33 protein-coding genes and 1 tRNA gene (2 of these 34 only partly in view) are annotated in these 50,046 nt (G+C 59.9%); 18 read left to right on the top strand and 16 right to left on the bottom strand.

Annotation, left to right across the window (positions count from 1 at the left end; translation table 11 throughout):
- The 4 genes from Q4S41_RS15360 to Q4S41_RS15345 form a co-directional block, all read left to right on the top strand.
- A partial coding sequence (locus Q4S41_RS15360; protein ID WP_305032003.1) for a glycine-rich protein occupies positions 1-3,048 on the top strand: 3,048 nt, incomplete at its 5' end.
- A 72-nt stretch (positions 3,049-3,120) separates the two neighbouring features.
- Complete coding sequence (locus tag Q4S41_RS15355; protein WP_305032002.1) at positions 3,121-4,530, top strand: T9SS type A sorting domain-containing protein; 1,410 nt, start codon at positions 3,121-3,123, stop codon at positions 4,528-4,530.
- Positions 4,531-4,689: 159 nt separating this feature from the next.
- Complete coding sequence (locus tag Q4S41_RS15350) at positions 4,690-5,253, top strand: hypothetical protein (RefSeq protein WP_305032001.1); 564 nt, start codon at positions 4,690-4,692, stop codon at positions 5,251-5,253.
- A gap of 98 nt (positions 5,254-5,351) precedes the next feature.
- Positions 5,352-5,618, top strand: a complete 267-nt coding sequence (locus Q4S41_RS15345; RefSeq protein ID WP_305032000.1) for a hypothetical protein — start codon at positions 5,352-5,354, stop codon at positions 5,616-5,618.
- 66 nt (positions 5,619-5,684) lie between these two features.
- On the opposite strand, the gene Q4S41_RS15340 is transcribed toward Q4S41_RS15345, so the two are convergent.
- Complete coding sequence (locus Q4S41_RS15340; RefSeq protein ID WP_305031999.1) at positions 5,685-6,260, bottom strand: DUF6252 family protein; 576 nt, start codon at positions 6,258-6,260, stop codon at positions 5,685-5,687.
- A 479-nt stretch (positions 6,261-6,739) separates the two neighbouring features.
- Here Q4S41_RS15340 and Q4S41_RS15335 point away from each other — a divergent pair, with 479 nt between their 5' ends.
- The 9 genes from Q4S41_RS15335 (at position 6,740) to Q4S41_RS15295 (ending at position 23,123) form a co-directional block, all read left to right on the top strand.
- On the top strand, positions 6,740-7,318 hold the full coding sequence (locus tag Q4S41_RS15335) for a recombinase family protein (RefSeq protein WP_305031998.1): 579 nt from the start codon (positions 6,740-6,742) through the stop codon (positions 7,316-7,318).
- A 294-nt stretch (positions 7,319-7,612) separates the two neighbouring features.
- On the top strand, positions 7,613-8,854 hold the full coding sequence (locus Q4S41_RS15330) for a tyrosine-type recombinase/integrase (RefSeq protein WP_305031997.1): 1,242 nt from the start codon (positions 7,613-7,615) through the stop codon (positions 8,852-8,854).
- A gap of 485 nt (positions 8,855-9,339) precedes the next feature.
- The gene (locus Q4S41_RS15325; protein ID WP_305031996.1) at positions 9,340-9,921 is read left to right on the top strand and encodes a hypothetical protein; all 582 of its coding nucleotides are present in this window, start codon (positions 9,340-9,342) and stop codon (positions 9,919-9,921) included.
- Positions 9,905-10,735 (top strand): hypothetical protein, encoded by an 831-nt coding sequence (locus tag Q4S41_RS15320; RefSeq protein ID WP_305031995.1) that lies wholly within the window; start codon positions 9,905-9,907, stop codon positions 10,733-10,735. Before Q4S41_RS15325 ends, Q4S41_RS15320 begins: the two co-directional genes overlap by 17 nt.
- Before the next feature lie 75 nt (positions 10,736-10,810).
- On the top strand, positions 10,811-11,083 hold the full coding sequence (locus Q4S41_RS15315; RefSeq protein WP_305031994.1) for a hypothetical protein: 273 nt from the start codon (positions 10,811-10,813) through the stop codon (positions 11,081-11,083).
- A 629-nt stretch (positions 11,084-11,712) separates the two neighbouring features.
- Entirely contained in the window at positions 11,713-15,297 is a 3,585-nt protein-coding gene (locus Q4S41_RS15310) for an RHS repeat domain-containing protein (protein ID WP_305031993.1), read from the top strand.
- A 39-nt stretch (positions 15,298-15,336) separates the two neighbouring features.
- Positions 15,337-21,864, top strand: coding sequence for a DUF6443 domain-containing protein (locus Q4S41_RS15305; protein ID WP_305031992.1), 6,528 nt, complete (start codon positions 15,337-15,339; stop codon positions 21,862-21,864).
- Positions 21,861-22,256 carry a hypothetical protein gene (locus tag Q4S41_RS15300; protein WP_305031991.1) on the top strand — a complete coding sequence of 132 codons (396 nt, stop codon included), beginning with the start codon at positions 21,861-21,863 and terminating at the stop codon, positions 22,254-22,256. The genes Q4S41_RS15305 and Q4S41_RS15300 overlap by 4 nt, the downstream gene beginning before the upstream one ends.
- Before the next feature lie 45 nt (positions 22,257-22,301).
- Entirely contained in the window at positions 22,302-23,123 is an 822-nt protein-coding gene (locus tag Q4S41_RS15295; protein WP_305031990.1) for a hypothetical protein, read from the top strand.
- Positions 23,124-23,353: 230 nt separating this feature from the next.
- Here the strand turns inward: Q4S41_RS15295 and Q4S41_RS15290 are convergent, their stop codons facing one another.
- Both Q4S41_RS15290 and Q4S41_RS15285 read right to left on the bottom strand, forming a co-directional pair.
- Positions 23,354-24,007, bottom strand: coding sequence for a hypothetical protein (locus Q4S41_RS15290; protein WP_305031989.1), 654 nt, complete (start codon positions 24,005-24,007; stop codon positions 23,354-23,356).
- Between the two features lie 236 nt (positions 24,008-24,243).
- Positions 24,244-24,729 carry a hypothetical protein gene (locus Q4S41_RS15285; protein ID WP_305031988.1) on the bottom strand — a complete coding sequence of 162 codons (486 nt, stop codon included), beginning with the start codon at positions 24,727-24,729 and terminating at the stop codon, positions 24,244-24,246.
- A 215-nt stretch (positions 24,730-24,944) separates the two neighbouring features.
- Between Q4S41_RS15285 and Q4S41_RS15280 the strand changes: the two genes are divergently transcribed.
- Positions 24,945-25,673, top strand: coding sequence for a hypothetical protein (locus tag Q4S41_RS15280; protein ID WP_305031987.1), 729 nt, complete (start codon positions 24,945-24,947; stop codon positions 25,671-25,673).
- 275 nt (positions 25,674-25,948) lie between these two features.
- Here Q4S41_RS15280 and Q4S41_RS15275 read toward each other — a convergent pair whose 3' ends face one another.
- From Q4S41_RS15275 to Q4S41_RS15215, 13 genes are all read right to left on the bottom strand, one after another.
- On the bottom strand, positions 25,949-26,722 hold the full coding sequence (locus Q4S41_RS15275) for a BRO-N domain-containing protein (RefSeq protein WP_305031986.1): 774 nt from the start codon (positions 26,720-26,722) through the stop codon (positions 25,949-25,951).
- Between the two features lie 102 nt (positions 26,723-26,824).
- The gene (locus Q4S41_RS15270; protein ID WP_305031985.1) at positions 26,825-27,460 is read right to left on the bottom strand and encodes a hypothetical protein; all 636 of its coding nucleotides are present in this window, start codon (positions 27,458-27,460) and stop codon (positions 26,825-26,827) included.
- 88 nt (positions 27,461-27,548) lie between these two features.
- A complete protein-coding gene (locus Q4S41_RS15265) occupies positions 27,549-27,896 on the bottom strand; it encodes a hypothetical protein (protein WP_305031984.1) in 348 nt (115 codons plus the stop codon).
- 513 nt (positions 27,897-28,409) lie between these two features.
- Entirely contained in the window at positions 28,410-28,769 is a 360-nt protein-coding gene (locus tag Q4S41_RS15260) for a hypothetical protein (RefSeq protein WP_305031983.1), read from the bottom strand.
- A gap of 1,658 nt (positions 28,770-30,427) precedes the next feature.
- Positions 30,428-31,906 carry a hypothetical protein gene (locus Q4S41_RS15255; protein WP_305031982.1) on the bottom strand — a complete coding sequence of 493 codons (1,479 nt, stop codon included), beginning with the start codon at positions 31,904-31,906 and terminating at the stop codon, positions 30,428-30,430.
- Positions 31,907-32,023: 117 nt separating this feature from the next.
- Positions 32,024-32,797 carry a Rha family transcriptional regulator gene (locus Q4S41_RS15250; protein ID WP_305031981.1) on the bottom strand — a complete coding sequence of 258 codons (774 nt, stop codon included), beginning with the start codon at positions 32,795-32,797 and terminating at the stop codon, positions 32,024-32,026.
- A gap of 61 nt (positions 32,798-32,858) precedes the next feature.
- Positions 32,859-33,308: a hypothetical protein gene (locus Q4S41_RS15245; RefSeq protein ID WP_305031980.1), complete on the bottom strand. Its 450-nt coding sequence runs from the start codon at positions 33,306-33,308 to the stop codon at positions 32,859-32,861.
- A gap of 154 nt (positions 33,309-33,462) precedes the next feature.
- A complete protein-coding gene (locus Q4S41_RS15240) occupies positions 33,463-34,032 on the bottom strand; it encodes a hypothetical protein (protein ID WP_305031979.1) in 570 nt (189 codons plus the stop codon).
- 51 nt (positions 34,033-34,083) lie between these two features.
- Positions 34,084-43,020, bottom strand: a complete 8,937-nt coding sequence (locus tag Q4S41_RS15235; RefSeq protein WP_305031978.1) for a hypothetical protein — start codon at positions 43,018-43,020, stop codon at positions 34,084-34,086.
- Between the two features lie 3 nt (positions 43,021-43,023).
- A complete protein-coding gene (locus tag Q4S41_RS15230) occupies positions 43,024-44,820 on the bottom strand; it encodes a hypothetical protein (protein WP_305031977.1) in 1,797 nt (598 codons plus the stop codon).
- A gap of 255 nt (positions 44,821-45,075) precedes the next feature.
- Positions 45,076-45,149 (bottom strand) — tRNA-Arg (locus Q4S41_RS15225).
- 108 nt (positions 45,150-45,257) lie between these two features.
- Positions 45,258-45,980 (bottom strand): TVP38/TMEM64 family protein, encoded by a 723-nt coding sequence (locus Q4S41_RS15220; RefSeq protein ID WP_305031976.1) that lies wholly within the window; start codon positions 45,978-45,980, stop codon positions 45,258-45,260.
- A 75-nt stretch (positions 45,981-46,055) separates the two neighbouring features.
- The gene (locus Q4S41_RS15215) at positions 46,056-46,967 is read right to left on the bottom strand and encodes a DUF2167 domain-containing protein (protein ID WP_305031975.1); all 912 of its coding nucleotides are present in this window, start codon (positions 46,965-46,967) and stop codon (positions 46,056-46,058) included.
- Between the two features lie 174 nt (positions 46,968-47,141).
- Here Q4S41_RS15215 and Q4S41_RS15210 point away from each other — a divergent pair, with 174 nt between their 5' ends.
- Positions 47,142-48,281, top strand: a complete 1,140-nt coding sequence (locus Q4S41_RS15210; RefSeq protein ID WP_305031974.1) for a cystathionine gamma-synthase — start codon at positions 47,142-47,144, stop codon at positions 48,279-48,281.
- A gap of 189 nt (positions 48,282-48,470) precedes the next feature.
- Positions 48,471-49,424, top strand: coding sequence for an alpha/beta fold hydrolase (locus Q4S41_RS15205; protein ID WP_305031973.1), 954 nt, complete (start codon positions 48,471-48,473; stop codon positions 49,422-49,424).
- A gap of 33 nt (positions 49,425-49,457) precedes the next feature.
- Positions 49,458-50,046, top strand: the 5' portion of a protein-coding gene (locus Q4S41_RS15200) for a DUF7010 family protein (RefSeq protein WP_305031972.1). 8 nt of this gene lie beyond the right edge of the window; 589 of the gene's 597 nt are visible here — the first part of the coding sequence; its start codon is at positions 49,458-49,460; the stop codon falls past the right edge of the window.
- Positions 50,041-50,046: the beginning of a sensor histidine kinase gene (locus tag Q4S41_RS15195; protein WP_305031971.1), read on the top strand. The gene runs 1,173 nt beyond the window's last position; 6 of the gene's 1,179 nt are visible here — the first part of the coding sequence; it begins with the start codon at positions 50,041-50,043; its stop codon lies beyond the right edge, outside the window. The genes Q4S41_RS15200 and Q4S41_RS15195 overlap by 14 nt, the downstream gene beginning before the upstream one ends.

The raw sequence follows: 50,046 nt of genomic DNA, 5'->3' as shown, positions 1-50,046 counted from the left end.
GGCGGCAGCGGCGGTGGCGACTACGGCGGCGGCGGCGGCGGCGGCTACTACGGCGGCGGCGGCGGGGCAGGCGACGGGGCGGGCGGCGGCGGCGGCTCGTCGTATGCGGGGGCCGGCACCAGCGCCGTGGCCCACACCCAGGGTTTTCAGGGCGGCAACGGCTACGTAACCTTCACGGACAACTCCGTGCCCCCCAACCTGCCGGCGCCTTACCTGGACCCCCGCAACATCGCGGGCGTGATTCGGAGCCAAACCACCCCGCAGGTGGGGGCCAACTTCAACATCACCGGCGACGGCACCATTGGCGGCACCGGCACCGTGACGGGCAACAGTGTGGTGGGCGGCAACAGCCTCGTGAGCGGCAATGTGGGCATCGGCACCACCGCCCCGCTCACGCGCCTGAGCATCAGCCCCAACGCCACTGAGCCCAAGCTGACCCTCTACGGCGGCGGCGGCAACGACCATTACGGCCTGGGCGTGAGCGGCAACCAGTTCAACTACCACGTGCTGACCACCGCCGACCGGCACGTGTTTTACGCCGGGGGTAAGAACGGCGACGGCACCGAGTTGATGCGCATTCAGGGCAACGGCAGCGTGGGCATTGGCATGGGCGCCCCCGATGCCTCGGCCGCGCTCGACGTGAACAGCACCACCAAGGGCCTGCTGCCGCCCCGCCTGAACACGACGCAGCGCAACGCCATTGCCAGCCCGGCGGCGGGCCTCACCATCTACAACACCAACACCAAAAAGCTCAATACCTGGAACGGCACCAGTTGGACGGAAGCCCTGACTACGACCGAGCCGGTGTACCAGGAAACCCTGACCTTCGGCTACACCGGCGGGCCGCAAACTTACACCGTGCCCTACGGCGTCACGCGCCTGGCCATCGATGCGCGCGGAGCCTCGGGCGGGGATGAAACCTATTACCAGAACCGGGGCGGCCTGGGGGCGCGGGTGCAGGCCACGCTGGCCGTGACGGCGGGCCAGGTATTCCAGATTTATGTGGGTGAGGCTGGGTACGTCTCGGCCAGTGGTTCCATTGCCGGCAGCTTCAATGGCGGGGGCGGGGTGAACTACACCGGTGGCAGCGGCGGCGGGGCCACCGACCTGCGCAGCAGCGGCGGCACGCTGGCCGACCGCCTGCTGGTGGCCGGGGGCGGGGGCGGGGCCTCCTACATCCAGGGCGGCTCGCAGGGGGGGCGTGGCGGGGCCCCCAACGGGGGCAACGGCACGGGCGGCAACAATCCCGGCACCGGGGCCACGCAAGCAGCCGGCGGCTCGCCCGGCGGCAGCCTGGGCCAGGGCGGCTACGGCGGGGGCACCGCCGGGGGCGGCGGCGGGGGCGGCTACTACGGCGGCGGCGGCAGCAACGGCTTTTCCAGCGGCGGGGGCGGCTCGTCGTGGGTGACGCCGACGGGCAGCTCGGCCATTACGATGACGGCCGGGGCCAACTCCGGCAACGGCAGCCTCACCATCACCCAAAACCCCGTGTACGCGGCCCCGGTGCTCGACGCCAGCAACTTCATCAACGTGCCCGGCGACAACCTGGGCAACCACACGGCTACCCAGAACCTGAACCTGGCGGCCTACAAACTCGTGGGCAACGGCGGCAGCACCGGCCTGGCCATCGGCAGCACCGGCAACGTGGGCATCGGCACCAGCCCCACGGCCACGCTCGACGTGAACGGCAGCACCCGCCTGCGGGGGTTGAGTACGGCGGGCGTGGTGACGACCGACGCCAGCGGCAACCTGGGCAGCAGCAGTGCCACTGCGGCCTTTGGCACGAGCTTCATCCAGAACACGACCACGCAGCAGGCTAGCAGCAACTTCAACATTAGCGGCAACGGCACGGTGGGCGGCACCCTCACGGCGGCCAATGCCAGCATCACCACCGCCCTCACCGGCAACGGGGGCAACATCGGCACCGTGGTGGGCCTGGGCGTGCGGGCCGACGGGGGCCTCAACATCGGGCAGAACACCGGCGGCAACAACATTGCCCTGGGCTACGCCGCCGGGGCCGTGAGCACGGGCGCGAAAAACCAGTTCATCGGCTACGCCGCCGGCTCGGGCAGCACTTCGGGCAACAACAACGCGTTCAGCGGCTACGCCAGCGGCAACGCCAACACCACCGGCGGCTACAATACGTTTGAGGGAGCTTTCAGCGGCAACGGCAACACCGGGGGCAACTTCAACGCCTTCTTCGGGGCCACCGCCGGTGTCTACAACACCACGGGCAGCAACAACACGGCCCTGGGCTACAACAGCGGCCCGGCCCAGGGCAGCGGGGCCCTCGACAACGCCACTGCCCTCGGGGCCAACGTCACGCTGACCACCAGCAACACCGTGGTGCTGGGCAACGGGGCCAACGTGGGCATCGGCACCCCGGCCCCGGCCGCGGGCCTGCACGTGCTCACCGGCAATGGTGGGGTGAGCAGCGGCACCGGGGTTCTCATCAGCGGCCTGCCCACCGCCAACCCCAACATCGAGCTGCGCGGCGGCGGCACGGCTGTCACGCCCTACATCGACTTCGCTGAAACCAGCGGCGTGGACTACTCCACCCGCTTGCGCAGCATCAGCGGCGTGCTGAACGTGGAAGGCAGCGGCAGCGGCGGGCTGCTCTTTAAGGTTAACGGCAACGTGCAAGCCACCAATGTGACCTACACCTCCGACGCCCGCTTCAAAACCCACGTGCGCCCCATCGGCGCGGCCCTGGCCTCGGTGTTGGCCCTGCGCGGGGTGCGCTACGAGTGGAACGCACTGGGCGTGCAGCGCGGCGGCAAAGCCGGCGCCGGGCAGGTGGGCCTCATCGCCCAGGAGCTGGAAAAGGTGTACCCCGAGCTGGTGTTTACCGACGCGCAGGGTTACAAAAGCGTGAACTACGCCCAGCTTACGCCCGTGCTCATTGAGGCCCTCAAGGAGCAGCAGGCCCAGATTGAGGCGCTGAAGCAGCAAAACACTGCCCTGAAAGCTGAAACCACGGCCACCACCGAAGCCTTCGAGGCGCGGCTGCGGCGGCTGGAGGCAGCCGGCGCGCAGGCCCGTCGGTAATTAATTGATTACGTGCCGGGCCAGACTGTCTGCCCCGGCACCTTTCCTGATGTTCTTCCTCTTGTTGTGCCCATGAAAATAGCCCTAACTCTCTCGCTACTGCTGCCCGCCCTAGCCGGCTTGGCCCAGACCACGCTCACCAACGACGGCAGCACCATCACCGTGGGCAGCGGGGCCGTGCTCTACGTGGCCGGCGGCGTGCAGAACTACGCCGGCGGCACCCTGAGCAACGCCGGCACCGTGCAACTCACCGGCGACTTGAACAACGCGGGCACGCTGGCTTCTGGCGGCACGCTGCTGTTCAGCGGCACCACCAATCAGGTGTTCACGCCGGGCACGGCCACAGTGGCCACGCTCGTGCTCAACAACACCGGCGCCCTGGGCCAGCGCACCCTTGGCCTGCCCGCCGACCTGACCGTGAACACGGCCTTGACGCTGCAAAGCGGGCTGCTGCGCACCGCTCCCACGGCCACCCTCACCCTGCCCGATGGGGCCACGCTCAGCGGCGAAACAACCGGCCAGTACGTGCAGGGCAACCTGCGCATCATCCGCGCCGCCGGCTCCGGCGTGCTCGACTTCGGCCACGGCCTGACCTTGGACCGCAGTGGCCTGGGCCAGGTCGCCGCCACCCGCACGGCCGGCTTGCTCACCGACAACCTGAGCCGCGGCGTCAACTTCAACAATACGGCCCTCAAAGGCATCGACCGCATCTGGAACGTGGAACCCACCACCGCCCCCAGCGCCGCCGTGTCCGTCACCCTGCAGTGGCTCTCCGACGATGACAACGGTCTGACCAGCTTCGCCCAGACCCAGGCCTGGCGTGCCAACCTGAACGCCGCCACCTGGGCGGTAGCCGGCGTGCCCCAGGCCGCCACGGTGAGCGGCAGCACCCGCAGCTTCTCGTTTGCTACCGTTGCGCTGGGCCGCCTCACCGTCAGCAACAGCGCCAACCCGCTGCCGGTGGAACTGGTGCGCTTCACCGCCGAGCCCCAGCAGGCCGACGCGCTGCTGAAGTGGGCCACCGCCTCGGAGAAAAACAACGACCGTTTCGAGGTGGAAGCCAGCGCCGACGGGCGCACGTTCCGCCGCATTGGCCATGTAGCCGGCCACGGCAGCACCACGCAGGCGCACGAGTATCAGTTCACGGACCCGGCCATTGTCCGCTACGGCACCAGCCTAGTGTACTACCGCCTGCGGCAGGTAGACTTGGACGGCACGTTCGCCTACTCGCTGGTGCGCACCGTGGCCGTGCGCGGGCTGGCCGGGCTGGCCCTGTTCCCGAACCCGACAACACAGGCCGCCACGCTCACCGGCGCGAAGCCCGGCGCGGCCGTGACGGTGTTTGATGCCGTCGGCCGGCTGGTGCTGGCAATCCCGGCCGATGCGGCTGGCACTGCCCAACTGGCCTTGCCCGATGGCTTTGCCACCGGCGTATACGTGGTGCGCACGGGCAGCATAGCCCTGCGCCTTGTTGTGGAGTAAGCCTAGCCGGTTGCCAGCCAGCCGCCCAGGTCTTGAAACCAGACGACCACAAAACCCTCCTTTTCCTGTTCGGACCCTTTGGGTATACGCCTGATTGCCCGGCGGCTACTTCTTACCGGTGCCCCGGCCGGTGCTATCTTGGCCGATGCAAATACCGCCATGAACATCGCCGCCATGAAACGGGCCCTGGGTCCACCGCTGTGCCTGCTCGCGTGTGCGGCCATCTCCCTGGCGTGTGGGTGCCGGTGGTTTGACACCGAAGCGCAACTGCAGCAGCTGTGCGCGCAATCCGACGCCGTTTTGGTGGGGCAAGCCGTCGCGGCCATCGGCCCCCGGAACGCGCGCAGGAGCCCCCGCTTTTTGGGCGACGACGTCCTGGTGCGCGTCATCGCCTGGAAGAAAGGGCCGGTTCGGCGCGATACCGTCGTGGTCATGCAAGCGGACGGGAACTGCAACCGCCCGTTCGTCGCGGGCGACACGGTGTACATCTTTGCGCGCGCCATCCGCGGGGTTCGGGCACTGCCCCGGCAGGACGAAGAGCACTCCTATTCCTACTTTGAGGAAGAGAAACAAGTCTTTTATAAGGACGGCGGGGCCGCGGCCGTGCAGCAATACCGGGAATGGGCCCGGCGTTTTCCGGCCATCACCACCAATCAATGCACCTCCTTCACGAAGCAACACCGGTTGGTGCCGGCCTTTTTCCTCGCCTTGAAGGAGAAATAGCGACACGCTGCCTTCGCCAACAACCGTTCACCTTGCAACCGTTTCCGGGCACTGAGAAGGTGAGAGTAGCTTCGTGTACATTTTCACCGGCTGACCCTATGACAGCTCATGCCCTGGCTTGCGCGGCCGTAGTAGAGCGGCTGGCCCAGGCGGGCATCCGGCATGAGGTGCAGGTGTTTCCCTCCGGTACCATCATGCTCGATGTCTGGGGCCGAGACCGGTTCTACGTGCTGCAGTTCGAAGAAGGGGTGTTGGGCATCTCCGAGATAACCGAGGCTAATCCGGACTTTTCAACCATTCCGGATGAACAAGTCAAAGACGTGGCCACTTTACTGGCCAAGGTCGAATCGCTCCTGTTGGCTTAGTAGAAATCCTCGTTTCTTTGAATGGAGGGCGTTTAAGCCGACCGTTTGGCTAGACTAGAAAAGAACTTACTGTTTGCGGTCGAACCGTCCCTCGGTAACCGTGAGGGTCCTAGTGGGGTCGAGATTACTGACGGCGGTAAATTCAAAAGTGCCCGCTATAACAGTGTTGTTCAAAGTGCTTAAATCCACATAAGTAATATTGACTTGTCCCGTATGGCTGGCGTCCGTTGAGTACACCTCTTGGCGGGAGTCATTCGGAAAAAATGCTGCATAGCTCTTGCATTGAGAGGATATAGCAGCTGGCAACACTGGCGTATTTTGATTGAGAGAATAGGGTCTAATCAGCTTTTGATTTCTGTTACTCGGGAAGCCATCCAGAAAGAGGTGCAGACTCCCTTCCCGGTCGCCGAATTTTCCGTTCAGGCGCAGATAGTACGCGCTGTCATAGGCAAACCCGCCGCCGATGCCTTTGACTTTGCCCGGGCCGCTGCCCCAGCCAGAGGCCACGAATACTTGGCCATTTATGCGGCAGCCGGCGGTGTTGGCCCCGGTGTGGGTGGCGGCGGGCAGGCTGGCTTCTGGGTCGTCCTTGGAGCAGGCGGCCAAGGCCAGTAGCAGGAAGCAACACAGTTGTCCTTTCATGGGGGGGCGCTTGGGGAGGGGTGAATAAAGTTAACGCCCGGCCTGCCAAGGCCAAAGACGAATTATCCGCTTGGCAGACTTTTGAAACGGAGCGATAACCACCCCTGCATACGCCCTGGTGGCGGTAAGCGCAGCGCTTAGCCCTGAAATGAAGCCGAATAAAGGACTTTACGTGCTGCTCGTACTCATGTCCGTACTAGCATTTAGAGACGGCCGCAAAGCTTAACGCTCGGTTTACTAAACTACACCAGCAGCTCGGGAAAAGATGGCTAAAAGGCCATTGCAACACTTGGCGAGTTTAAGGAACTCGTCTATGAATCAAAGTTTACGAAACGCGCCAAGTAGATGAGTTTCGTAAACTCGGGGGCCTCCAAAAAACGTCCGTATTCTGGAGGGTTTTTCACCCCGCTCAAACGGCCTGAAAACGCCGGTTTTCCGGGCCGTTTTTGCACACCTTTTTTTGGAGGGTAAATTGGGGGATGAGAGTAGCCATCTACGCCCGGGTGTCGACGAACGACAAAGGCCAAGACCCCGACAACCAAGTGCACCAGTTGCGCGCCTTCGCCGAGAAGCACGGCACCATCCACAAGGTGTACACCGAGGAGGTCTCGGGCGGCAAGTCCGACCGCGCGCAGTTCAAGCTGCTGCTGCTGGAGGCCTACCAGAAGAAGTTTGACCTGGTCGTGTTCTGGCGGCTGGACCGCTTCAGCCGCGAGGGGGCGCTGCCCACGCTCAAGTACCTGAAGGAGCTGCGCGACCACGGCGTCGATTGTAAATCCTTCACCGAGCCCTACCTCGATAGCCTTGGTCCGTTCGGCGACGTCATCGTCTCGATGCTGGCCACCATCGCGGCCCAGGACCTGATTAAAATTTCGGAAAACACCAAGGCCGCCCTGGCCAAGAAGAAGGCGGCCGGCACAAAGCTGGGCGCACCAACGAAAGCGGCAGCGGTGGTAGAGAATGCCCGGGCCTTGAAAGGGGAGGGGAAGTCGAACGGCTACATCGCCCGGATGCTAGGCATCTCCCCGAGCACCGTGGCCAAGTATGTGGCAGCATAGTTTACGTGTCATTTTTTGGATTGCTATCCGTCAAAGCGGAATCGAACTGACACGGAAACTGACACGGAGATAATAAAAAAGGCCCTCACAGCGATGTGAGGGCCTTTTTGGTGGTCGTGTAAGGACTACAACTCTGTATTCAGTAATATATCAAGGGTAGAAGAAACAGCTTCTAAATGGCTTTAGTGGGGGATTTGCTGAAATATTCTACCCTTTGCCGGCTAATACATCTTGATTAACATTCCCCATTACATTCCCCGATGTATCTTCGTTGCGAACCCCTAATCTTCGCAAATGGCCGTTGTTTCCTTTCACCTACGGGACAAAAATGCAACTGAACCCACGCCCATTTTTATGTCGCTCTACGCCGACTATAAGCAGACGAAGATAAAGACGGGCCTGCGGGTGGAGCCGAAGCAGTGGGACATGGAGGGACAGAAGTGTAAGACGAGGGGCAAAGGGCTGGACAAAAGCAACGGCCAAACGAACGACGACCTGACCGGGATGGCGGAAAGGGCCATCGCCTACTATGGCGCGCAGCGGGCGATGGGGCGCGTACCAAAGGGCGCGGAGATTTGGGAGGCGATTAAGCCGGTGGAAGACGAGGCTGACCCCGTGGTGGATAACGGCCCGCAACCGCTCGCCGACTTTGAGGCATACATTCTCCATGTCACGCCCAAAAGCAGCCCCTCTACCATCAAGGCCAAGCGTACCACCTTGCGCCACCTTACGGACTACATCGAGTCCACCGGGCAGCCGTTCGGGTACACCAATTTCACCCGTGAGTTTAAGGAAAAGTTTGCCGCCTATCTAGCTAATCGCGTGGGACTGGCTGACAACACGCTGGCGAAAGTGCTCACGATATTGAAGGGCTTTCTGTCCTACGCTGCCGAGCACCATCGCACTCCACGTATTGACGTTACTGGGTGGGGGTGGAAGTTCAAGGAGCCGGACATTGTGGCTCTGACAACGGCCGAGTTAGAGTCCATCGAGCAGTTAAGCAATCTGCAACCGTACCTGAGCAATGCCCGCGACCTGTTTCTGCTCATGTGCTACACGGGACTGCGCTACTCAGATGCCGTGCGCTTGAAACCCGAGCACGATAAGAAGGACTATCTGGAGCTTACGGCACAGAAAACGAAGGACGTGCTCACCATCTACATTCGCCGCGCCCTGCGGCCAATCCTGAGCAAGTATTGGAGTGGCGAACTCCGACTCATTAGCAATCAGAAACTCAACAAGTTTATCAAAGAGCTGGGCGAACTGGCGGCCATTGATACCCCTATTGAAATCACCCGGTCCTATGGGCAGACGAGCCAGCCGGTGCAGGAAACTCGTCCTAAGCACGAGCTAATTGGTTGCCATACGGGCCGGCGCACATTCGTCACGCTCTCCATTGACCGTGACGCACCCGCCGATGTGGTGATGCAGGCCACGGGCCACAAGAACCACCGGACCATGCAGCGATATAATAAAACGACCCCGGCCCGGCAGGTAGCAGCTATGCGCAAGGTGCTAGGGGAGGAGGGGGAGTAGCTACCGGATGGCTTTGCCATAAAGGGGGTGCTCGTCGCCGGGCTTTTGAGGGGCTCCGTAGGTCGCACCGGTCTGCGAGTCGATAACAAAACTTCCATCAGGGCTGGCAACATAGCGGCCCGTTTGCGAATGCTCGTGCAAAACATAAAGCAGGGCGCAGCCAAAAAGGACCAGTAGGGCAAGGCGTAGGTTTTGCATGTCACCGTAACGCGTGGTCTTGAGGCCAAGTATAGTAACTTAAACTATATTGCTCCAGTAATGGGGCAAGGCACCCTGATAAAAGAGGTATATTCGGCCTCACTCGTAGCCTGGCATAGCGCGCCACGAGTGAGGCCGGCAGTTCGTTTACGGTAGCCCGGAAGGACATCCACTCTATCTGGGAGGTGAGGGAAACCTATGGGGTTGTGCCAGCGCAATTGGTCGCTTAACATTCACTCAACCTCTACTTTTATCCATCTCTTCTACTTTATGAAAAAAGTGTGTTTATGAAAAAAGTGTGCGAACAAGTATTAGAGGATTTTCCTCGGTATGAACGGTTACTTCTAGGTAGAAAAGGGACTAGAGGAGCAGGGATTTACGTCACGGACCTTAAACCATCCAGCAATCGTTGGAAGGTGTGCCGCACTCGTGTAGAACATGGTACCGAGCGTTCTGAGCCCATTATGTTGCACACAGAAGTAAGTTGCCACGAGGAAAAAAACTTTAAGTTTCTGCTATTTGCACATGATTACATGCCTGTGCCCCTAGTGAATTTTGATTCGCAAGGGGCTACTCACCGCAACGCGCGAAATGTCCCCTTTCCAGCTCAAGCGGTTACTACTCCTCACTTCAATCGCTACGATTCTGGTGGCCATAGATACGCTTATAAAACTGCTCCTCTACAAGACCCAGCAGCCCTAGCTCAATTGGCTATCGTGGGCAATTGCATCATCCATTTTTACGATGAATTCAACATGCACCACGACCCTGCCCAATACCCCTCAGTTTATCTGAGCAATCCCTTGTTGCCAGAGTTGTTTGCGAATCCAGTTAACGATGACCCCCTCGCCGATGTCACCCAGTTTTGAGGAGTTCTACCACGAGGTGGCTCGTGACTATGGCTCCATGTGGGACTTTAAATTCCGGGGGCGTTCTCTGGAAATCATTACTCCCCACTCAACCATTAGTGATAAATTTGTTTCTGTTTTTTTAACGGAACGAGGTCAGGAAATAATTGTATCAGATGGAGGCTACTTGTATCTGGGCGAATACATTGAAAACGAAGATGTACAACAGAACAAGTGTTACAACCAGACTGTAACCCACTTAGAGGATTACTATAAAGTCCAGCGGGTATTAGACCGTCACGAAAAAGTAATTTTTTACTTGAAAACACAGCGGCGCGACTTAGTTAGTTCTTTAGTACACGACATGGCCAGCTTCATCACTGGAGTAGTTAATGCCCAGCAAATAACACTGGAGTCCGACCGTGAGGTGGAAACGCGCCAGCGCTTTGCTAAAAAGGCTGGCTCCTTCTTAATCGATGTGTTTCCAGCACGCATGGTGAAGTTTCATCAGCCTTTAAGAGTTGGGGACCGCATCAATTTCAGTGCGGGCATTTGGCGAGAGTCAAAAGTTAACCTTATACAATTTGTAACGGGTTCCACGCCCTATCATTTTGCCAATAGCATGGCAAAGGCTACCATGAATTTTCTGGCCGTAGGAGGAAGTGCTTTGGCACCCAGTGTAAACCATAAGGTGAGCTTTATAGACACGTCTGCAAGTGGGTACCGGACTAATGGCAATCCTTCATACGCAAGTTTATTAAATGGTGCAAGCGAAGTATTGGCTTGGGAGGAGCGAGCGAGGATAGTAGAGATGGTTGAAGCACCGCTGGAGTAATATTGATGACGGCATGAAAAAGCCCCGCCCTCACCCAGCGGGGCTTTTTCATGCCTGCTCACTACCTTGCCACCCATGACTCTCGACCACTTCAACACCCTGCCCTACGAGCAGCAACTCGCCCTCGTGTATGCCGACGGCAGCTACGTGGCCACGCGCTGGCAGGAGGTGTACGAAGCGGTGCTCCTCTACGAAATGCCGGGCCGCTTCTTCGTGGAACTGACCTACGACACCGAGACGAACGAGGTCCAGTACCTGTTCGCCTTCGAAGCAGGAGGGGAAGATGACCGGCTACCGGACTACGCCATGTTTGTGAAGCTGCCGGACTGGCTGCCGGAGGCGGAGTAATGCGCAGCGCCACAGGGCAGCCCTAGTTCAATCACCAATGGAGGTACTTTAACCGTTTGACGCAACTAACCACATATAGCGCATCACTTTTTGGCAATTCCAAACTGGCTAACGCTAAGCGGGTTATAGTTGCTTCAACTGTAAATTGGCATTAAAGGCCTGTCTATCATAGCTAAAGGAAAGCTATGCCCAACCTTATGCCTCGATATGGTGGGAGTGTATTGAAAATTATACATAATAATTTGTGCCGCTTGTTTGGAATCCACCCACTCGGCATCCTTCATTTGCACAGAGTTCCGCCGTCCCTCCACCGGTGTTCTTGTCTTTCTGTTCCTGCGCTACTTCCACTACCGCAGGAGCTTCCCCGCAGCCTTTAGCTGCTTGTTGGTTCCGCTGCCATCTGTATCTGGATGCCGGAGCCACTCATCGTCGCGGAACTGTGCGCCGGATTCCGGCTCAGTCCCGTTTCTACATTCTATGTGTCAAGAAATTCTGACACCCCCCCTTTTCGTCACTGCGCCGAGCTTTTTGAGCCGCCGATGATAAGCATTCGTTTGCCTCCTTTTCACGAAAGGCAAGGCAACCGTGCGCCCCAAGCAGCAACAGCTACCATTTGCCCTGCCCCCTATATGATTCAACCTGTAGTTCTGCCACGGTTTTTAAAAGTTCTATCCACGTCATGGGACCGTTACGTCTGCCGCTTGCCGTTTGTAAAGGCGCTGTGCGTGACCCTGAGCATCTGGATGCTGATGCCGCCCGATGCCGTAGCGCAGACAACGCCGCCAGCCACCGAACCGTTGCCGGCCTCGTTCCTGCCCCAATCCCCCACCGTAGCCCACCTTCCACGGTTTGACGCGCAGCAGAACGTTGACTTGAAGAGCGGGGCGGCGCAGGCCTCGGTGCCACTGGTCGAAATCAGCAGTGGGCCGTTGAAATTGCCGGTGTCCTTGGCTTATTCCTTTTCGGGCCTGCGGGTCAACCAGCCCGTCGATTTGGTGGGCCTGGGTTGGTCGCTGCAAGCCGGTGGCAGCATCAGCCGCCAAGTCGTTGGAACACTCGACGACGCCGCGGGCAACCGGGGCTACAACTCCGACAGCGTGTTTGCGCACAGCGTTAATGGCAACGCAGCCACCCCTAACAATTGGCATCTAGACTTTTTGCGCAATGCGTACAAAGGGGACGTAGACGTAGCCCCGGACATCTACACGTTTTCGGTGGCCGGGTACACCGGGCGTTTCGTGTTACGCGACACCACCGTGGTCCTGCTACCCGCTCAACCCGTGCAGATACGGGTGCTCTCGGTCAATAATCAGCGTGTATTTCAATTGGCCACCGAGGCAGGGGTGCGGTACCTATTCGGCGCCCAGGAGCACACCATTCCGAATAGCAAAAACTTTGGTAAAATCAGCCAGTACGTCTCGGCCTGGCACCTGACCCGCGTCGTTTCTGCCAATGATGCGGATACCATTCACTTGCACTACGCCCCGTATCCCTACAGTGAGCAAAGCCGTCTCGCCATGACCACCGGCCGGCAGTTCGTCGAATCCCGTTCGAACGACCCTAACGGCGCAACCTCTTGCGCCGGGGGCTTCACGTTTCAGAACGTCCATTCATACGGGTCACGAATAGACGCGCTGGTGTTAACCGGCATCAGTACCCGCAGGTCACGGGTCGTGTTCACACGCGATGCGGCCCATGTCCTGAAGAGGGTGCAACTCTTGGCCACCGCCGCAGGCACGAGCCACGAGGTGCGCTCATTTACTTTAGGGCAAACCGTTTTTGCTGCCAGGCAACTGGCGGCTCTGGCAGGCAACTGGCTTCGCTTGGACCGGGTGCAGGAAGGAAACGGCCCAGTGCAGCTGCCGCCTTACACGTTCGCGTACGACACCACCCACCTGCTACCGGTGCGCGGAAGCACGGGCCAGGACCATTGGGGCTACTACAACGGGGAGGACAACAACGGAAACGGCGGCACCTCGTCGGCGTTCTTGCCGGACGCGCTGAAAGGGCCGCTGGCCGCATCCCAACTGGGAAACATGGCGGCCAACCGGTCGCCGAACGTGGGCTTTGCCATGACCGGTGCCCTGCTGCGCATGGGCTACCCCACCGGCGGTCATACCGACTTTGCGTACGAAGGCAACCGCTACGCCATCGATTACAACTACATCATCCACCAGGGCCGCGAGCTACTCGCAGCATACGACCCGACTCCTCAGGTGCACTTGGATGCGGCACGGCTTCCGAGCAATCGTGCTGTACTGGCCACGTTATCAGGCGATTCGATGCGGTTCACGTTGACCGCTCCCACCGAAGTAAAGTTTACGCTTTTCCGCTCGGGTGCCCAGCCCGACCCATACGACAGAAACTACCTCGCGGACTTTTTGCTGGTGGCGCCCCGGCCCGCTGCGGATTCTATCATCGAAGACCGGGGGATAGATTTCAACGGGAGGGAGGTATTCCTCACCCTGCCCGCCGGCACGTACGTGGCCTGGGCCCTGTGCGACAGAGGCGAAACCAATGTGTCAGTAGTCGTCGAATTCCCGCAGCGAGTGTTTCGGTACGATGCGCCAGGGCCCGGGGTGCGGGTGCGTCAGACCACGACTTCAGCGGCGGGGGCGCCTTCCCTGATTCGCCGCTACGAGTACACCCTCACCGACGCCAATGGAACCCATTCGTCCGGCAAGACCCTGCTCCCTATATTAGAGGACGGCACACCTGGTTACCCTTTTCATCGTGTTGAAAATCAGAGAGTTGGTGGTGGAATTATAGATAGGTGCTGGTATAATGACATTTCCTCCAATTATACCGAATTTGGTCTTGAATACAGCAAGCAAACGTTCTTCTACGAGCAGGTGCTGGAGCGCACCGGGCCTGTCGGGCAAGACCAGGGAACGACCCGCAGCCGGTTCCAGCTTCAGCCGGATAACCTCAACGACGTAGTACTGAGCGAACAAGCCGTTTACCGGCAGGGAGCTACTGCTCCGGCCCAACTCGCGCAGCGCGAGCGTTACCATTACGGCGTTTACGAACCCGGCGTGCATTTGTCCGCCCTCCAGGTCTGGCAGGTTTTGTCCATTTCTCTTAATGGCGGCGGGTGTTTTGTGCGTTGCGAGGACTACGAAACGCAGGCCTTCCGCCTAAGCACGCGCTTTGCGGCACCGGACACGACCGTGTTGGTGCGCTACGGTTTGCGCGGCGACTCGGTGGTCACCGTCACCGCCACCGAGTACCGCGACCAGCGGCCGGTGCGCATGGCGGCACGCAGCAACGGCCGGTGGAACATCACAGCCCTAAAGCGGCTGCGAGAGTACGACCCGACCTTACCGGGGATGACGTCCTTGCTGCGCCACAACTTCAACCCCGTGCTGGAAACCCAAACGTGGCAGCGAGCCCTCAATGGAGCAGACTCGGTGCTGACGGGTGGCCAGACGACCCTGTACGACCCCCGATGGCGGGCACCGGCCAGCACATGGCGCCTGGACTTGGCCCGCCCGGTGACCGGAGCCAACAACGAATTGCGTACCGCCGCCGGACGCTACGCCGCTTGGCTAAGCGATACGCGCTACCGCCTGGTTGCCCGCGAGGGATACGACCCCGCCACGGGGGACCCGGTTGAGCAACGCCGCGCCCACGGGCCGGCCACGGCCTACGTCTGGGGCTACGCCGGCACCGAAACCGTGGCCGTGGTGGAGAACGCGACCGCCGCGCAGGTGGCCTACGCTGGCTTTGAAGCGGGGGAACTGGGGCGGTGGCAGGGGGACGCGGCCCAGCTCAGCACCCCAGGCTATACTGGGCAGGTGGGGTATGTGCTGACCGCACTGGGCTTGCAATGCGACGGCTTATCCAGCGGCACCTACCGCGTGACGTGCTGGCAACCGGCCGGGGGCGCCCCGCTGACGGCCAATGGGGTAGCCTTGCAGCCCACCGGCCCAGCCGTGCGCGGCTGGACCCCGCTGGGTGCTTCGGTGGCGGTCGGGGCTGCGGGCACGGTCACCCTGGCCGGTACGGGCCGGGTGGACGAACTGCGCTTGTGCCCCGCGGACGCTCGCATGACCACGTACACCCATATCCCGCTCGTGGGCGTCGCGTCGCAAACCGACCCCAGCGGCCGGACCACCACCTACGAGTACGATGTCTTGGGCCGCTTGGTGCGCACCAGTGACGAGCAAGGGCGCATCCTCTCCCAGCAACAGTACCACTTCGCGCAGCACTAAGCGCCGCCCATTCCCTCCCGTCCTTTCTTGCCGCTTTCTATGATTGCTTTCTACACCGTTCGTGGCGTGGTGCGCCGTGCCTTTTTTCTCGCATGTGCTTGCCTAGCGGCCGTGGGGAGCGCGCGCGCCCAGAGCGTGCCCCCGGGCGAGGGGCTGGTCGCTGACTCCACTGAACTGCGCGTGTTGCGCGAGTTGTACGCGGCCACCGGCGGCCCGAACTGGACCCACCGCGACCAGTGGCTGACGGGAACCACCCTGGCCAATGTTGCGACTTGGTACGGCGTGCAGACGGACGGCGGGGACGTGGTGGGTTTGACGTTGGAAGAGAACGGGCTGAACGGCGCCTTGCCTCCGGCGCTGGGCCGCCTGGCGGGGCTGCGCAACTTGAACCTGTACCACAACGCCCTGCACGGGGCCGTGCCGGTCACCATTGGCCAGTTGCGCCACCTCGGGGACTTGGTGCTGGCGTCCAACCAATTCACGGGTTCACTACCGACTGAAGTGGGGCGATGCACCGAATTAAGGGTGCTCAACCTGTCGGAGAACCACTTCTCCGGGCCGCTGCCCGACTCGCTGGGCCGCTGCACCCGCCTGCTTTTGCTCTACCTGGGCAGCAACGGCTTTACCGGCCAGTTGCCAGTCAGCTTGGGCAACTTGCGCAGCTTGCAACAGTTCTACGCCCCCGACAACGCGCTGGAAGGGCCGCTGCCCGCGAGTTTGAGCAACCTGCGGTCCATGTGGGTGCTGCATCTGAACAGCAACCGCCTCAGCGGGGCCGTCCCCCCGGAATGGGGCCGGCTCCACCTCGGGCAGCTATTCCTCGGCAACAACCGCTTGAGCGGGTCGTTGCCCGACAGCCTGGGCCGACTAGGAAGTATTGATGTCCTGGAACTAAACAACAACCGCTTCACGGGGACCGTGCCGGCATCGTACAAGCGCCTGCACCCCTCCCGCCTGTCGCTGGCCTACAACGACCTGTCGGGCCCACTCCCCGACTCGCTCGATGCTGCGTTTCTTTGGTTGGACCACAACCGCTTCACCGGCGCCGTGCCGGCCAGTTTTGTGACGAGTTCGCGCCAGTTCCAGCTCAAGCTCGACAATAATGAGCTCACCCAACTCCCCGACTTTCACGCCTCGCGTTCTTGGCCTAACCAGCAGGTTACCATTACGGGCAACTACTTTGAGTTCGACTCCTACGAGCGCAACCTGCGTGCGCCCGGCGTGTACCAGTTCTTTTACGACTATGGCCAGCGCACCCGAGAGCCCGCCGATACCACGCTGAAAATTGCGGGCGAAATGGCCAATCTGTCCGGGGCCATCGGCGGGGCGCACAACCACTACCAGTGGCAGCGGCTGGTGGGCAACCAGTGGGCCGACATGCCCGGCGACACGCTGGCCACGCGCCATTTTGCCGCCACCACACCCGCTGATGCCGGTTCCTACCGCACGCGCGTAACCAATCGCTGGGTGGTGGCCATCACCCTGTACTCGCGTACCCAGTACCTGGATGTGCTGCCGTATCTGGCCCGTGACCGTAACTTGCCTGTCGATGCCAACCGGGCCGATTCGCTCCGACGGCCGCTTACGGCCGTTGACACACTCGCGGCTCCCGTGGCCGACATGAATTTTGTGCGCACTTGGACCCCACGCGTGGCGCTCACGGATGCCGGCCACGCTGACCGGGGGACGCTGTTGCGCGAACAATGGGACAACGTGGGCGGCGTAGCCGGCGTGGCGGACGTGCCCGTGAACAGCGCCCCGACAAGCCAGAGCTTCGTGTCCTCGTTCGAAGGCCCCGTTGACCTGGCCAACAATTACGGGTCCCGCCTGCGCGGATACCTTTTCCCGCCCCAGACCGGCAATTACACGCTGTGGCTGGCCGCCGACGACGTGGCCGAACTCTGGCTAAGCACCGACGCGGACCCGGCCCACCGGGTGCGCATTGCTTACGTGCAGGTTTGGACCGCGTCGCGCGAGTGGAATAAGTACCCGGAGCAACACTCCGTACCAGTGATGTTGGAAGCTGGGCGCCGCTACTACGTGGAGGTACTCCATCGGGAATTCGGCGGTGGCGACAATCTGGCCGTGGCGTGGCAGCGGCCCGACGGCACGTTTGAGGGCCCTATTGCAGGCCAATACCTGGCCCCGCCCGGCACCGCTCCGGGGAACGTAGCCGAGGCCCCGGATTGGACCGTAGACGAGGCGCAGCGCTCGACCACATACCTAGACGGGCTGGGCCGCCCCGTGCAAACGGTGCTACACCAAGCCTCGCCTGCGCGCCGCGACCTAGTGCAGCCTCAAGCATACGACGCCCTTGGCCGGGAGATAAAACAGTTCCTACCCTACGCGGACACGGCGCACACCACGGCACAAGGTTACCACTACCGCGCCCTGAACGACCAGCAATGGTTCTATCGCCGGACCACTCCACCCAATGGAGGCTTGGGCCCTTTGGCATCAGATGACCCCACCGTGGGCGTGGCACGCACAGGGGCTGCCTTTGCTGAGACGCACTTCGAAGCCTCGCCGCTGAACCGGGTGGCAGCTCAAGGCGCGGCTGGCGAACCGTGGCAGCTCACGGCAGGCCACGTAGTGGAGCGTACCGAGCGGCCCAACACCGAAGCTGACTCGGTGCTACGCTTCCAGCCCGGCTACGACCCGGCTGTGGTAGACCCCGGTTATCAGGGCTTCTACGCGCCCGGTGAATTATGGGGCACAGACGTAGCCGACGCCCACGGACCCAATGAGCCCGGCGCCCACGGCTACCGCACGGTGGAGTGGAAAGACAAGGAAGGCCGGGTGGTGCTGCGCCAAGTAGAAGCGGCCCGTACCGGCACGGTCAGCGGCAATAACATACACAGCCGCTGGCTGCGCACGGCCTACGCCTACGACGACTTTGGCTACTTGCGCTACGTAGTGCAGCCCGAAGGCACGAAGCGGCTGCTGCCCCTGGGCGACACCGTGGCCGCGCTGCCTTCGGCCGCAGCCCCGTACCTGTTCCACTACCGCTACGACGGGCGCGGCCGACAAATCGCCAAGCAGGTGCCGGGCACCGACGGTGAAACCGTGGTGGTGTTCGACCAACTGGACCGGCCGGTGCTGAGCCAAGACGCGGCGCAACGCCTGCGCCAAGAATGGAGCTGGACCAAATACGACGCACTGGGCCGGGTGATTCTTTCGGGGGTAGTCCAGCGCCCCGATGGTGCGGGGCGGGAAACGTTGCAGGCCCTGGCGGCGGCCGACACCCTCGCCATAAACCAGTACGAGCAACGCACGGCGGATAGCACCACGTTCCGGCACTTCTATACGACCAATCACTCCTTCCCACGTCTGGGACAAAACGGCTTTACCAACGGGTACTTGCTGAGCGCAACGTACTACGACGACTACAATTTTAACAACGACGCGGCTGGCACGGCTGACGCCAGCTACAATACCAGCACCGATGCCCAGTTTCCCAACGGGGCCGCGCCGGTGGCCGATGCCTTGCGTACCACGGGCCTGGCCACGCGCACAAAAACGCGGGTGTTGGGCGTGGAGGCAAGCGACCAAGACCAAGCCGATTGGCTTACCACCACGACCTTCTACGACGAGCGCGCCCGGCCCGTGCAGGTGCAGACGACCAACGCGCGCAAAAACCGGCTCACGGGCAATCCATTTACGGACCTGCTCACCACCCAACTCGACTTCACGGGCAAGGTGGTGCAGAGCGTAGCCGTGCACGCAGGGCCCTCGCATACCCCGATGACGGTGGCCGAGTTCTTCACCTACGACCACACCGGCCGCCTGCTCACCACGCGCCAGCAACTGCCGGGCGAAGCGCAGCCGATGCAGATTGCCAGCGTGCAGTACAACGAAATCGGACAGGCCGTGCAGAAGACGATGGGCACGGGCCGGCTGGCCCAGACGGTGAAGTACGAATACAACATCCGCGGCTGGCTCACCCAGCTCAACAACCCGTACTACCCCGAGGCCCAGAACCTGTTCAACCTGAGTTTGCACTACGACCGGGGCTTCACCACGGGCTACGAGCAGTACAACGGCAACCTGACGGGCCAGACCTGGCGGGGCCGCGACGGCGTGCACCGGGCCTACGGCTACGTGTACGACCCGCTCAACCGCCTGCTGCAAGGCGACTTCGTGGCCCGGGCGGGCACCGGGGGGCTGACCAACACCACGGGGGCGTGGACGGGCGAGTTCGATAACTACCGCCTTTCCTTTGCCAGCTACGACGACAACGGCAACCTGCTGACCCTGCGCCGCCGGGGCCTGCTGGCCAACGCCACCCATGCCACGACGAAGCAATTCGGGCCGGTGGACAACCTGCTTTACGCCTATGTCGGCAACCATCTGCAAGCTGTGAACGACAACGTGACAGGCAACCAACTGCCCCGTCCGCGCGGCTATGAGGGGGCACCTACCTCGCTGGCGGGCGACTTTCAGGAGGGCGGCACACACCTGGTCCAAGAGTACCTCTACGACGCCAACGGCAACCTGACGCAGGACCGCAACAAGGGCATCACAGGCATCGCCTACAACCACCTGAACCTGCCCCGGCAGATTCATTTCGGCATCGGGGGCGATAGTATTGTATTCCGCTACACGGCCGCCGGACAGAAGGTGGCCAAGCTGGTCTACCAAAGCGGCAAGCCGACGTTGCGCACCGACTACCTGGGCCCCTACCAATACGAGCAGGACTCGTTGCGCTTCTTCCCCCACGCCGAGGGCCGGGTGCTACGCTTTGCGCAACGCGACGCGGCCCGGCAGTGGCATGTGCGCTACGAGCGCGAGTTCACTTTTAAAGACCACCTGGGCAACATGCGCATGGCTTACCGCTCTGGTCATGTCCGTACGCTGGACGCCACGCTTGAACAAGACTCCACCATACACAGGCGCGAAAGCCAGCAGTTTGATTCGCTAAGCGTGAGTTCGCCCGTAGCCCAAAACGTGAGCAATGTAGGGGGGCGCAACATGGCCCGCACCGGCAGCTACGTGGCCCTACTCAACGCCGCACCTCATGCCGTGCCCGCTACCCCCGGCGCGCAGGTGGGCCCGACTCCGCTAGGGCCGCTCACCCAGTTTGCCGTGCAGAAGGGCGACACGGTGCGCGCCACGGCCTTCGGTCTCTACCCGCAAGCCACGAGCAGCAACTCTGCCTTCTCGCTGGTCGGCTTCATTGCCTCTCTGTTGCAACCCGCCCCCGCAACGGGCGTCCCAGCGGGGCCCGATGGCTCACGGCGCGGAGCTTTGCCCTTATTGCAGGTAGGGCTGAACGCGGCTCCATTGGCTATGGCGCTGACGCAATTGCCGGGTGGGGTACCTAAAGGGTACTTGCGTATGCTGGTGTTCAACGAGGATTCGGTGCTTGTGGGGTCGCCCATTACCGTCCAGCTACAAAGCACGGCACTTAATAATTACGATTCGCTTAACATCCGGCCATTCATCATCCAGCAGAACGGCTACGTGAGCGTGTACGTGGGCAACGAGAGCGCCGCCGATGTGTACTTCGACGACGTGACCATCGAGCACCGCCAGGGCCTGCAAGTGCAGGAAAACCAGTACGACCCCTTCGGCCTGGACCTGGCCGGGGCCAACTACGCCTCGCCGGGCATCAAGTCGTTGAGCCAGTACAAGTTCAACGGCAAGGAGTTCCAGGCCGACCTGGGACTGAACTGGAACCACCAAGACTGGCGCTTCTTCGACTACCAGATTGGCCAGTGGCATGCCGTAGACCCAGAAATTGAAAACGGACAGGAATCTTGGACACCTTATTCCTTTGGTTACGACAATGCTGTGCGCTATGCGGATGCTAATGGACGCTGCCCTGGCGGCTGCCCGCCTCCTGACCCTGCTGTGGTCGGCACCATTAGTCAACATCAGCCTAATAGGGCAGAAAAATTGTCCACCGCTATTGACGTAGTGAGTACCCTCCCGGGTGGAGAAGGGATAGGATTGGCCGCTCGGGTACTCTATAATGTCGCCAATGACGCTCACGTTTATGCTACTGGTTTTTTTGATAGAGGAAATGCTACTACTTTGGAAGGGCATACCGTTAATCGCAATGAATACCAACAGGCTGGCTTTAGTACTCTTACAACGTTGGGTAATCTTGCTATGGGGGGAGCGGCTTCAGGCGCTGCTCGCGAGGCTGCTTCTTTAGCTCCTGCTGCGGCTAGTGAGCCCACCGCCGCACAACAAGCTGCTGGTTGGCAAGGAAAAGGCAATTATCCGGGGGTAGACAAATGGCGTGATGTGACCCTTAAGCCGGGTACAGTAGTCCACGCAGGGGAGCCTGGTGGTGGCAATTTTGCCACTACTAGCAGAGGACTACAAAGGGCTGGGGGTAGTGCTTCAAAATTTTCCCAGGGCCTACAAGTGGGCCCGCACCCTGTTCACGGCTACCGTCCTACAACCGCTGCTTATACGATAACCAGCGAAACTCCTGCCGCAATGGGCACGACTTATGCAAATCCTCAACATGGTGTAGGAGGATTACCTCAACTTTACATCCCAAACTTGCAGCAAGTTGCACAAAAAGGCGCTGTTACTCCATTTGTGACCCCATGACAATCAACATCTTTAAGGGTGAGTTTATCATCTACAACGAAAAATTTGACGCATCAACGTCCCAAGACTCGTTAATCAAAATCAAGCAAAAAGGCAAACTGACTTTGGTTGTTGATAATGAAAATTGGAAAACATTCTCATTTGTGCCAGTTGATAATCAGCCAGATATGAACTTGGCTTGTAACTACGTTTTTCATAATCAATTTCTAAAAAACATAAACGTGTCCAGTAGATATGCTGACCCTGACTACAGCTTGCTCAAGCGCGCATTCATACACTTAACTGGACTTAATAGTCTTCAAGAGCGCATCACGCACAATGGGATGGTAGTTGAGTACTTCACCGATTTTAAAAGTTCATACGATTATATATGCATTTCTTTTAGCGAATAAGCAATAATACACGCGAACAGCTTTCTGCTTCTACCTATCATGCACATGAGTGCTTCCTTTTCAGCCGCTGCCGGTCCCCAGGCGTTGAGCTACCTCTACCAAGCCCAGTATGCGCTCTACGCCCTGCTCACGGCCTATGGCGAAGAGTCCGCCCTCATCCTGGAAGGGCTGGACGACGTGGAGATGCAAAGCGCGACGGCGACCGAACTCCAGCAGCTCAAGCACCACCTGAGCACCAAACGGCAGGCGGTCTTGTCGAATCGCAGCACCGACTGGTGGAAGACGCTTCGGGTCTGGGGCGACTTGTTGCAGAAGCAGCAGTGGGACCCCCTGCGCACCCGGCTGGCCCTCATCACGACGGCCACCGCCGCCCCGGGCTCCATCCCCAGCCTGTTGCGGGACGATGCCGCCCGCGTGAGCGCAGGTATGCGTGTCGTTGCGATTAGTTTAAAACAAAAGCCCCTCCACGGAACAAACCGGGAGGGGCTTTGCGCGTGGCCGATTACCGAATGCTGGACAACACTTCGAGCGGCTACAACGCAGCCGGAGGCGGTAAAAGTGTCGCGGCCCTGTGCGCCCCAGTCTAATGCTGATTGGGGCGCAGTCGGTGGTTTAGTTCAGGCAGGCGTTGTCAGCCCAACGGCCGGCGAGTTCCCAAGCCATTTCCGTGTTCACGGCTACGACCTCGTAGGCGCTGCATGCATCGACCTCGGGCAAGGCTTGGCCGGTGCGGCTGCCCACGTAGTACGTGCCGTTGTGGCGGGCGTATTCGATGAGCGGGAACACCTCGCTGCCTTTGCCCTCTTGCCCTTGCCGTCATCGTTGCCCGCACCCTACCTACCAGTGCCCCGCCCGTTGCCCTGCTGACGGGTGGCAGGCTGAGCCAATAGAAAGAAGCTGTTTATTCGCCGACACCCCCACCGGCAAGCGTTTGGAGGGGACCGGGTTTGGGGATTCGGATTGCCCGTGAACCGTGGCCTTCTGTCGGCAGCCCCCTTGGTCAAACATCATGGGCACAGCACAATTTTCGGCCCCATTGGGCACAAAAAACCCGGCCTTTATTACTGGCCGGGCTTCGTGCAGAAAACAGGAGGGAATTAACGGCTGGCGTAGGAACCGCGAATTGTGCGCGGGGTCGGAGCGGTGGGTACGGGTGGGGTGGGGTTGCGAATCAGGCGCACAGGAACACCGGGGGCGGCCATGACTTCCTCGGCCGGCAATTCGGCGGCGCGTTGGGCAAGCATGGCGGGGTTGACTACTTGGCCGGGCTGCTCACTGGCGGCAAAATTGCCTGACCGGATGAGGCGGGCCGTAGTGGGGGCGCGGAGGGCGTTCACGGCCGCGTCAGGGAAAGCGTAAACGCCGGGGTTGGCCGCGCCGCGCTCCATGAGCTGCTGCTTGGCTTGGTCGAACACGGCCTGCTCGTAGGCGGCGGGCGTGGGAGCCTGGGGCAAGCGGTTGGCGGCACGATAGGCTTCGAGGACGGCCGCCTTCTGCGGGCCTTTCATCATCTGCTGCACCTCGCCGTAGGTGATGCTTTTGGTCGGTTCGAGCGGGTGGGGAATGGTTAGGGCCTCGCGGTAGAAGCCCTGCGCGCCGGGGTCATTCGGGTCTATCGCAGACAAGAACTCCGCCGTCTTGTTGCTGCCCTTGCCGTGAAGCTGGGGCGTGGTGGCGCCGTCATAGGAGCCGGTTGTGGTGGGCGTCGTAGCGCCGCGAATGGTGCGGCCAGATTGTTTGTTTTCGGGCATTCAGGCAGAGGCGGTGTTGCTTCTCCAAGATACTACATCTGGAGGGAAGAATTGCCATAAAAAACCATGGCCCGACTTGTCAAGGGTCGGACCATCGCGTTATCAATTTCCACATATGGAACGGTATTTGCAACTCCTAAAAGGGCGGCCGTGGCCGGCGTAGCTAGGTATGGTGCTTGCAGCGTAGGAGCTAGGCCATCATTGCTGACAAAGCTCACGTTGACTGTTAACACTACCTAAGAGACTTTAGCTGTAAGTTCTTTTACAATGTGCTCTAATTGGGTAACTAGCTGCCCTAATCGCTGAATCTCTTTTTCGTTTGACTGATATTTATCTGATTCATTTGGCATGCTGGTGCGGGACCACTTGGCAACTTGTGCTTGGGCACCTAGTTTCACCAGCATTCCGTACTCAGGCTCACGGAGCATTTCGCTGATGCCTTTTACATCTAATTCAGGATATATCTCCTCGATGTAAAAAGCCATCAAGCAAAGCTCTGCTAGGTGGTTATTCTCAGCCATATAGTCCTCATTCATATTATTTATCCATGTGGGATTGACTATTGTTCCCTTGTCGTCCCAATGCCATATCATTGCCTCTAAACCAGAATAAAAAGTGGCGACTCTACTACCTTTTTTAAGGCGCACATACACACGATGATATTCAACGTCATCTTCTTTTTTGTGCAAGTAGGGTGTTGCTGTAAGCTTAGGTGCTTTCATGCTAGTGCGTTTGGATTTGGTGTGGGCCAAAGGTATCGCACACTTTCTAATGTGTTTTAACTATTTTGGAGTTAACTTGTTGATAGTTACTAAATTGTTAGAAGAAATTGCTACATTCTTGTAACATGCTAAGTGTGATTACAAATGCAATGAGATTGACAGAATTCAATGTTTGACCATCGGCCGTGTAGAGGTTTTGCGTGGTATCTTGTAGAATGAACTTAGCGACTTACTCGCCCCCCGAAAATCACCCTGCGCTGGTCGAGGCCACGCGCAAAGCATTGCGATTTTACCCTGGACTATGCACCGACGAGCACCCGTTAGAAGTGGTAGCGGAGGCCATTAGCCGGACCCTCTCAATGGGTGACCCTGGCATGGTGGTGTTTAGCTGGGGCCGGGCATTGGCGGCGGATATTTTTGCCAACATAAAGGGGATGGACGACGACGAGCGAGTGGTGAAGTTGTACGCGGCCATCGGGGCGTGTGCCTCTATTCGTGACAACGAAGGCCAGCAGGATTCGATTGATTTCTATACAGCCGAAATGCCGCCCGTTGCGCCGGAGCCGGAGCATTCACCGCCTCCAACCCCTGATGAACTGCATTTGCGCGAGCTATTGCAGAACGTGTATATGCAACATGGCTACGAGCTGCCCGAGGGCATATTTGGCCCCACCTACGAAGGCTGGGAGCACCGATTCAGCCAGCCCATTAAGTTCGACGCAGAAGCCAGTTGCCTCTCCTTGGGAATGGGTGGGTGGACAGTGATGGCTTTCGGCCGGGAATACAGTAAGCACATTTTGGCGGCGATGGAGCAAGCCGGATTCTTTGAGTTATGCAGTCCGTTGCGGGCCGCCATAAAGTCGGGCGTCAGCCCGTTCGACGCGCTAGGCTACCTCCCGCCTGACGCGCCGCAGCTCAATAAATGGCTTAACTCCGCTACGTGAGGAATACCAAAGTAAAGCCCCGCATCCTCATTGGCGCAGGGCTTTCCTCTACTCGTCGTCTTTGTCCTCGGCGGGCTCGTCCTTGCCCTTTAGCGACATGAGGTCTGCAAAAAACACCAAGTTCTACGTGCAAGGCCAGGAGTTGGGTCTTGCTTCTTGGACGAGGAACAGGCCCCGAGGAAGACCAAGGGAAGGCATTAGAGAGCTTTTATATTGACTATGCTTGACTATCAATTAGTTACAGACCTGGGGCCCGTTATATCGTAGGGCAGGTTTTACCTTTCCAACAGTTTGGGTAGGTAATCTAACGCGGCCCTGTCGCGGTCTAGGAAATACTTAGGTGCGCTATTAGGCAGCCAATGATTATCAATGTACTGAATGAATAGTGGCAATAATTCATTGGGGTACTGACGGGCCTGCACTTCGCTGCCGTTGGGAAAGCGGTGCGAGTACCTGGTATAGTTGTCGGCCACGGATGGGTGATGCGCGGTTAAGAATGCCGAGAACCCCCGGCCCACACTCACGTCAGGGCGAATTTCGGCGCCCGTTGCAAATGCCTTATCGGGGATGCGATACCCTATTTGCTCAAAACGACCATAAAGGCGGATGAACAGTTCGCTGATAACTGAAAAGTGGCCTCGTGAGGTGCGGTCCCAGTTATCGTTGTAACGAGTGACAAATATGGGGAGGGGGCTCCTAGGCACCCCAAAAGCACCCGTTTTGCGAATAGTGGGCAGCACTACATTGGTAATCCACTTGCGAAATTTCTTGGCGCTCGGCTTGTTACTGCGAAAAATGAGCGTGTATAAACCACTTTCATTCACAATGTTAACATTTCTGACCTGGCCTGATGTCGGTAAAGCCGACACTAGCTTTTCGTCATCATCAAGCGACGCAACAGCATCTCGCGGATTTTTGATGTCCAGAAGCGCGCATATCTCGTTCGCAACAAACCACGGTTCGCCATCAATATCTATCGTGGTCAACTCGCTTAAGGGTTGTTCCTCTTCCTTGTCTTCGTATTTGAATATCGCAAGCTGCATCGACATGGTTACTGAGTTTAGTGAGCGACTAATGTAGTTCCTTATTTAGTTTATGCGATAAATAAAAAGGCCACCAAATATGGCGGCCTTTTGTGTGGTTGAGTCTTGTTACTCGTCGGCTTCGGTTTCGCTATCAGAATCCCGGCCTTTCAAAGACATAAAGTCAGCGACGCTCATTCTAGGGGGAGCAGTCCACAATTCATTATCTGGGTCATCTGGGTAATAAGAACTCCACTTCTTGTCCTTGTCGCCCAGCGGGTGCGGGGTCAGGGTTTCGGGCCGGGCGCCCACGCGCCACCGCGCCGGGGCTTGGTAGCGGTTGTAGTAGGGCTCGTGGATGTTGAGCCGGCCGACGCCGGGGATGTAGGGCTTGCTGAGTTCAAGGTCGATGTTCGAGCCGAATAGTATGTAGTTGTAGTCGCAGCGGTATTGCTCGAACAGGCGCTTGATGTTGACCGGGGACACGCCCCGCATCCCGGCCCGAATCGCCGACACCGCGCCGTTTTCCAGGCCGCAGTCCCGCTCTAGGATGATGCGCTTCTCCACGCGGCCGTCGCGCTCCATGCGCTCGACCTCCCGCACGAAGCGGTAGTCGATTTCCCACTGACTGACCTTGTCGCGCTGCCGCTGGTTGAGCGGCAGTAGGCGGCGCTGCCGTTTGCCGTCGGCATCCCGGACGAATACAGGGAATTTATTCTCGCGTTTTGCGGGCTTCTCCGGTTGGTTGATGAGTACTTTGGGCATGGCTTTCTGCGATTGATTGCCGGGCGAAAGTATAGGACGGGGGCGAATTTGTAACAGGATTGCAGAGAAATATTTCTGCAATACCGGGTTAGGCTCGACGGAGGGCTTGCGTTACCTCGCGGAGCTGGCGGGCGAAGGTGTGCCCCACGCCAAGGCCGGTCAGGGTCAGGCGCAGCCACGGCCCACGGGTGCGAACCACCAGCCCAGCCTTAATCAGTTCCGCAATATTGGCGCGGAGCAGGGTCTTGCTGGCGGTCTTTGCTGTCTGTAGTTGGCCGGAACTGGTGAAAACGCCGCATGATTCGCGGTAAATGATAGCATTTGCGACCCTTATTGCCCCAGTGGACACATTGAATTTGGCGGCTGTCTGACGCAAGGCCTTTGGGGCGGCAAAAGATATAAGTAGTTCGTAATCAGCAGGTGTTTCTTTGGGCATGGGGTCGAAACGCCTACAAACTAGGCGCGGCAGAAAGGTGTAGGTACATGGATTATTTCTAGTAGTCGTTCACACCTACACCCATTATTTCAAAAATCCAGCGCAATCGGCGCAAAATTGCGCTCATTAACGGGTGGTTGACTTGTGGTTAGGTGCTGGTTGACTTGGTGGTTGGGCTGGGGCGAAATCGGCGCGTAAATAGCTGGATATATTGGGGTTGCGGCCGGTTTTGGGTGGTTGATTTGATGGTTAAGTACTGGTTGATTCGTGGTTGGGCTTGTGTGGTTAGCTATGCGAGCCTTGTCACGGTGATAACCCTACCCGTTAGAAACCCTTTCTACCCTCGGGTTGGAAACCGTGTCTAAGTGGGGTTTTGTAAGGTCGGTTACAGTTTGGTTACCCGAATTTGTAAGGGTACTTACTCCACAGGTAAGCACCCTTACTTTCGTTGACGTTTCGTTGGCCTTTTTCTCAACGTCCGTTGGATTTGGCCTAGCAACAGTCTAGCAAATGCTAAGCAAATGCCACGGTTCCGAACATTCGGCCCATCCCGAGGCGTTCGGTCAGGTTGTCCATGTCCTCGCACTCGGCCAGTTCCATGCGGGCGTCGATGAGGCGCTGTGCTTTGGTAATGGCCCGCCGCAGACCGGCGTTACCCTTCACCTTCATGCCCATCAACACGTCCTCGTCACAGGTTAGAAACACGGATACCGCCTGACTGTACTCTGCCGACGGGTAGGCGCACAGCCAGTGGTCGCCCACTTGCGTTACGTAGCAATCGAATACAATTGACCATTGCAGTCCCGCGCCGGCATAGTCGATGGATTGATGAATGAGCTGGCAATCGGGGGCGGCGGTTTGGTAAAGGTTCATAACGTGCTGGTTGGAGTGGGGAATGGGGTAGAAACAGGATAAGACAAAAGCAATTGCTTCCGCTGGGAAAGCAATTGCTTTTATTCTGAAAGCTATGGCTTTCCAGACAGTGGGGTTGGTTGTGCTGGCCGGGTTATACAATCCGCCGCATTAAGCCAGTTATGGTTTAACGAACCATACGCCATCAATTACACGACTAGTAAGCATGCCATTATTAATCCAACGGTACACCTGTTGGCGACTCATGTTATTCGCCTTGGCATATGAGGAAGCGCGGAGAAGGCCGGCTGGAATTGCGTTGGTTGCCATGATGTGTGGAAGGAGCGTGAGTGATAGGCTTCTCGTTGTTGTTGCGTCTAAATGATAGGCTAAGATACAACATTATCAACGATTTACAAAGTTTACAACAAATAAATCTGGCGAAACATTCTTGCACCGCGAGATTTTTAAGCTCGACTGTCAGTTCCGGCGCCGTAACCAACGGTTACCCCTTAACCAACGGTTACCCCGTGGAGCGTAGTGGGGAGGGGGTGGAGCGTAGTGCGGCACCCCTGCCACTCGGGACAGGGTGTCCATACCCTTGGGACAGGGTGTCCATAGTGGTCGAGTCGGGACACCCGGTCCTACCCCGTGGGACACCCTGTCCTACCCCCCCCCCCCCCTAGCACACCCTGCCCGACCCGCTGGGGTTACGCACCCCTTCTAACCCCCCTTACGCACCCCGCTTAACCCCCCTTTAAACCCCCCTCCCTCAGACAAGGGTAATCATTCCGCGATAATGCAAATTGTTTAGGGTAAACATTGCGGAATAGTGCAAATTGATTACCCCCGGTCAACCGCATGTTTACCCTCTGGCCCACTTTTTACCAAACTGGTAAATTCTTTTTTACCACTTTTGAGGACTTTTTACCACTTTCAAACATTACCACTTCGGTAAGGTAACGTTACCACTTCGGTAAGGTCTGAGTTGGGGCATGGAGGGTATCGCTCCATCCCCTCGGAGGGTATCGCGGATAGCCCGGAGGGTATCGCTCCAAGGGGGCTCGGAGCGTAGTGCTCCATCCCTCGGAGCGTAGTGCGGATAGGGTCGGCGAGTAACTGTGGCATAAACTCAAGGGAAGGCCACAAAACCGGGATAACTGTGACAGAAACCATGCGTAGGTTGGTTTTTGGTTAACCTAAGTACGTAAAGTGCAAAATGTTAAGGCGGATAATGCAAAATGTTAAGGCTGATGTTAAGGCTCGGTGAGGTCGGCGTAAAATTGTGCCGATTGAACTGCCGCCACTTTTACCACGGATAGCGGTAGTTGGACTTTGTGGGCAGGAATTGCACCACAATCCACCGTTGATGGAATCCATGAGAGGTGGAATCCACCGTTGGTGGATTGCCTCGTTTCAGGGGAGACTAAACCGCAGGTTAAGTGACAAGGCAGCCAGGATGGTCGGTATGTTACAACAAAGTAGTGAACTGAATCTGCATTGTATGGAAATAAGGCGAAGACGTTACAGTATTGTGGCAACTAAAAACGGCCAACCCAATGAAGGGCCGGCCGCTGAGGGCTTGATTGGATGGTTGAGCGCAATGTAAACCGCCTGTTGATGGGTAAGGCGGCCAAGGATGGGCGAAAAGTAAAGAGGCCAGCACATTGCCGCATTAGTTATACGAAATACGGATTCAATTGCTCTGGTTTCACGGTGGGCGCCACGCCCACACTAATTAAAAACGCTTGAATAATCAGCGCCTTCACGTTCTCCTGGTGCTCTCTCAGTACAACTACCGAATCATGGATGGTGGCGTGCCAGATGCCTTCTTGTGCGAGTTGAGCAGAGATTGTTTTGAGAATAACGCCTGCCTCTCTGCGCTGCATCGTGATGGCTAACTGCTCGTAACCCCGCTCTTTGTAGAGGTCGATTAGAGCGGCGACTTCGGGGAAATGAGCGCGGAACACCTTGCCTTCGGCGCTTGCTTTTGAAGTTTGGGTTTTGCAGAAGAACAGAGTAGCAAAAAACCTCTTTTTAAAGGCGATACGCTGGGCCTTGTCGGTAGAATCCAATGGAAGGCCCATCAGCTCCATCATGTGTTCGTAGAACTCTCCATTGGCGGTGAGCGCGATATAGTGAGACACGCTGTCGGGTACGATGCCTCCACGGTATTTATCCATAAGCAGCAGGGAGAACAGGTAAGGCTGGCTGTTGCGAATGTCCAGATTAATCAATTCTTTGCGTACATGCTCCGAGTGGTAGAGGAACTGGCGAAGGTGTCCACTTAGGTTGCTTAGGTTTGTGAAAACGCGGCTCTCAGGGTCTGGCTGCTCAATAAAGAAATCGCTCACTGCTAGTTTTTGAATGCTGCGCAGGTCACTATTATACTTGCCGTACAACAAGCTTCGCAGGTATTTGTCAAGATTAACACATTGATTATCATGGCTAAGCGTGGCATTTATTATCAATTGTAGCGGAATAAGGGAGTAGGGTGTGGGTGTGGGGGTTCTTTCCTTCCTTTCCCCTTGTTCCTGCTCCCTGAAAGCCTCTGTTATTTTTTGGCACGCTTCCTCTATGGCCTTTCTGTTTTCTCTGAGCATCGGCACCTGTGTTTCCGTTTGGTGGCTGTCGAGTATGTCAAGGGATGCGTTGAGTTTGGCATCTATGTGTTCTAGCGCTTCTGTTGTGCGTATGCGCAGCTTTGTTAGGTGCTTCCACCTGAGCGACCTTGAATGCCTCTGCTTGTAACTGAGTGCTCTTTCGCGTAGCTTCTTGCCCATTGTTTCATCCTTGAAAACGTTTCGCAGGATTGCCTTCGACTCAAAGTCTGGGTGGATGCGGTAGCCATAGGACTTAGACCCGTAGTCGCCGTACAGCTTCTTCCCGTCGCACTGGATGATTCCCTTCCGTAGCAGGGTTTTAATAACCTCGCTAGCATAGCGACTTCCAATGACCGAGCGCACTGTGTCAAGGTGAAGGCATGAATATCCACCTGATTCAATGGACGAGTCGAACACCTTGCGTTCCTCTATGAGGTGCAAAATGTAATTGAACTTGTCCTGGTGGTCGTAAATGTACCGTTCGCTGTACCCCAAGCCAGAAAGTATGGCGGGTATGTCGATGCTGGATGGCACAAGAAATTGCTGTTGAATCATCAGTCTATTTGCCTAAAGGCCCGTAACAACTGTTACATTTTGGACACGAGTTTCCCTTGTGGCTACAAACCAGAAAGTATGGCGGAGTGTAAGTCGGCTGGTTGTCGTCGCTCACCACTAGCGAATGCGCTTTGCGCTGGGGTCGAGTTGCTGTATGCCAATGCCTAATCCTATTAGCCCTGCAAATAGCGGTGTTGCCTTTTTGGTCACGACAGCGGCCTCGTCAATAGGGATGCCCCGAAGTAATAGGCTGTCTGCAAGTGACATGCAGCAAGCAACGGCGGGCTGCGTCTGGCGCAGGACCTCCTTAGCCGATTTGAGAAACTTGGTCGGAAGGCCCGCCGCCCGCGCTTGTGCCACAATAACGTTGGGCCGTTTGCCCGTGTGGATTTCGCAACTGCGCTGGCTGTACCCAATTGCACCGCCTTTGCCTCCTGTTTCAAAATTTAGTTTGTTGGCGGCCTTAGAATTAGATAATTGTATAGCCCGCTCAGTATGCTCAGCAAGATTGATGGGCTGGTTTCGGAGAGCAAGCTCGCTCCTCATCTTCTCAAACTGGGCGATGTAGCCCTGCTTGAAAATTGCCGCCCGCTTCCCTGTGAATCCAGTGACGAGGAAGGTAAAGCCCGCCTCGGTCATTACCACGAAGCGTTGTTGTTTGCCCCGCCCGTCGGTGTAAGTTGACGAATGGAAATTCATTCGTGAGAATGTGGCATCGCACTCCATTCGGTCGATGGCTTGCAGGACGTTGCCGTGGGTTTTCCCGAACCCAGCCGCCACTTTCAGCGAGTCGGTAATGGGGTTGCCCGTCGTCGGGCTTTTGCGAACGAGCGTGTCGGCCGTGGGCTTGAGTGCGGCTTTCTTCTTGGGTTTGGGTACTACTTGGGTCATTCGGCTTGGGGTTGTGGGGTTTTGTTGATTTATGCCGAACTTTGTGTTGCTGGCAAGCGCATTACAAAGTCAGGGGTTGGTCGGGGTTCGCTTCGGCGGCCCCTGCTTTTTTGTGGTGTGGGTCACTACGCGCCTTTTTGTTTGTGTGGCCCACGCCCCTCCAACTCCCCTTGATGGTTCCGTCAGGCCGGCGCAGGCGGTTCACGGCATCATCGCACGGGCCGGTTAGGTAAGACCAGTGACCGAAGCCGCCCGTGGGGCGTTCCGCCTTCAAAATGCCGTTGCGCGCCCACTCCTGAATACGCTTCAGGCTGACGCCGTATCGCTCGGCCATTTCGCTGGAACTGCGGCGCACGGCTCGCTCGCGCTCCTGCTCCTGTTGCAATAAGAGGGCTTCGAGTTTTTGATTGGCCCTAGAATCGGCGCGTTGCTCAATCCAATTATTCAGGTCGAAGTCGGGCGGAAGTTGGCAAGCAAATTCGCCTATGAGCTGATGGGTTGTGTGTAACATAGGGTAGGAAGGGTTGGGTTTTGAAATCGCGGTCACCTGAAATCAGGTGCTTTTGACTCCATAAAGGTACGGATAAAAATTCAAATGATACGACAATGTAGAAATAAGTTCTACAATGCAAAGCATTTTGCAAAAGCAGTTACGCCATTGTGGATTAGATGATGCCGGTTGACTTGCGCAGGGCATGGGCTAGTCGCTCGAAGTCGGCGGCGCTCTCGGCCTTGCCGAACAGCTCGCACCACCAAACGCCATCTGCTATCAGCCTGCTCACTTTGTCGGCAACCCCAAACGGCAGGGCTTTGAACACCACCCCGCCGCCGAAGCGCGTCAGGCCGAGTGCCCGCGCCTGTTGCTTGGCGAATTGCAGCAGCTCGCTCAGGTTGGGCAGGTCGTCGGGCCTTGCGCTTCCGATGCGCTCCTGCACAGAGTCAGGCGAAGCGAAGTATTGCGCGACCCGCTGGCGCAGCACCTCGGGCGATTCCACGTTTTCGAGCACGGCAATGGCCCCCACGTAGGCGTCGTGTAGGTTCACCAGGGCAGCGGCCACGACCCGGCAATGGTAGTAGATGCCGGATGCAGTCGGGAAAGAAGGGGAGTCGCCCACGAAGCGCAGGGTTCGGAGGCTGATACGCGGGGCCAACGGCTCGGCAATCTCTTGAAGGTGAGTAATGTACTGATTAAGCAGCGCGGCCAAACGGTTGTCGGCGGGGATGGTCTGAAACATGGGGTTGTATTGGTGGTGGCCCGCGCCGATACTGACGCGGGCCGGGGTGGACTACTTAATGGGCGGCTTCGGCTGATACGCGGCAAGTACCGCCTCTTTGCCCGCTGCTATCGAGTTCTTGCGGAGGCGCTGCACCACCTTCTGCGCGAGGGCGGCGGGCATCTCCCGCAGGGTCATATTTGCGTCCGAGCCGGCTGCCAGAATCGCGTTGCGCGTGGCGGTAGGCAGGCCGGGGGCTTCGCTGGGTTTGAGCATAGCGGCCCGCAACCCGTCGCGAAAGAATTTTCCGCGAGCCACCATGAGTACCTTGAACTCCGCCCCCGACGGGGGCCGCTGCTTCTGGCCGTCGAAGATGCTCAGCGAGGGGTCGGTGATGCGGCAACGCTTCGGCATCAGCCCGCGCTCAGCCAGGAAGTCGAGGTTGGCTTGGTCAGCCGGGGTGCGTTCTTCGGGGAGGAAGCCCCACAGGCGCGTACTGCTCAATCGCATTGGCTGGCCGAACACGTCAATCGCATCTTCGGCCGAGTCGCGCAGCCAAGGCAAATCACCGACCAAGGAATTGTGCGCGGCCGACCACGCATCATCGGAAACGGTTTCCTTCACGTTCTCGCCGCGTAGGATATTGAATCCACGCAACATCTGTCCGTCAAGGGCCGCGAGCGGCACCATGTTCTTGGCGGCGTTGGCCCCGAAGCGTGCGAAGTACTTCATGCTCTGGTCGGGGCTGCGCGAGGCGTCGAGGATGCCCTTGGTGAACTGGTCTAACCCGGTAGACGGGCCAACGCTCGCCGAGTATTGGGCAATCAACGCGAGGGCCACGGCCATGCGCTTCCCGTCACCGGCCGGCTTGCCTTTCTTGGCCTGCCGACGGTCATAGTCAAGCAGGTTGCCGATGGTGGCAAGTTCCAGTTCCACGGGCCAGCCCTTGTAGCTTACGAACAAGCCGTTGGGAAATTTGATGCTGTACTCGGGCTCCTGTTCTTCCTTGTCTTTGTCGTTCTGGTAGCCCCCGGTCAGGACAATTTGCCCGGCCCTTGCCATTCCGTAGAGGGTGAGCGCCCCGACGGTGCCGAGGATGGCGCGGGTGGCGCTTTTCTGCCGCTGCTCCACGGTCAGCTCGCGGAAGTGCTTGCCACCGCCAAACTCTTTGGGACCGTGGCTGCCGCGAACGGCACGCACCAAGCCCCATGCGGTGTAGTCAAGGTGGCGGTCAAGTACGCTGGCGGCAATGCGCGTGAAGGGGGCCACTATGCGCAGGATGGGCAGGCCGACAACGGGAATATCCCCGACCTTGCCAACGAGGCTGGCGAACGCTCCCACGGTGCCAGGTAGTCCATCGTTGAACGTGTTTTCCTTGGCGAACTGCTGAGCGTCAGCGACAATATTGGCGGGCATGGCCTCCTGCTGCAATTCTCCAACCCGTTGCGCTTTGTCGAGGCCCGCGAGCCCTTCGCTTTCGGCCTGCTGCTCCCACCCGTCGAGGCGTGACTGCACGGCTTCGTTCACGAGTTCCATCACGCGGGCCTGCTTGGCTTTGCCGGTCAGGTTCTCCGCGTCGGCCTGGCTATCGGCGGCGGCGTGGAGCCCGTCAATGCCGTACAGCTTGCCGAGGGCAGCAGAGTATGCCCGTTCATAGAGGCCGGCGCTGTTCAGCTTCTCGCCGCTCAGGCCGGAGTCTTTGCGCACCTCGCGGTAGGCTTCTTTGATAGCAACCTCCCACGCCCTCAGGCCCTGCAAGGTGTACGAAGCATAGTTGTCCTCGGCCACGAGTGCCCGCTGCACGTATTTCAACGAGTTCAGCGGTGTAGCAATGCCTGAGAACTGCTTGTTTTCCAGATAGTTCTTGCCGCCAGCGTCAAACTTCTCATTGCCGGGGCCAGAATATCCGGTTTTCACCACGCGGGCAGCCTCGGCCCATGCTCGTTGCTGTGCCCGCCCGACGCCCCGCAGCGGGCCGGTGGCGGCTTTCAGGGAGCCGGTGCTCGCCCATGTATGAAGCACGGAAATGGCGGTTTCGGCAATCCCTTGGTGGGCGTTGCTGACCACGTTCGTAACGTGAGTAAGCGGGCCGCTCAGGGTGTTAGCGAACCACATGGCCTGCGCGGCGGTGCTCCAATCCACGTCCTCCAACCGACCCAGCTCGCGCATCAGGTCTTGCACGCGGTCTGCGCGTTGGTTGCCGGGCTTGGCGTTGCGCACGGCTTCGGCCAGCTTCACGAACTTGTCGGCCTGCTCGGGCGTGATGTTCGGGAGTTTGAGCTGGGCCTTCAACAAGTCGGCGGCGCTGGTAGGGTCCACCGCCAGGTTCAGGGTGTTGAGCAGCTTATCCACGGCCGTTGCGGCGTTGCGGCCCAAAAGCACCCGCGTTGAGAAGGTCAGGATGCGAGTGCGCAGCTTGGCCTTACGGGCGTGTACCTGCGCGGTGAACTCCTTCTCGATGGCGGCGGCGTAAGTGGCCGCGTCCTTCGGGTCAAGGGCCGCCTCGGCGGCGAAGCGTTCGGCCAGCGTCTTTCCTTTAGGCCCAATGCCTGCGGCCTGCTCACGGGCTATCTTATCCAAGGTCGTGCCGAGCGACTTCATGCCCTTCCGCACGGCACCAGGGGCCACCAACGCGGCTACTTCGGCGGGCTCGGTGAAGCCCTCGTTTTTGCCGCCCTTTGCCACGAACTGTTCGCAGGCAGTCTGGTAGGCGGCGGGCAGCAAGTCCTTGTAACGTGCGCCGATTTCTCGCGTGATTCTGCGGCTCACGTCGGCAAATCCACGGGTGCCGGCTTCCAAGTGATAGCCGACGAGGTGGATAAGTTCGGGCGGAATAAAGCTCGACAGACCCAACTTGCGCAGGGCGGCGCGGGCCTCAGCAGCTTTGGCTTTTGTGAAAAAACGATTAGAAGCGCCATAACCAGTGGGTTCCACAATTGGCTTCTCAACCGGCGCAAGCTGGGCTTTCGGGGCTGTCACAGCCTCCCGCGCTTTCTGAACGGCGGGCGCTTTCAGGGCCTCCTTCATGGCCGACTGGCGCTCACGGGTGGCAATGTCGGCCACGCGAGCACCGGCTTTCTCAGCCTTTGCCAGCTTAGGTTTGCGGAGTTTTTCGGTTTCCTTTATAGCCAAATCCAACACACTGTCGGGGTCATCGGCTACAAAGCCAGCTACTTGTGCAAGGCTCTGGCCTGCTTCGGTCAGCCTGTTTGCCTTAGCTGCGCGGGCGTCCTTCGACTTCTGCCAAAATTCCTCACCCTGCTCGGGGTTGCCAGCCTTGCGCGCCTCGTCGCTCAGCTTGCGGTAGGCCACGGCCACAGCTTCCTGAATCTCGATGTGGTCGGCCGCGCTGATGCCTTCGGGGCGGTCCAGTGCCACGGCGTAGGCGTTCTCAATGCCCACCTGCCGAATGTAGGCGTCGGCATCTGCACGATTCTCTACGACCCTGCGGGGCATATACTTGGCCTGGTCCTCGGTGAAGCTCTCGCGGGTGGCTTGGTCGTAGCGTTCGGCGTGCTTGCGGGCCTTTAGCGCCTGTTTGCCAGGCTTCAGTTTGGGCACGATGCCGGCGCTCTGCTGCACCTCTCTCACCATGGCTTTCAGGGCTTCGTTGCTCACGCCGGTTTCGGCCTCAGTGCCAACGTCGGTGCGGAAGCGGGCGCGCATTTCCTTGCCGCTCACCACGCCTTCGTCAGCGTAGCTCTCCAACACGGTGCGGTAGTCGGCCATGTCCTCGTCGGAAACGCCGTAGGGTGCCAATTCCTCCCACACACGGGGAACGGGCGTTGGTCCAATCCAGTCCGCACTAATTTTTTTTCCGAAGGGGTCTTGACTTATCTCACCGCGCAACGTTTTGCCGGTAACGTCCAGCGCGTCGAATAGCACGCCTTTTTCAATCAGCGACCTTATGTTGTACTCATTAGGAGCGATATAGGCCCCGTCTTTCGGCTTGTCCATGTAAGCCGCAAACTTGCCTTTGGGCTTTGGCAGGTTGACAAGGATAACGTGGGGCGAGCCCGTGTCCCGCGCAAACTTGCGAATCGCCGCCTCGCCGCGTGCCCGGCCGGGTGCAGTCCCTAATTTGGCGTAGCCCACGAGCGTTGCCAACGGCATCCGACCAATGGCCTTCACCCGCCCATTAGTGCCACGTCCAACCAGATGCACAATGTCCTTGCGTTGCTCTAATTCTTTGCTCAGGCGTGCCATGTCCAACGCGCTGGTAATGTTGCGCCCCAGCAACGGGCCGGGTATCGAGGGTTGAAGTAGCGGGTCTTCGGTGAAGGAGTACGTTTCGTTGCTCCACGCGCCGGGAAGGAGTTTGGATTCCTCCACGTACAGCGTTGTCTTGCCGCCTACTTTACTGGCAGTTATCAGGCCGTATCTCTTGTGATTGATGATTATGTGCCCCTTGAAGCCGGGCACGTTCTCAACAACAAACTGGGTAAAATCAATATCAGCCTGCGAGGCGCCGGTATTGCCCGAGGGGTGGTTGTGCTGGCAATAGTAACCGTCTGCCCCGTGGGAGGCCATCTGCTGCTTTAGCCAGTCGGCCGCCGAGGCGCCGCCGCGCTGGGAAGCGTCCGGGAAGCCGGGCGCGGTGCCGGGCATACGGGCCGACATGGTGCTCTCGCCCACGATTTCCTCGCTGCCATCGGCCAGCTTCTTGACGAAGTAATACTTGAATGTTTCCCAGCGCGGGTCACGCATGACCTGTGCCATTGTTGCCAAGTCCTTAACGGTCTTGATGATGCGCCCCACGAAGACGGCCGAACCCTTGTCGCGCAGGTCGGCGGATATGTCGGATTGGGTTATTTCCGCCGCCGCCCGGTTGAGCGGGGCGCCGGGGTTGGCGTCATTTCGTAGGGGGCGAAGCTCTCCACTATCATTCCCGTCTGTGGGCAGAAGCCGCCCTTTCCCTCTACGACCTGCTTTTTCGGCGGCGGCGAGGGCTTGGTGGCCGGTTTCTCGGATGCTTTCGGGTTCGCCTTCACGGAGTTTATAATCTTGGGTGAATTTTTCGCTAACGCTGGTCGGGCCGTTTTGTTGTGCGCGGCGGGCTTTAATCTTGTCGAGGGCGGCCTGACGCTTGGCGGCGGGGCTGTCTAGTTGTTCTGCGGGCGTGTTTCGTCCTGGCTGTTGAGGATTTGCAGCATCAGGTTGTGTGGTGCGCTGTGCGTTTTCTGCCGGGCCTTCCATTCCTCGTGTCGGGGATGGCGCGGGTCGCCCGTCGGCAGCACTTGGTCGAGTCGCGCCTTGCGCTCCTGGGGTGTTTTGGGGGTTTTCATCGGTTACGGAGAAGGTTTTTTGTACGGCATCGGCCCGGCTCAGCGCGGGCGTGGGGTCAAACAGGGTGGAGGGGTTGCCGTTGGCGGCGTAGGCGTACTGCGCAAACGCCTTGGCAATGTGCGTCGGGCGCTTTTCCTCGGCAAGCAACTTAATCAGGGCCAGCTCCAACGGGGAATACCGCTCGGCGGGGGTGCGCTGCCCGTCGGGGGCGAACAGGTTGGGGGTGCGCGTCCAGATGGAGAACGACGCGCCGCTGTTGCGGTACTCGTGGACGCCGGCAATGGCGTTCTGAATTTCAGGCGTCAGGCTTTTCTCGTCAGCCACGCCGGCCAGATAGCCAGCGGCGCGGTCTAGGCCGTTCTGCGCGGCGGCGGGCAGCTCCTGGAACAGCTCGGGCAGGTTGGGGTCGCCCTCCGCGAATAGCAGTTGACGGTGGAGGGCGGTAATGTCTTCCACGCCGTTCGGGGTCAGCGTGCCGTCGGGCCGGAACAGGGTTTGGAGTTGGGTGGTGTTGGCGAGGCGGTGCTTTTGCAGGAAGCGCAGCACGGCTCCCTCGTTGGCGCGGATGGCTTCGGTCAGGGTGCCGCCTTCGGGCGGGGTGAGCAAGCGGCCGAGGTCGGCGCGGGCTTCGGGGTCCATGCGCCCGGCTGCCTGCTTCACGTCCAAACGGCGCGTCCCACCGCTCTCGGTGTCGGCGGCGGTGTAGTTGCCTAGCTCGCGTGCTTTCGCGTCGCTCACGTCGGCGATTCGCACAAGCACGGGCTTTTTCATGGCGGCGGCCTGCGCGGGGTCGATGCCCACGGCCTGCGCCTCTTTCAGAACGCCCTTGCGGTAAGCCTTGCCGTCCTGGCGGTAGTGCTGCCGGATGCCTTCGCCCCGGCCATTGCCTTGGATGATTTCGCCCCGGCCGTTGATGATGGGCGCCCCGGCATACGCGGTGGGGGATTGCGCGAGCTGGGCCACGTCGGGGTTGGCGGCGATGTTGTCAATCGCTACCTGGCTGGCTTGGTCGAAGGCGGCGCTGCGGTTTTTGGGTTGGGCCTCGGGAAGAAAGTGGTTGAGGTTTTGGCTGCCCCCGGTGTGCGAGGGTTGCAACTCGTCGGCTTCGATGAGTGCGTAGCGCACGGGGACATTTACCCCGTCGGCAAAGGTGGCCGTGGACGCTCTGCCCTGAACGGCACGGGAACCGATGGGCTCCTGGCGGGTGTAGGTTCGCCCGTCTTTTTGGAACGCTCCGGCCTCCCGGTTGGCGCTGGGCGTGCCGTAGGTGGGCACGGGTTTAGCCGGCTCACTTTTGACTTGGCCCTGTGGTTCAGTTGGTTGTGAGTCGGGGTTACTTTCTGATAAGTTATTGACTGTCAGTGATGACGGGATTCCCGTCATCACTTCGCGGGCGTTCAGCTCAGCCAGGGCGGCCTTGCCGTCGGGGTTGTTGGCTACGATGATGCGGCTGCCGTTCTTACCCGTCACCATCACGGCGTCAATCTCGCCGGCTGCGTTGCGCGTCACGTCCTCGATGGGCAGGTCGAGCCCGCCCACGCTCACGGTGTCGCCGGGCTTGATGGCGCTTGGCTTGGCGTTATTCTCGCGGCTCACTTTTGCGCCGCGAGATTGGGGAGCAGTCGGCGTGGCATCCAGCAGGAAGTCGGTGGCCGGGTGGTCGAACTGTTGGCCTTTGTCGAGCACGCTGATTTGCCCGTCGGCGTGGTGCAGCTCCACGTCGCCCTCGGCATTACGAAAAGCTCGTACTGGCTGCCCGCCCATATTCAGGTCGAGCGGCGCGGCCTCGGTGGCAGACTCAGGCACCAACTCGCCCAAGGTGGGGCCGCTTACTGCACTATTCCCGCCCGCGCTTACGTCTGCCCTTTCTGTGAAATTCACAGTTTGGGTTTCGGCTGCTTGCGGGCGGGAGTTGGTTGGAATCGGGTCGCGGGTAGGCCCGGGGTCAGTGCGTGGGGTGGCGGGTAGAGCCGGGGTAGGAGCTTTGGTTGGAGAGGTAGTGAAAACGTTGCTTTGGGCGTGCTTGCTGAGCTTGCCGTTTGTATCGCGCACGATGATGGCGCGGTTCTCGCCTGTGCCCGTGACGTGGTGAATTTTGCCTAGCTGGGTCATGCCTGCGTCGTCGCGCACCACCACGGCCTTGCCCAGCAGCCGGGCGGCCGGGCGGTCAGCGGTGATGGGGGCGGTGCCTTCGGGCGCGCGACGGCGCTGTACCACTTGCTCGTCGGCCGGGGCTTCGGGGGGGTGCTCGCCGTGGAAGGCGGTGCTGGCAAGCCCACCGGCTGCGAAGCCACCGATGGCCTGTTCCAGCGGGCTTTTCACGAGCGCGTCGTAAGCCGTGGTGCCGTAGCGGCCCTTACCGGCTGGGGCTGAACTGTTGCCGCGCACCTTATCCGCCGTGAGTTGGGCAATGCCTTCGGCCTCCCCTTGCAGGAACTCCGTCACGGCCTCGCCTGCGCCGTGGCTGGCGGCGGATTTCACCACGCCCGGCAGAATAGCGGCCACGGACTTGGCGAGGGCCGATTGGGTGAGCTTGCCGCCGCCCTCGGCCAGTGCCCGGCCCACGATGGTTTTGGTGAGTAGCCCCGTGATGGCCTTGTTCTTGGTGATGATGCCCGCGCCCATTTCTTCCAAAACGCCCTGAATCGGAGCGAGGGCGGTGGCCGTGTACATGGCCTCGGTTTCGCTCAGCCCGGCCTGACGGGCGGCATCCTTGGTGGAGCTAATGCCGAGCGCGCCGCCCATCGTCACGCCACCCAGCGGCCCGCCTGCCAGTGATGCCGCGCCAACCTGTACAATGGAGTTTGCGCCCTGCCCGAGTAGGTTGCCCCATGCCGCGCCGTTCGTGGGGTCGTCCAGCACACTCTTGCGGGCGTTGTCGGCGATTTTGAACTTGATGCTCTCGCCCGCGTCCCGCATCGTCGCGCCCATTTGGTCCGAGGGCTTGTTGTCGGTGACCACGCCCACTTCGTCCTCGTAGCCGGGGGCCACGTCGGACTTGGGGGTAAGGTATTTCTGGTTAACGTCGCCGAGGTAGTCGAGGGCGTTGCCGCCTGCGCGCACCAGGTCGCCGGGAATGTTGCCGATGTTCTTGCCCAAGGCCGAGAGAAACGATTCCTGCGGGGCGGCTGGTGCCTGCTCGGGGTTGAGCTGGCCGGCCTGCGAGGCGGGGGAAAGGTATTCGGTGCCCTCGGCCACCGTGCCCGAGTCCTCGCGCTTCTGGTAGGTGCCCGCCGGGCGCGGGCCGGTGAACGAAGCCGGGAATACTTGCTCGGTGGCATCCGGCGCACCGTTGAGGGCGGCCAAGGCGTCGTAGGGCTGGGCGGGAGTAAGCCCGGGCAGGGGCGCGGCGTCAGTGGCTACTTGCTCAAACGGCCTATCGCCCGGCAGACCATTTGCCACCACTGAGGCAGTCCCCGGCGTAGCGGCAGAGGGCATCCCACCATCGACGGACTGCACTTTTTTTTTATAGCCGAGGGCATCCGTTAGCTCCTGCCCGCTCATCTTGAACTTCGGATTGAGTTGGCCCACGTACTGCACGAACTCGTCGCGCTTCGTGTCGTCGGTCAGAATGGCCTCCAACTTGGCGTCGTCCAGCGGTTCCCCGCCATCAAGCTCGGTAAATTTGGCTAGGAATTTACTGCGCTTGGCCTTGAAGTCGGGCGGTGCAGTCGGGGTGGTGGGTTCCTGGGCGGGAGTGTCCTGGGTGTAGAGTTCGGCCATGTATTAGAGCATCCCGCCCGAATTACCGGCGGCGGCGTTGGTGGTTTTGTTGTTGGTGACTTTCTTGGCTTTCTGGCCCGTAGTGGGCGCGTTCAGGAAGGCCGGCCGCTGGGGCTTGGTTTTGGGGTTGGTAGCTTTCTCGGCCTCGCGTTGGGCGTGGCTGTAGGGGCTCACGAACTTGCCGCCGCGCTTGGTTACCTCGCGCAGCAGGGCGGCTTGGGCCGGGGAGGGCTTGTAGTGGCTCCACTTGCCGCCCGTGGCGCGGGCCAACTGCTCGTCGGCTTCCTGGGTGATGGGGAAAAGCACCGTGCGCTCGGTTTTGGCAACTGAATTATCAGGCGCCATTTTTCCGGTTTCGCCTCGATTTTTCGCTGGCTGGTACACCAACGGAGCGCCCCCGAGCCCGCCCAAACCGTCGCCTGCTGTGCGCGCGGCGTCCTCAACGATTCCGCGTCCTTCCACCCGCAATTCAAGGTCCTGGGGCTTGGGGTATTCGCGGGCAATTTTCAGGGCGTAGTCGGCCGCCTCCTGGTCGGTGGCAAATGCTTCGGGCCGCCCGAGGCGCTTGCCGGACTTCGTGTAGAGCACGTAGGAGCGGGTTTGCGCCTTCACCTTCGTATTGCCGCCGCCCTTGATGTGGTTGGTGTCGGTGGGCTTGCCATCCTGGCCGATGATGGTCATGTTGGCCGTGGGAACAGACACCTCCACGTAGGGCTTGGCTGCGCTGCCAAAGCTCTGGCCCACCTCGGCGTAGTGGTTAGTTACCTGGCCGCGCATCGGGTGTACGTAGTCCGACTGGCGGGCGCCTGCGTAGTCGCTCACCACCACCTTGTTGGGGTTGTCTTTGGCGGCGGCGCGATTGCGGGGCACCAGTGCGTTCAGTCCTTCATCTTTGGTCGTGTCGTAGAACGCGAGCGGGCCAACCATTTGCGCGTGATGCCCGCGCCGCGTCATAATGGGCAACACGGGAACGGTAGGGTCGGCGGCGTTGGCCTCAATGCTTTTCTGGCGTTCCGCGTCGTAGGCCGCCACACGAGCATCTGTCTTTAATTTGAATAGCGGGTCGCTGTCGAGCAGGTTGTCCATGTCGGCGGTCAGGTTGAGCTTGGGGCTGCCATCGGCGTTGAGCATGGGGTGACCCTTGCCGTCGAAGGCCACGAGGCGCCCGCGCACAGTATCGGCCGTGTGCTGGCCTCCGAGTTGCCCGGCCTCGGCAATCTTCTGGCTGATGATGGGAAACAGGCCCTTGGTGGTGTGGTCAATCACCGCTTTCTCGTTATAAAGCTGGTGGTCGCCGAGCAGGCCCGCCTTCCACGCTTCCTCGTCAAACTCCGAGGGGAGCAGGCCGGAGCCATCCTTCCCGCGCAGGGCTTTGGCTAGGTGCTCGGTGGCGTACTTGGCGTTGTAGAGCGGGTCGTTCTGATACTTCCTGATGGCATCGTTCAGGTAGGCCGTTTTCGCGTCGGACTGCTTCGTTTCATTTCCAACCCGCTGCTTCAACGGCTCCGCTGCCATCTGCCGCCCCATCCGGTCAAGGTCGCGCTTCTCGTAGATGCCTCGCAGCTCCCCCACAAAGGGCTTATATACCTTCTCGTTCAGTTGCTGGGCGAAGTACGGCGAACCACTTTGCTCGTACTTTACCGAGTCGTGGTAATCCTTCGCGTCTTGCTCAACCCGCTTGGCTTGGCGGTTGGCTTCCTGCTGCGCGGCAATGGCCGACGAGCGGCGGCCGGCTTCGAGCAGCGAGAGGGCGTCCGGCCCGGTACGGCCGAGTATGAAACTGGCCCCGGTCCCGGCCACGCCTCTCGGCACTGAATTTTCTCCGTTTACTTCTGCCACTGTTTAGAGGTATGCTGTACTTGCAAGATACAACAATGTAGACGAAGTAAACTCTTTATCATCCTACAGGACAGAACTTAGGCGGAGCCCACAAGAAAAGCAAACCACTTGACTCGCCTTTGCTACTGAAATGGCTTGATACAGGCCCTTCATGCCCTCCAACATTCCCCGAAAAGCAAAAAACCGCCCTCACAGTATCGTGAGAGCGGTTTCTAGTGGTCGTGTAAGGAGTCGAACCTTAAACCTTCTGATTCGTAGTCAGATGCTCTATCCAATTGAGCTACACAACCCTTTTCCCGTGTTGGGAGCACAAAGGTAGGGAGAGAAAAACCGGCTTCACAAGCCCGCTGCGAGTTTTTTGGCAATAATTTTTCGATTTTCACGCAAGCGGCTCAGAATCAAGGCTGCTTTTTTGTGTCGGCGGCGCTGTTGTGGAGGGCCCGCTTGAGTGCGTGGTTGAAAATATAGTAGAGGCCGAAGAATGACAGCGCCACCAACGCTAGGAGCAGCAGCTTGCCGGTGGTGCCGGTGCCGGGGTCTTTGAGCAGCGTGAAGACGTCCTGCGCCTTCGTGCCCAGCCAGTAGAAGAACAGGCTGCGCGGCAGCATGCCGGCAATGGAGGCAAACAGAAAGGGCCCGCGCCGCACCCGCATAATGGCCAGGATGAACGTCATCAGGGCAAACGGCGTGACGGGCGACACGCGGGTGAGGAAAATGAGCTGCCAACTGTCGGTTTTCAGCTCCTTCATCACGGCGTCGGCCTTGGGGAAGTGGCTGAGGAAAGCCAGCATCTTGCCGTGGTCGAGGGTGGTGGCAATTTGGTAGCCCACCAGCGCGGCCAGCGCATAGGCCACCACCATGCCCGGAAACCCGCTCCAGCCCAAATAAAAGCCCGTAATGAGCACCACGGCGGTGGTGTTGACCAGCGAAAAGGCCATGGCCACGCCCACGATGACGAAGTAGAGCAGGCTTTGGGCAGTGGTGAGGTTTTCGAGAAACTGCTGGTTGCGGTAGAGCACAAACGTGAGCGACGAGCTGCCCAGCAACGGCACGGCCACCAGCAGCACCATGGACAGCAGCGTGGAGAAGTTTTTTTGAAAAAGCTCGCGCAGAAATTTCATAGGCAGCGAAGGTAAGGCCCCGCAGGGGCAGGGCCCTGCCTTTATGCTGCCTTTACGCGCCGCCGGGGCGGGCGGCTACGCTTCTTTGCTGCCGAAGCCGAAAAACCGCTTGATGGCCGCCCAAGCGCCCGCAATGGCGAGCATGCCCAGCTTCCAGAATTTGAGGATGACAGCAAACAGCCCCACTTTGGCCAATACCTTGCCCGCCACCAGGCCGCCGATGGTGTAGGCGGCCACCTCGTCGAGGCCGGCGTCGAAGTCGGTGTACTGCTGGCCCTTGGTGAAGGTGACGTTGGAGAGCAGCCCGGGAATGCTGGCTTTGACTTCGGCCAATTGGCTGGGGTCGCCGATGGCGTTCAGAATGAGCACGCCTTTGCGGCCGAGCAGGCGCACGTTGTAGTTGAGCACCGTGTCGGTGTCGGTGCCGAAGCGCAGGGACTTGGCCCAGTGCAGGGCGTGGGTGTTTTTGTCGTAGTAAGGGTTAGCGGCCCAGCCCAGCAGGTAGACGGGGTCGAAGCCGGCTTTTTCGCGCTCCCGGTTGTTTTCGCGGGTGTCGTCCTGCATTTCCATCAGCAGGTCGTTGTAGTCGATATCGTCGGCGTCATCGTCCTTCACATAGCCCATGGCGTCGAAATCGATGGAATAGGCCCAGTGGTTGCGGTCCACGGGGCCGCGGTCGACGGGGAAGAGCATGCCCAGGCTTTCGCCGTTGGGGTTGCCCCAGAGCTGGACCAGCACGCGGCGGCTCTGGGCCGAATCGAGGTAGCGGAAGCCGCGCGGCACGGTGAGCTCGCCGATGCCGCCGGGCAGCACGATGTGGCCCTGCTGGTAGTGCAGGGTGGCATTCACGGAATCGACGTAGGCTTTTTCGGCGGCGCGCCACATGGCCACCGAATCGGCGGCGGTGAGGATGGGCTTGGCCTTGGGTTTGGCGAGGGCGGTGCCGAAAGCCAGCAGCAAGGAAAGGAAGAGTAGCGGTTTTCTCATGGGAAAGGTTGGCAGCGGGTAAAAGGTTGAGGGTTATGAGGTAGCCAAACGACGAATATAGCCGGCGGCCAGCGTTTCGGCCGTGCCTTGGCTGGCTTCCGTAACTTGCCGGCCCAAGGCGCCCGGGCGTTAGTCCGGCGCTTGGCTCATCCCAGACCAATTCCCACCATCACCATGAAATTCGCCACCAAAGCCATTCATGCCGGCGTGCACCCGGACCCCGCCACCGGGGCCATCATGACCCCCATCTACCAGACGTCGACCTACGTGCAGACCTCGCCCGGCAAAAACCAGGGCTTCGAGTACTCGCGCACCCACAACCCCACCCGCTCGCAGCTGCAGGACGCCGTGGCCGCCCTCGACAACGGCAAGCACGGCATCGCCTTCGCTTCCGGCATGGCCGCCATCGACTGCGTGATGAAGCTGCTGCAGCCCGGCGACGAGGTGATTTCGACCAATGACCTCTACGGCGGCAGCTACCGCCTCTTCACGAAAGTGTACGAGGTATTCGGCATCAAATTCCATTTCGTGCCCATGCACGACATGGCCGCCGTGCGCGCCGTGGCCAGCGAGAAAACCAAGCTAATTTGGGTGGAAACGCCCACCAACCCGCTGCTCAACGTCATCGACATTGCTGCCGCCGCCGCCGTGGCCAAGGAGTGCGGCGCCCTGCTGGCCGTCGACAACACCTTCAGCACGCCCTACCTGCAAACCCCGATGGACCTGGGGGCCGACATCGTGATGTACTCGCTGACCAAGTACATGGCCGGCCACTCCGACACCGTGATGGGCGCGCTGGTGGTGAACGACGACGAGTTGCACCAGCGCCTGAGCTTCTACCAGAACGCCTGCGGTGGCACGCCCGGCCCGCAGGACTGCTTCCTGGTGCTGCGCGGGCTAAAGACGCTGCACATCCGCATGCAGCGGCACTGCGAAAACGGCCGCGCCGTGGCCGAGTACCTGCGCCAGCACCCCAAAGTGGAACGCGTGTACTGGCCCGGCTTTGAAAACCACCCCAACCACGCCGTGGCGGCCAAGCAGATGCGTGACTTCGGCGGGATGATTTCCTTTGTTTTGAAAGGAGATAAGCAGGAAGACGCCATTGCTGTGCTGGAGAAGTTCAAATACTTCACCCTGGCCGAAAGCCTGGGCGGCGTGGAAAGCCTTAGCGGCCACCCGGCTACCATGACGCACGCCAGCATCCCGGCCGAGCAGCGCCGCAAGTCGGGCCTGAGCGACTCACTCATTCGCCTGAGCGTGGGCATTGAGGACGCCGAGGATTTGATTGACGATTTGGCCCAGGCCATTGGCTAACGTTTCGCCGCTTGGCTTGAAGCCGTGCCCCGGGGGAGTGCTCCGGGGCATTTGCGTGCCGGGGCGTTGGGCTCGGCCGGGTTTGCGCCCGTTCGCGGCGCTAAATAACCGTTCGTCCAAATTGCCTTTTGGATGGGAAAGGAGTGGGGTAGGTTTGAGGCATCAATCACCCCAAACCACTCCAACGCCATGAATTACGCTGCCCTCCGCCGTCCTTTTGCCGCCCTGTTGCTCGGCGTGGCCCTGGCCCAACCGGCCGTTGCGGCCGAACGGCCCGCCGCCCGGGCCGCCAGTTCCACCCCTGTGGATAACCCCGCCGCCCATCCCAGCTTCACGGTGCGCGTGGTGGGCAAGGGCCGCCCCGTGCTGCTGATTCCGGGCCTGACCTGCCCCGGCGCGGTGTGGGACGAGACAGTGGCTCACTACCAAAGCCGCTACCAATGCCACGTGCTGAGCCTCGCCGGCTTTGGCGGCGCGGCGCCGGTGGCCGGCGGCCCGGCGGCCGGCTTGCTGCCCGCCGTGCGCGACCAGCTGCTGGCCTACGTCAAAACCCAGAAGCTCGACCGGCCCGCCGTCATCGGGCACAGCCTGGGCGGCTTCATGGGCCTGTGGCTGAGCACCACGCAGCCCAACGCCGTGGGCCCGCTCGTCATTCTCGATTCGCTGCCCTTCCTGGCCGCCGTGCAAAACCCGGCCCTGACCGCCGAAGCCGCCCGCCCCATGGCCCAGGGCATGCGCCAGCAGATGAGCGCCGGCCGGATGCCCCTGGCCCAGCAGCGCCAAATGGTGGCCACCATGGTGACTGACACGGCCCACCAAGCCCTGGTGACGCGCTGGGGCCAGGCGTCGGACCCCGCCAGCGTGGCCCAGGCCATGTACGAGCTCTACACCACCGACCTGCGCGCCGACCTTGGGGCCGTGCGGCAGCCCGCGCTGGTGCTGGGCACTTGGGCCGCCTACCAGCCCTACGGCGCCACCCTGGCCTCGACGCAGGCCATTTTTGAGGCGCAGTACGCCAAGCTGCCGCAGCACCGCATCGAGATGTCGCCGGCCGGCAAGCACTTTGTGATGTACGACGACAAAGCCTGGTTTTTCCAGCAGGCCGACGCATTTTTGCAGGCCCACTACGCGGCCCGCAAGTAACCTCGTGCGCTTTTCTCTTTTCCGCCATTGCTCATGCCCGCTGCCGTTAGCCCCGCCCTTGTTCTGAACCAACTCCGGCTGGAAGTGTCCGTGAAAGCCAAGAACGGCCTGGACTTTATTGTGGCCGCCACGCTGGTGTGGGCCGCCATTGCCAGGGTGTGGCTGCTGCCCAATTCGGCCAGCCGCAGCGGCTTCATCACCTTCTTTGTGGGGGCGCTCACCTTGCCGCTAGCCCGCCTGCTCTCGAAGCCCTTGCGCACCACCTGGACGCTGCCGCACAACCCCCTGCAGCCGCTGGGGCTGTGGCTGAACTTTGCGCAACTCTTCTACTTCCCGTTGCTGATGTTTATGTTCGGCCGCTACCCGCAGCACTTCCTCATGGCCTACGGCATCGTCACGGGCGCCCATTTCTTTCCCTATGCCTGGTTTTACCGGGCACCGGCCTTCGCCGTGATGGCCGGGGTGATAAGCGTGGGCTGCCTGCTGCTGGGGCTGCGCCTGGCGCCGGCCCAGCACTACCTCATTGCGGTTTTCGTGGCCGTGTGCCTGGCGGTGCTGGCGGCGCTGCTGGTGCGCTCTTATCGCCAGAACCAACGCCTTTTTCAGCCCCTGGCTTATGCTG

It is taken from the genome of Hymenobacter convexus (genome assembly GCF_030580955.1).
GTDB lineage: Bacteria > Bacteroidota > Bacteroidia > Cytophagales > Hymenobacteraceae > Hymenobacter.
The sequence above is the reverse complement of the archived record's forward strand: the minus strand, read 5'-3'. Positions and strand labels throughout refer to the sequence as shown.

What these genes read in the sequence shown, in the direction of transcription:
- Q4S41_RS15355 (WP_305032002.1), top strand. Translation starts at nt 3,121, where the DNA reads ATGAAAATAGCCCTAACTCTCTCGCTACTGCTGCCCGCCCTAGCCGGC.
- Q4S41_RS15350 (WP_305032001.1), top strand. Translation starts at nt 4,690, where the DNA reads ATGAACATCGCCGCCATGAAACGGGCCCTGGGTCCACCGCTGTGCCTG.
- Q4S41_RS15345 (WP_305032000.1), top strand. Translation starts at nt 5,352, where the DNA reads ATGACAGCTCATGCCCTGGCTTGCGCGGCCGTAGTAGAGCGGCTGGCC.
- Q4S41_RS15340 (WP_305031999.1), bottom strand. Translation starts at nt 6,260, where the DNA reads ATGAAAGGACAACTGTGTTGCTTCCTGCTACTGGCCTTGGCCGCCTGC.
- Q4S41_RS15335 (WP_305031998.1), top strand. Translation starts at nt 6,740, where the DNA reads ATGAGAGTAGCCATCTACGCCCGGGTGTCGACGAACGACAAAGGCCAA.
- Q4S41_RS15330 (WP_305031997.1), top strand. Translation starts at nt 7,613, where the DNA reads ATGGCCGTTGTTTCCTTTCACCTACGGGACAAAAATGCAACTGAACCC.
- Q4S41_RS15325 (WP_305031996.1), top strand. Translation starts at nt 9,340, where the DNA reads ATGAAAAAAGTGTGCGAACAAGTATTAGAGGATTTTCCTCGGTATGAA.
- Q4S41_RS15320 (WP_305031995.1), top strand. Translation starts at nt 9,905, where the DNA reads ATGTCACCCAGTTTTGAGGAGTTCTACCACGAGGTGGCTCGTGACTAT.
- Q4S41_RS15315 (WP_305031994.1), top strand. Translation starts at nt 10,811, where the DNA reads ATGACTCTCGACCACTTCAACACCCTGCCCTACGAGCAGCAACTCGCC.
- Q4S41_RS15310 (WP_305031993.1), top strand. Translation starts at nt 11,713, where the DNA reads ATGATTCAACCTGTAGTTCTGCCACGGTTTTTAAAAGTTCTATCCACG.
- Q4S41_RS15305 (WP_305031992.1), top strand. Translation starts at nt 15,337, where the DNA reads ATGATTGCTTTCTACACCGTTCGTGGCGTGGTGCGCCGTGCCTTTTTT.
- Q4S41_RS15300 (WP_305031991.1), top strand. Translation starts at nt 21,861, where the DNA reads ATGACAATCAACATCTTTAAGGGTGAGTTTATCATCTACAACGAAAAA.
- Q4S41_RS15295 (WP_305031990.1), top strand. Translation starts at nt 22,302, where the DNA reads ATGAGTGCTTCCTTTTCAGCCGCTGCCGGTCCCCAGGCGTTGAGCTAC.
- Q4S41_RS15290 (WP_305031989.1), bottom strand. Translation starts at nt 24,007, where the DNA reads ATGCCCGAAAACAAACAATCTGGCCGCACCATTCGCGGCGCTACGACG.
- Q4S41_RS15285 (WP_305031988.1), bottom strand. Translation starts at nt 24,729, where the DNA reads ATGAAAGCACCTAAGCTTACAGCAACACCCTACTTGCACAAAAAAGAA.
- Q4S41_RS15280 (WP_305031987.1), top strand. Translation starts at nt 24,945, where the DNA reads ATGAACTTAGCGACTTACTCGCCCCCCGAAAATCACCCTGCGCTGGTC.
- Q4S41_RS15275 (WP_305031986.1), bottom strand. Translation starts at nt 26,722, where the DNA reads ATGTCGATGCAGCTTGCGATATTCAAATACGAAGACAAGGAAGAGGAA.
- Q4S41_RS15270 (WP_305031985.1), bottom strand. Translation starts at nt 27,460, where the DNA reads ATGCCCAAAGTACTCATCAACCAACCGGAGAAGCCCGCAAAACGCGAG.
- Q4S41_RS15265 (WP_305031984.1), bottom strand. Translation starts at nt 27,896, where the DNA reads ATGCCCAAAGAAACACCTGCTGATTACGAACTACTTATATCTTTTGCC.
- Q4S41_RS15260 (WP_305031983.1), bottom strand. Translation starts at nt 28,769, where the DNA reads ATGAACCTTTACCAAACCGCCGCCCCCGATTGCCAGCTCATTCATCAA.
- Q4S41_RS15255 (WP_305031982.1), bottom strand. Translation starts at nt 31,906, where the DNA reads ATGATTCAACAGCAATTTCTTGTGCCATCCAGCATCGACATACCCGCC.
- Q4S41_RS15250 (WP_305031981.1), bottom strand. Translation starts at nt 32,797, where the DNA reads ATGACCCAAGTAGTACCCAAACCCAAGAAGAAAGCCGCACTCAAGCCC.
- Q4S41_RS15245 (WP_305031980.1), bottom strand. Translation starts at nt 33,308, where the DNA reads ATGTTACACACAACCCATCAGCTCATAGGCGAATTTGCTTGCCAACTT.
- Q4S41_RS15240 (WP_305031979.1), bottom strand. Translation starts at nt 34,032, where the DNA reads ATGTTTCAGACCATCCCCGCCGACAACCGTTTGGCCGCGCTGCTTAAT.
- Q4S41_RS15235 (WP_305031978.1), bottom strand. Translation starts at nt 43,020, where the DNA reads ATGGCCGAACTCTACACCCAGGACACTCCCGCCCAGGAACCCACCACC.
- Q4S41_RS15220 (WP_305031976.1), bottom strand. Translation starts at nt 45,980, where the DNA reads ATGAAATTTCTGCGCGAGCTTTTTCAAAAAAACTTCTCCACGCTGCTG.
- Q4S41_RS15215 (WP_305031975.1), bottom strand. Translation starts at nt 46,967, where the DNA reads ATGAGAAAACCGCTACTCTTCCTTTCCTTGCTGCTGGCTTTCGGCACC.
- Q4S41_RS15210 (WP_305031974.1), top strand. Translation starts at nt 47,142, where the DNA reads ATGAAATTCGCCACCAAAGCCATTCATGCCGGCGTGCACCCGGACCCC.
- Q4S41_RS15205 (WP_305031973.1), top strand. Translation starts at nt 48,471, where the DNA reads ATGAATTACGCTGCCCTCCGCCGTCCTTTTGCCGCCCTGTTGCTCGGC.